55 protein-coding genes, 1 tRNA gene and 1 pseudogene are annotated in these 52,977 nt (G+C 66.1%); 32 read left to right on the top strand and 25 right to left on the bottom strand.

Features of this window, described 5'->3' with window-relative positions; translation table 11 throughout:
- The 8 genes from FHR96_RS18075 to FHR96_RS18040 form a co-directional block, all read left to right on the top strand.
- Positions 1–351 (top strand): Hcp family type VI secretion system effector (locus tag FHR96_RS18075; RefSeq protein ID WP_183389123.1); only part of this gene is annotated, 351 nt, incomplete at its 5' end.
- Between the two features lie 74 nt (positions 352–425).
- Positions 426–2,618, top strand: coding sequence for a type VI secretion system Vgr family protein (locus FHR96_RS18070; RefSeq protein WP_183389122.1), 2,193 nt, complete (start codon positions 426–428; stop codon positions 2,616–2,618).
- Positions 2,602–3,741: a DUF2169 family type VI secretion system accessory protein gene (locus FHR96_RS18065; RefSeq protein WP_183389121.1), complete on the top strand. Its 1,140-nt coding sequence runs from the start codon at positions 2,602–2,604 to the stop codon at positions 3,739–3,741. The genes FHR96_RS18070 and FHR96_RS18065 overlap by 17 nt, the downstream gene beginning before the upstream one ends.
- Entirely contained in the window at positions 3,738–5,228 is a 1,491-nt protein-coding gene (locus FHR96_RS18060; RefSeq protein ID WP_183389120.1) for an HNH endonuclease, read from the top strand. Before FHR96_RS18065 ends, FHR96_RS18060 begins: the two co-directional genes overlap by 4 nt.
- 12 nt (positions 5,229–5,240) lie before the next feature.
- Positions 5,241–5,612, top strand: coding sequence for an SMI1/KNR4 family protein (locus tag FHR96_RS18055; RefSeq protein ID WP_183389119.1), 372 nt, complete (start codon positions 5,241–5,243; stop codon positions 5,610–5,612).
- 304 nt (positions 5,613–5,916) lie between these two features.
- On the top strand, positions 5,917–6,399 hold the full coding sequence (locus tag FHR96_RS18050; RefSeq protein WP_183389118.1) for a hypothetical protein: 483 nt from the start codon (positions 5,917–5,919) through the stop codon (positions 6,397–6,399).
- 245 nt (positions 6,400–6,644) lie between these two features.
- Positions 6,645–7,226: an ankyrin repeat domain-containing protein gene (locus FHR96_RS18045; protein WP_183389117.1), complete on the top strand. Its 582-nt coding sequence runs from the start codon at positions 6,645–6,647 to the stop codon at positions 7,224–7,226.
- A gap of 169 nt (positions 7,227–7,395) precedes the next feature.
- Positions 7,396–7,650, top strand: coding sequence for an immunity protein YezG family protein (locus FHR96_RS18040; protein WP_183389116.1), 255 nt, complete (start codon positions 7,396–7,398; stop codon positions 7,648–7,650).
- 92 nt (positions 7,651–7,742) lie between these two features.
- On the opposite strand, the pseudogene FHR96_RS18035 reads toward FHR96_RS18040, so the two are convergent.
- Positions 7,743–7,973, bottom strand: a pseudogene (locus FHR96_RS18035) (IS3 family transposase); the annotation flags it as partial.
- Here FHR96_RS18035 and FHR96_RS18030 point away from each other — a divergent pair.
- From FHR96_RS18030 to FHR96_RS18015, 4 genes are all read left to right on the top strand, one after another.
- Complete coding sequence (locus FHR96_RS18030; protein WP_183389130.1) at positions 7,947–8,972, top strand: hypothetical protein; 1,026 nt, start codon at positions 7,947–7,949, stop codon at positions 8,970–8,972. The pseudogene FHR96_RS18035 and the gene FHR96_RS18030 sit on opposite strands and share 27 nt — an antisense overlap.
- 157 nt (positions 8,973–9,129) lie before the next feature.
- The gene (locus tag FHR96_RS18025) at positions 9,130–9,750 is read left to right on the top strand and encodes a PoNe immunity protein domain-containing protein (protein WP_221195876.1); all 621 of its coding nucleotides are present in this window, start codon (positions 9,130–9,132) and stop codon (positions 9,748–9,750) included.
- A complete protein-coding gene (locus tag FHR96_RS18020) occupies positions 9,747–10,559 on the top strand; it encodes a PoNe immunity protein domain-containing protein (protein WP_183389114.1) in 813 nt (270 codons plus the stop codon). The genes FHR96_RS18025 and FHR96_RS18020 overlap by 4 nt, the downstream gene beginning before the upstream one ends.
- Before the next feature lie 447 nt (positions 10,560–11,006).
- Entirely contained in the window at positions 11,007–11,771 is a 765-nt protein-coding gene (locus FHR96_RS18015; RefSeq protein WP_183389113.1) for a PoNe immunity protein domain-containing protein, read from the top strand.
- A 102-nt stretch (positions 11,772–11,873) separates the two neighbouring features.
- Here the strand turns inward: FHR96_RS18015 and FHR96_RS18010 are convergent, their stop codons facing one another.
- From FHR96_RS18010 to ffh, 10 genes are all read right to left on the bottom strand, one after another.
- On the bottom strand, positions 11,874–13,673 hold the full coding sequence (locus tag FHR96_RS18010; protein WP_183389112.1) for a DHH family phosphoesterase: 1,800 nt from the start codon (positions 13,671–13,673) through the stop codon (positions 11,874–11,876).
- Positions 13,674–13,792: 119 nt separating this feature from the next.
- Complete coding sequence (gene thrC / locus FHR96_RS18005) at positions 13,793–15,181, bottom strand: threonine synthase (protein WP_183389129.1); 1,389 nt, start codon at positions 15,179–15,181, stop codon at positions 13,793–13,795.
- 75 nt (positions 15,182–15,256) lie between these two features.
- On the bottom strand, positions 15,257–16,573 hold the full coding sequence (locus tag FHR96_RS18000; RefSeq protein WP_183389128.1) for a homoserine dehydrogenase: 1,317 nt from the start codon (positions 16,571–16,573) through the stop codon (positions 15,257–15,259).
- Between the two features lie 72 nt (positions 16,574–16,645).
- Entirely contained in the window at positions 16,646–17,386 is a 741-nt protein-coding gene (locus FHR96_RS17995) for a DsbC family protein (RefSeq protein ID WP_183389111.1), read from the bottom strand.
- Positions 17,387–17,389: 3 nt separating this feature from the next.
- Positions 17,390–18,292: a site-specific tyrosine recombinase XerD gene (xerD, locus tag FHR96_RS17990; protein ID WP_221195875.1), complete on the bottom strand. Its 903-nt coding sequence runs from the start codon at positions 18,290–18,292 to the stop codon at positions 17,390–17,392.
- Between the two features lie 117 nt (positions 18,293–18,409).
- Positions 18,410–18,766: a 50S ribosomal protein L19 gene (gene rplS / locus FHR96_RS17985; protein WP_183389110.1), complete on the bottom strand. Its 357-nt coding sequence runs from the start codon at positions 18,764–18,766 to the stop codon at positions 18,410–18,412.
- Between the two features lie 157 nt (positions 18,767–18,923).
- Positions 18,924–19,685 carry a tRNA (guanosine(37)-N1)-methyltransferase TrmD gene (gene trmD / locus FHR96_RS17980; RefSeq protein WP_183389126.1) on the bottom strand — a complete coding sequence of 254 codons (762 nt, stop codon included), beginning with the start codon at positions 19,683–19,685 and terminating at the stop codon, positions 18,924–18,926.
- 17 nt (positions 19,686–19,702) lie between these two features.
- Positions 19,703–20,254, bottom strand: a complete 552-nt coding sequence (rimM, locus tag FHR96_RS17975; protein WP_183389109.1) for a ribosome maturation factor RimM — start codon at positions 20,252–20,254, stop codon at positions 19,703–19,705.
- A 37-nt stretch (positions 20,255–20,291) separates the two neighbouring features.
- Entirely contained in the window at positions 20,292–20,540 is a 249-nt protein-coding gene (rpsP, locus tag FHR96_RS17970; RefSeq protein WP_183389108.1) for a 30S ribosomal protein S16, read from the bottom strand.
- Positions 20,541–20,749: 209 nt separating this feature from the next.
- Positions 20,750–22,150: a signal recognition particle protein gene (gene ffh / locus FHR96_RS17965; RefSeq protein WP_183389107.1), complete on the bottom strand. Its 1,401-nt coding sequence runs from the start codon at positions 22,148–22,150 to the stop codon at positions 20,750–20,752.
- 218 nt (positions 22,151–22,368) lie between these two features.
- On the opposite strand from ffh, the gene FHR96_RS17960 reads away from it, so the two are divergent.
- On the top strand, positions 22,369–23,169 hold the full coding sequence (locus tag FHR96_RS17960) for a cytochrome C assembly family protein (RefSeq protein ID WP_183389106.1): 801 nt from the start codon (positions 22,369–22,371) through the stop codon (positions 23,167–23,169).
- 58 nt (positions 23,170–23,227) lie between these two features.
- Entirely contained in the window at positions 23,228–24,514 is a 1,287-nt protein-coding gene (locus FHR96_RS17955; protein WP_183389105.1) for an HlyC/CorC family transporter, read from the top strand.
- Position 24,515: 1 nt separating this feature from the next.
- On the opposite strand, the gene FHR96_RS17950 is transcribed toward FHR96_RS17955, so the two are convergent.
- On the bottom strand, positions 24,516–25,217 hold the full coding sequence (locus FHR96_RS17950; RefSeq protein ID WP_379685166.1) for a 1-acyl-sn-glycerol-3-phosphate acyltransferase: 702 nt from the start codon (positions 25,215–25,217) through the stop codon (positions 24,516–24,518).
- Positions 25,218–25,222: 5 nt separating this feature from the next.
- Positions 25,223–25,840, bottom strand: coding sequence for a TetR/AcrR family transcriptional regulator (locus FHR96_RS17945; RefSeq protein ID WP_183389104.1), 618 nt, complete (start codon positions 25,838–25,840; stop codon positions 25,223–25,225).
- 184 nt (positions 25,841–26,024) lie between these two features.
- Between FHR96_RS17945 and FHR96_RS17940 the strand changes: the two genes are divergently transcribed.
- Positions 26,025–26,708, top strand: a complete 684-nt coding sequence (locus FHR96_RS17940) for an SOS response-associated peptidase (protein ID WP_183389103.1) — start codon at positions 26,025–26,027, stop codon at positions 26,706–26,708.
- Between the two features lie 2 nt (positions 26,709–26,710).
- Positions 26,711–29,542 (top strand): insulinase family protein, encoded by a 2,832-nt coding sequence (locus FHR96_RS17935; protein WP_183389102.1) that lies wholly within the window; start codon positions 26,711–26,713, stop codon positions 29,540–29,542.
- Between the two features lie 121 nt (positions 29,543–29,663).
- Here the strand turns inward: FHR96_RS17935 and sbcB are convergent, their stop codons facing one another.
- From sbcB to minC, 4 genes are all read right to left on the bottom strand, one after another.
- Complete coding sequence (gene sbcB, locus FHR96_RS17930; RefSeq protein WP_183389101.1) at positions 29,664–31,154, bottom strand: exodeoxyribonuclease I; 1,491 nt, start codon at positions 31,152–31,154, stop codon at positions 29,664–29,666.
- Positions 31,155–31,228: 74 nt separating this feature from the next.
- Positions 31,229–31,480 (bottom strand): cell division topological specificity factor MinE, encoded by a 252-nt coding sequence (gene minE, locus FHR96_RS17925; RefSeq protein ID WP_183389100.1) that lies wholly within the window; start codon positions 31,478–31,480, stop codon positions 31,229–31,231.
- Positions 31,477–32,295, bottom strand: coding sequence for a septum site-determining protein MinD (gene minD, locus FHR96_RS17920; protein ID WP_183389099.1), 819 nt, complete (start codon positions 32,293–32,295; stop codon positions 31,477–31,479). Before minD ends, minE begins: the two co-directional genes overlap by 4 nt.
- A 74-nt stretch (positions 32,296–32,369) precedes the next feature.
- Complete coding sequence (minC, locus tag FHR96_RS17915) at positions 32,370–33,119, bottom strand: septum site-determining protein MinC (protein ID WP_183389098.1); 750 nt, start codon at positions 33,117–33,119, stop codon at positions 32,370–32,372.
- A gap of 259 nt (positions 33,120–33,378) precedes the next feature.
- Between minC and FHR96_RS17910 the strand changes: the two genes are divergently transcribed.
- Positions 33,379–36,156, top strand: a complete 2,778-nt coding sequence (locus tag FHR96_RS17910) for a DUF349 domain-containing protein (protein ID WP_183389097.1) — start codon at positions 33,379–33,381, stop codon at positions 36,154–36,156.
- A 66-nt stretch (positions 36,157–36,222) separates the two neighbouring features.
- Here the strand turns inward: FHR96_RS17910 and phbB are convergent, their stop codons facing one another.
- Positions 36,223–36,969 carry an acetoacetyl-CoA reductase gene (gene phbB / locus FHR96_RS17905; RefSeq protein WP_183389096.1) on the bottom strand — a complete coding sequence of 249 codons (747 nt, stop codon included), beginning with the start codon at positions 36,967–36,969 and terminating at the stop codon, positions 36,223–36,225.
- Positions 36,970–36,983: 14 nt separating this feature from the next.
- Between phbB and FHR96_RS17900 the strand changes: the two genes are divergently transcribed.
- The gene (locus tag FHR96_RS17900; protein WP_183389095.1) at positions 36,984–37,133 is read left to right on the top strand and encodes a hypothetical protein; all 150 of its coding nucleotides are present in this window, start codon (positions 36,984–36,986) and stop codon (positions 37,131–37,133) included.
- Positions 37,134–37,171: 38 nt separating this feature from the next.
- Positions 37,172–37,248, top strand: a tRNA-Met gene (locus FHR96_RS17895).
- Between the two features lie 330 nt (positions 37,249–37,578).
- On the opposite strand, the gene FHR96_RS17890 is transcribed toward FHR96_RS17895, so the two are convergent.
- Positions 37,579–38,340, bottom strand: coding sequence for a DUF3750 domain-containing protein (locus FHR96_RS17890; RefSeq protein WP_183389094.1), 762 nt, complete (start codon positions 38,338–38,340; stop codon positions 37,579–37,581).
- A gap of 77 nt (positions 38,341–38,417) precedes the next feature.
- On the opposite strand from FHR96_RS17890, the gene FHR96_RS17885 reads away from it, so the two are divergent.
- Positions 38,418–39,356, top strand: a complete 939-nt coding sequence (locus FHR96_RS17885) for a tetratricopeptide repeat protein (RefSeq protein ID WP_183389093.1) — start codon at positions 38,418–38,420, stop codon at positions 39,354–39,356.
- 51 nt (positions 39,357–39,407) lie between these two features.
- Here FHR96_RS17885 and FHR96_RS17880 read toward each other — a convergent pair whose 3' ends face one another.
- A complete protein-coding gene (locus FHR96_RS17880) occupies positions 39,408–40,586 on the bottom strand; it encodes a MalY/PatB family protein (protein WP_183389092.1) in 1,179 nt (392 codons plus the stop codon).
- A gap of 46 nt (positions 40,587–40,632) precedes the next feature.
- On the opposite strand from FHR96_RS17880, the gene FHR96_RS17875 reads away from it, so the two are divergent.
- Positions 40,633–41,067, top strand: coding sequence for a hypothetical protein (locus FHR96_RS17875; protein WP_183389124.1), 435 nt, complete (start codon positions 40,633–40,635; stop codon positions 41,065–41,067).
- Positions 41,068–41,069: 2 nt separating this feature from the next.
- On the opposite strand, the gene FHR96_RS17870 is transcribed toward FHR96_RS17875, so the two are convergent.
- Positions 41,070–41,408: a hypothetical protein gene (locus FHR96_RS17870; RefSeq protein ID WP_183389091.1), complete on the bottom strand. Its 339-nt coding sequence runs from the start codon at positions 41,406–41,408 to the stop codon at positions 41,070–41,072.
- 45 nt (positions 41,409–41,453) lie between these two features.
- Between FHR96_RS17870 and FHR96_RS17865 the strand changes: the two genes are divergently transcribed.
- Positions 41,454–42,272, top strand: a complete 819-nt coding sequence (locus FHR96_RS17865) for a hypothetical protein (protein WP_183389090.1) — start codon at positions 41,454–41,456, stop codon at positions 42,270–42,272.
- Between the two features lie 73 nt (positions 42,273–42,345).
- Here the strand turns inward: FHR96_RS17865 and FHR96_RS17860 are convergent, their stop codons facing one another.
- Complete coding sequence (locus FHR96_RS17860; RefSeq protein WP_183389089.1) at positions 42,346–43,866, bottom strand: SulP family inorganic anion transporter; 1,521 nt, start codon at positions 43,864–43,866, stop codon at positions 42,346–42,348.
- 270 nt (positions 43,867–44,136) lie between these two features.
- Here FHR96_RS17860 and FHR96_RS17855 point away from each other — a divergent pair, with 270 nt between their 5' ends.
- From FHR96_RS17855 to FHR96_RS17830, 7 genes are all read left to right on the top strand, one after another.
- Positions 44,137–44,547: an acyl-CoA thioesterase gene (locus tag FHR96_RS17855; protein ID WP_183389088.1), complete on the top strand. Its 411-nt coding sequence runs from the start codon at positions 44,137–44,139 to the stop codon at positions 44,545–44,547.
- Positions 44,544–45,014 carry a Cys-tRNA(Pro) deacylase gene (gene ybaK / locus FHR96_RS17850; protein ID WP_183389087.1) on the top strand — a complete coding sequence of 157 codons (471 nt, stop codon included), beginning with the start codon at positions 44,544–44,546 and terminating at the stop codon, positions 45,012–45,014. Before FHR96_RS17855 ends, ybaK begins: the two co-directional genes overlap by 4 nt.
- Positions 45,015–45,086: 72 nt before the next feature.
- The gene (locus FHR96_RS17845) at positions 45,087–45,416 is read left to right on the top strand and encodes a hypothetical protein (protein WP_183389086.1); all 330 of its coding nucleotides are present in this window, start codon (positions 45,087–45,089) and stop codon (positions 45,414–45,416) included.
- Positions 45,388–45,909 (top strand): DUF501 domain-containing protein, encoded by a 522-nt coding sequence (locus FHR96_RS17840; protein WP_183389085.1) that lies wholly within the window; start codon positions 45,388–45,390, stop codon positions 45,907–45,909. Before FHR96_RS17845 ends, FHR96_RS17840 begins: the two co-directional genes overlap by 29 nt.
- A gap of 34 nt (positions 45,910–45,943) precedes the next feature.
- On the top strand, positions 45,944–46,066 hold the full coding sequence (locus FHR96_RS22630; RefSeq protein ID WP_281378420.1) for a hypothetical protein: 123 nt from the start codon (positions 45,944–45,946) through the stop codon (positions 46,064–46,066).
- Positions 46,067–46,184: 118 nt separating this feature from the next.
- Positions 46,185–46,742 carry an LOG family protein gene (locus tag FHR96_RS17835; protein WP_183389084.1) on the top strand — a complete coding sequence of 186 codons (558 nt, stop codon included), beginning with the start codon at positions 46,185–46,187 and terminating at the stop codon, positions 46,740–46,742.
- A 49-nt stretch (positions 46,743–46,791) separates the two neighbouring features.
- On the top strand, positions 46,792–47,763 hold the full coding sequence (locus tag FHR96_RS17830; RefSeq protein ID WP_183389083.1) for an NAD(P)H-quinone oxidoreductase: 972 nt from the start codon (positions 46,792–46,794) through the stop codon (positions 47,761–47,763).
- On the opposite strand, the gene FHR96_RS17825 is transcribed toward FHR96_RS17830, so the two are convergent.
- Both FHR96_RS17825 and FHR96_RS17820 read right to left on the bottom strand, forming a co-directional pair.
- A complete protein-coding gene (locus FHR96_RS17825) occupies positions 47,760–48,248 on the bottom strand; it encodes a hypothetical protein (RefSeq protein ID WP_343066379.1) in 489 nt (162 codons plus the stop codon). The genes FHR96_RS17830 and FHR96_RS17825 overlap by 4 nt on opposite strands.
- 81 nt (positions 48,249–48,329) lie before the next feature.
- Entirely contained in the window at positions 48,330–48,824 is a 495-nt protein-coding gene (locus tag FHR96_RS17820; RefSeq protein ID WP_183389081.1) for a tetratricopeptide repeat protein, read from the bottom strand.
- A gap of 223 nt (positions 48,825–49,047) precedes the next feature.
- On the opposite strand from FHR96_RS17820, the gene FHR96_RS17815 reads away from it, so the two are divergent.
- Both FHR96_RS17815 and yaaA read left to right on the top strand, forming a co-directional pair.
- Positions 49,048–50,079 carry an NADP(H)-dependent aldo-keto reductase gene (locus FHR96_RS17815; protein WP_183389080.1) on the top strand — a complete coding sequence of 344 codons (1,032 nt, stop codon included), beginning with the start codon at positions 49,048–49,050 and terminating at the stop codon, positions 50,077–50,079.
- Positions 50,080–50,181: 102 nt separating this feature from the next.
- Positions 50,182–50,964, top strand: a complete 783-nt coding sequence (gene yaaA / locus FHR96_RS17810) for a peroxide stress protein YaaA (protein ID WP_183389079.1) — start codon at positions 50,182–50,184, stop codon at positions 50,962–50,964.
- Between the two features lie 25 nt (positions 50,965–50,989).
- On the opposite strand, the gene FHR96_RS17805 is transcribed toward yaaA, so the two are convergent.
- Positions 50,990–51,568 (bottom strand): isochorismatase family protein, encoded by a 579-nt coding sequence (locus FHR96_RS17805; protein ID WP_183389078.1) that lies wholly within the window; start codon positions 51,566–51,568, stop codon positions 50,990–50,992.
- A gap of 106 nt (positions 51,569–51,674) precedes the next feature.
- Here FHR96_RS17805 and FHR96_RS17800 point away from each other — a divergent pair, with 106 nt between their 5' ends.
- Positions 51,675–52,493: a Tim44 domain-containing protein gene (locus FHR96_RS17800; protein WP_183389077.1), complete on the top strand. Its 819-nt coding sequence runs from the start codon at positions 51,675–51,677 to the stop codon at positions 52,491–52,493.
- The last annotated feature ends 484 nt before the right edge of the window (positions 52,494–52,977 follow it).

Here is a 52,977-nt window from a genome sequence, read left to right as displayed (position 1 = left end):
GGCCAGCCCGCCGGCCAGCGCGCCCACAAGCCGTTCATCTTCACCGTGGCCCTGAACAAGGCCGTGCCGCTGATGTACAACGCCCTGGCCTCCGGCGAGATGCTGCCCAACGTCGAGCTGAAGTGGTATCGCACCTCCGTGGAGGGCAAGCAGGAGCACTTCTTCACCACCTCGCTGACCGACGCCACCATCGTCGACATCAACCTGCGCATGCCCCACGCCCAGGATTCCAACAGCGCTGAGTTCACCCAACTGATGGACGTGTCCCTGGCCTATCGCAAGATCGACTGGGAGCACACCGTCGCCGGCACCTCCGGCTCCGACGACTGGCGCGCCCCGATCGAGGCCTAAGGCCTCCTGAGCCCCACGCCATGTGGGGCTTCGTACCGCACATGGACGTTACTGGTGCCAGGAGATCCACTTTCATGTCCTCTCAACATCGTTGGCAGTTCACGCTGAAGATCGCGAGCCATTCCGACACCGATATCGCGGTCGTCGAGTTCACGCTTCACGAAATGATGTCCACGCCCTTCGAGATCAATATTGCGTTCGCCAGCCGCGACGATGGCCTCGAGCCTGATTCACTGCTCGACCAGTACGCGACGCTCACCATCTGGGAACATGGTGTTCCGCAACGCCGCGTGCATGGTGTCGTGACCGAGTTCGCCCGCGGAGACCGCGGCCATCGTCGCACGCGCTATGACGTGGTGATCCGCCCAGCACTTTGGCGGCTGGCGCTGCGCCAGGATTCACGCATCTTCCAGAAGATCTCGCCTAACACCATCCTGACCCAGTTGTGCGAGGATATGGGCATCACCGATGTCGCCTTCGCCACCCGGCGCCAGCCATCCGAACGCGAGTATTGCGTGCAATACCGGGAAAGCCACCTGGCCTTTTTCGAACGGCTGGCCGCCGAGGAAGGGATCTTCTACTTCCACGAGTTCGAAGACGTGGAGGGCGGCATGCATCGCCTCGTGCTCGCCGACTCCCCGCAGGTTCTGATCAGCCTGGGAGAGCTGCCCTACCACCATCGGGCCGGCGGCACCGCCCCCCATGCGCACGTGCGCAGGCTGCGCCAGGTCGCTCGGCTACGTTCGAATGCCGGCACGCTCAAGGACTACACCTTCAAGAACCCCGCCTACGGCCTGCAGCACGCTCACCAGACCGGCGACGGTGGCCACTATGAGCACTACGACGCCCCGGGGCGTTACAAGGCCGATGCCTCCGGGGCGTCCTTCGCCCGCATCCGCCTCGAGCACCTGCGAGGCGATGCGGCAACGGCCGAAGCCGAAAGCGACATTCCGGCCCTGGCACCCGGCCATCGCTTCACCCTCACTCAGCACGAGACCCGCAGCCTCAATCGCGGCTGGCAAGTCATCGCGGTAACGCATCACGGCCAGCAGCCGCAGTCCCTCGAGGAAGACGCCGCCGACGCCAGCGGCATGACCCGCTATCACAACACCCTGAGCCTGGTGCCCGACGATCGCACCTGGCGGCCTAAACCCAACCCGCGCCCCCGGGTCGACGGCCCGCAAATGGCCTTCGTGGTCGGGCCGCCCGGTGAAGAGATCTATTGCGACGAGCACGGCCGCGTCAAGGTGCGCTTTCCGTGGGACCGCAACGCCCCCGGCGACGAAAAAAGCAGCGCCTGGCTGCGCGTCTCCCAGGGTTGGGCCGGCCCCGGCTACGGCGCCATGGCCATTCCGCGCATCGGCCATGAAGTCATCGTCTCCTTTCTCGAAGGAGACCCCGACCAGCCCATCATCACCGGCCGTACCTACCATGCGGTCAACACGCCGACGGACGCGCTACCCGCCAACAAGACGCGTACCAGCATCCGCACCCAGACCCACAAGGGCGACGGTTTCAACGAACTGCGCTTCGAGGACGAGAAAGACCGGGAACAGGTCTGGCTGCACGCCCAGAAAGACTTCGACCTGCTGACCCTCAACGACCGCACCGAGGACATCAAGCGCGATAACACCCTGCACGTCTATCGCGACCGCACCACCGACATCGACCGCGACGAGACCCACCTCGTCCACCGCCATGAAGTGCACACCGTGGACGGCAACGAAACCCATACCGTGCACCAGAACCGCCGCAAGACGGTCGACGGCAACGAAACCAATACCATCGGCAAGAACCAGTCGACCCAAGTGGGCAAGAACGCCTCCACCCGCATCGGCAAGAACAAGACCGAAACCGTCAACATGGCCTACATGCAAAACGTCGGCATGGGGCGCATGGAGAACGTCGGGCTCGGCTACAGCCTGAATGTGGGGGCGCTGATGAACACTTTCGTCGGGCTCAGCCAGACCAGCCAGGTCGGCCTCAACCACTCCCTCAACGTCGGTCGCAACATCACCCTCGAGGCCGGCAACCAGTTGACCCTGCAGGTCGGCAACAGCCGGTTGGTGCTCACCGAGGACGCGATCTACCTCGACGCCGGCGAGATCCACGTCAAGGCCGGCACCACGGTGCATGTCGACGGCCCCGATGACGTCTTGCTCAACACCGGCACCGCCCAGCCCGCACCGGGTAGCGAAGAGGAAGAAAGCCAACCCGATGCCGGTGGAGGCAGCAACGGAGGCGTCGCCGATGGCTCATGTTTCTAACGCGACGCCCTTTTCCGAGGCGCTTTATCGCAAATGGGGGCCCGGCGGCCATGAATACGAAGTACTGGCGGTCAGGGGGACCTTTCGCTTTACCGGCGACAACCGACCGCTGGCCCTGGCCGAGACCCAGCGCCCTATCCGTTGGCAGGAGACCTACGCAGGGGACCGCGAGGACGACCCCGCCCGCTTCATGGCCGACGATAGCGACCTGGTGATCGGCAAGCCCGCGACGGATGTGCATGTCAGCGGCACGCTGCGCCATCCGCGAAGCATGCCGCGAACCTGCTGGCGGGTGGGTGTTCAAGTGGGCCCCGTCGACAAGCGCCTCAGGGTCTGGGGACGTCGACGCTTCGAGTATGGCCTGCTGGGCTGGAAGCTCTCCGCGGCCGAACCGGTCGATGCCGTGCCACTGGACTATCGGCATGCCTTCGGTGGCTGCTATGCCACCGAACCGCAAGCCGGCCAGGACCCGGCACAGGCCTGCCTTGCCTATCCGGAAAATCCGGCGGGCTGCGGCTGGCTACCGGCCTCTCGCGACTACCGTTGTGCGCCAAAATCCGTGGTGCGCCGTCTCAAGCCCGACCTCTCGACGCGGCGGACGCTGCCCGCGCCCCAGCTCGAGGACCTTGACCAGCCTGTGCGCTCCCCCTTCGATCGCCTGCCACCGGCGGGCTTCGGCCCCATCGCTCGCTGGTGGCAGCCACGCGTCGCCCGCCAGGGCACCCTCGATGACGCCTGGCTCGCCCATCGCTATCCCCAGTGGCCGGACGACTTCGACTATCACTTCTACAACAGCGCCCATCCCGACCTGATTGCACCTGGCTACCTGCGCGGCGATGAGGTCGTGATCCTCAGCAACTGCCTGGCCGGCAGCCAACTCATCGAGGCCGGAAGCTTCAGCCTGTATGGCTATCGCACCCACCTGCCCGGACTCTCCGTCAAGGCGCTCGCCGAACAGCGCAGCGGCGAGCACACCGTCACCGCTCTGGCGCTGGATACCGTCGGCATCGACCTGGATCAACGCGAGATCACCCTGACGTGGCGAGCCCTGTTTCCGCCACAGGATCCCCTGCGCCGGGTGATTGTCTCCGCCTCTGCGCTGCAGGCCCGGAGGCGTGCATGAGCGATGACATCCAATTGAACGATATGTGTGTCACGCCTGACGGGCCATGCGAGACCGATGACGGGCCACCCGAAGCAGACAGCAGCACGCCTCGCGACACCCAGGGCGAGACGCTGAGTGGTGGCAGCCAGCATGCGGCCAACGCCGATGCCCAGTGGCTGGCCATCACCAGCGCGCCCGACTTCTGCCGGGTCGGCAACAGCGTGGTCGGCTTCGACAGCACCGCCACCCTCGACAGCCCGGTGCGCTATTCTCCGGACGTCATCGCGGCCGGGCGCAAACTCTATCGTGTCGGCGACCTGATCTGCGGCGTCCGGGGCGATGCCGGGTCCGGCATCGTCTCCGGCACCTCGCTGGGCAGCGGTCATGTGCTGATCACCGATGGCCAGGATAACGTCAAGGTCAACGGCCTGCCGATGGCACGCCACGACAGCGCCTGCCTGATCAACTGCAACGCCTCGGGCGTCGGCGGTGCTCCGGGCTATCTGACCACGCTGCGCCAGACGGTGCAGAGCGCCCCCGGCCAGGCCGGCGCCGCGAGCGACAGCGAGCCGAGCTGGAACGCCGGCCAGGAAGCCGGCCGAGTCATCAGCGACAAGTGGGAAAGCGCCAAGTCGGCGGCCCGAACCGCCTGGGAGGCGCTGCCCTTCAGCGGCGATGCCGCCACCACCGCGGCAGCGCGGGAACGGGTGGTGCAAGGCGCCGTCGACACCTACCGAGGCCTGGACACCCTCACCGGCCCAAGCCCCCTGGATCTGCTCGACAGCGGCATCGGCCTGGTCACCGGTGACGCCGAGCGCGCCGCACGATACGGTGAGGAGTGGCAGCGCACCGCGGACGCCTACGGCGGCATCAAGGACGCCGTGGTGGACGCCTGGCAAGAGGCCCGCGAGCGCAATGGCACCCTGGGCGCGATCGAGATGAGCGCCACGGTGTTTGCGTTCGAGCTCGTGGGCCCCAAGGGCACCGGCGCGGCCAAATCGGCCGCCGACCTGGCCGAGGCTGCAGGGGATGTTGGTCGGCATGCCCCCAAAAGACCGTCAGACGTTGCAACGGATGATGGGGTTCATATATCTTCTAATGCAGATATAAATCCGGACAAAAAAATCAATGGTCGAAAAATAATAAACTCCGAACCGCCTGAAAAGACTGTAGAAACCGCTGGAGGCATTGTTCAGTTCGACAAAGATGGTTTTCCTGATTTTACCCCCTACTCCCAAAAAACAGTTCGGGTTGAGGGTCTAAATGGAAGCATGGTCAACGATGTCCCCCTTGCCATGGAAAGGGCAGGAATCACATCTTATAATAAGAGCAAGTATGTATGGCACCACCACCAAGATGGCAAGACCATGATGCTGGTCCCAAAAAGCGTCCACTCGGTCAGAAATGGTGGGGTTGCACACACTGGTGGCAGAGCCGTTATCCAACATAACGCAAACAACCCTGACAGCTTGTTAACCTATCCATCACCGGATGAAGTTTTCTGAAAGGATCTTAGAATGAAACAGCCCTCAAACATTACAACCATGGCAAGAAAGATATGGAAAGAGCCACTACACACAGAGCTTTCAAAAAAATATATAGACGTCTCTTTGTACAGAGAGCTAAAAAATAACATACCAGACTCAGCCATCGCCTTGGAAGAGGTATTCCCCATGAGCGAGCTTGAAGAAATATGGGAAAATTTCAAACCCTACTTAGAGCCGCATAAAATATTCCCCCTAATTGGAACCTTAGGCGAAACCGTTATATGCATTGGCTACGGCAAAGAGAATAGAGAAAAAATTTATTATTTCGACTTCGACTTCGGAAAAATTCCATTAAACAACGACAACCTAGATGACTTCATCGAAAAACTAAAAACCAAATAAAAACATGAGATCTTCAACCATGAAACTGAACATCAATACTCTGACAGCAGTCGCCACTGGCTTGGTAAAGCCTCTTTCGCCGTTCCCCTTTCTGCTCAGCCACCAGTAGATACATAGCATCGCTTTTCGAAAATCAAAAAGACGGCGGTTTCAATGACCAAATGCAACACATGACCCATCAGGCCGGTGTTGCCATGACCCATTGCTATCGCCATTTCCCTGCTGCAGGCCGAACCACCATCAGCAAGCGGTGATGGGAGCGGCCTGAGACCAGCTCCGCAGCGGCGATGAGCTGATCGACGTGATGGCGGACATCGATGAAGCCGCCAACCGCGCCCAGGATTTACGCGCCGAAGCCGAACGGCAGGTGCGTTACACTTCCTCATCCGGCCGGTCGACCCGCGCAGCGGGCGAGTTTGCGGCAGAAATGGCGACGCCGTATGGCACCGCTGTGGATATCAAAGATACGGCGCAACTATGGAGCGAGGGGCGCTATCTCGCCGCGTCAGGAATGACCCTGCTAACGGCGGTATCGGTTATCCCGGGCGTCAGGCTTCTACGTAAGGCGGATGACGTCGCGGACGTTGCCCGGAGTACTGATAGGGCAGAAGATGCGGCGGGAAGTGCCAATCGCAGCGGAGCGTCGGATGATGGAGTCAGTGTGTCTAGCTCAGGCCGTGACTTACAGGCCACATTGCCTAGACCATATATTAATGCCGAGACTAAACGTGCGCTTGGTAGTCCGCCAGAGGGGATGAAAAACCCTCACATTCACCATGTGCTTTAGGTAAATGGGCGCAAGGGGCCGCACCGAGCGGCTGTCAGAGAAGGCCAAGACATCCTAAGAAGCCATGGTATTGATCCCCTTCAAGGCGCTGAAAACCTGACATGGGCACCTAATAAAGGGCATACTCGTTCGGCTGCGGAAGCGCTGCTTGAGGACTTAAGGGCTGCTGATAAGGCCGGTTTAGATAGAGAGGACATCTTGGACGTATTGAAAGATCATGGCGAAATTGCTGCAGAGAGGTAGTCATGAAAGATAAAGAAGAAGTCATATTTGTGAGCATTGCTCACGCAATCAAATCTCAAGACCTAGAGAAGTTAGCTTCTTTATTTAGTGAACATCCTGAACAGGTAAACCGTATAATTCCCTTGGGACGACAAACATGGCTGGGGTATGCAGCTTCGCGTGAGAAGCCACGGGTAGTAAAATATCTTATTGATATAGGAGTTGATGTCAATAAGGGCGATGAAAGAGATGGTAGAAAACCCATATGCAACGCAGCATCTAAAGGTAATTACGACATTGTTAAGTGTTTGTTGGATGCAGGAACAGTTTTAGATGTCTCTGCCTCAGTCCGTAACCCGCTGTTCGGCGCCATCACCAGCCGATCTCCGGCCATCACACAGCTCCTTTTAGAAGCGGGCATCGATAGTACAGCGCGCTACAACAGTGACACGATGAAGAATATGGACGCAGTGGCCTTCGCACTTATGTGGGGTGATAAGGAAAGTGCGCGCTTGATTGCTCTAAGAAATGCCAAAGGAGACGAGAAAATGGCAGTGAAAGCTTTAGAGGAAGCGGATAAAATTGCAGAGGAAAATGCAAGATAAGGAAATAGACCGGATGCTTTTGTTGCATCCTACAGCATTGAAGGCAAGAGACCTCGAAAATTTCGATTTAAGAATCAACAGGGTGGTTAAATGAGCACTGAGTTACAGAAAAAAATTGTACAAGAGATTGCAAGAAGCGCCCCCCGTATGGGATAAGCTAACTGTTAACATGGAAATTGATGACATTGATGGCGAAATAGTCAGCAGTGAAGAAAGCGATCTTTGGGTTAATGGAGAATCTAAAGAGCTTGATCTTACATTTGAAGCCTCTGAGTATTTTGAAAAGCTTCGTGAGATCATGACTCAGAACGATAGGGAAAACCGTGCTTGGACGATCTGTGATCTTGAAATCCAGAATAATGGTCAATTCAAATTTACGTTCTCATATGATGAACCGCCTAGACTGGCTACTTTGAAGGAGTGACAAAGAGAGCACTTAAAATGCTGTGTCAGCTAGCTCACAGGTTGTACAGTGATGGTTATCACCTGACACATGCCCCTGTGGGTTCTCTATAGTTAAGCAGTGTTTTCTGTCGTTTTCCTGGGCTCCTTTTTCGTCGCCTTGGGGAGTCCCTTCTTGAAGACGGCATAGGGCGTCGCCCCCTTCATGTTGCGGCCCTGATGCGGCCGTTTCGTGTTGTAGATGACCAGATAATCGTCCAGGTCCTGCTGCATCTCTTCCAGGGCCTCGTACCACTTGGTGCGCCCCTGGATGCGGAAGTGCTCGTCCAGCAGGGTGCGGTGCAGAGCGCCCCCGGCCAGGCCGGCGCCGCGAGCGACAGCGAGCCGAGCTGGAACGCCGGCCAGGAAGCCGGCCGAGTCATCAGCGACAAGTGGGAAAGCGCCAAGTCGGCGGCCCGAACCGCCTGGGAGGCGCTGCCCTTCAGCGGCGATGCCGCCACCACCGCGGCAGCGCGGGAACGGGTGGTGCAAGGCGCCGTCGACACCTACCGAGGCCTGGACACCCTCACCGGCCCAAGCCCCCTGGATCTGCTCGACAGCGGCATCGGCCTGGTCACCGGTGACGCCGAGCGCGCCGCACGATACGGTGAGGAGTGGCAGCGCACCGCGGACGCCTACGGCGGCATCAAGGACGCCGTGGTGGACGCCTGGCAAGAGGCCCGCGAGCGCAATGGCACCCTGGGCGCGATCGAGATGAGCGCCACGGTGTTTGCGTTCGAGCTCGTGGGCCCCAAGGGCACCGGCGCGGCCAAATCGGCCGCCGACCTGGCCGAGGCCGCGGGGGATGTCTCGCGACGCACGCCGGACACCCCCTCACGGGCCCCCGAGGGCGATGGCGTTCATATCTCGAGAAACGCCACCAACCATCAGAAGGGCGCCTTTGGCGAAGCACGGGCCCATGAGGTGATGACGAGAAACGGTATGGAGCCGATAGGCCGTACCGACGGCGTCTACCAGCCAGGTCAAACGGGCATTGATGGCCTCTATCGCAACCCTCCGCACAGGCGGCCGCCGGACTTCGTGGTCACCGAGGCCAAGTTCGGTCGGGGTCGCCTGGGTAAACTGGCCGATGGCACCAAGCAGATGGATAATTTCTGGGTGGAAGAAAGGCTTGCTGATGCCGTGGATCCCGACGCCAACCCCGTACTTGCCGATGAGGTCGATAGAGCCTGGAGAGCGGGCCGTATCGATAAATACCTGGTGCGCGTCAAGCATGACGGCAGCACCACCGTCAAACAGTTGAACGATAAGGCCCATATCATCGGCAATGTGCCGGGATTTTAACCGTCAAGGAGTCAATACCATGCTACGCGCGACTAGTCGCAGAAAAGAGGAACTCGACGAGTATCTTCGTTTTTACACGGAGGTTGTATTCCGGGACAAAGCCGAGCTCACCGAGCCTGCTGCTCTGCCTCCCGAAGGAAAGGTCAAGGGCGCCTCCATGTTGTTCAGCAAGGTCATCAACCTCATGGTCGCCCGCTACTCCCGTGGCGACGACCTGGCCAGTCTTCGCGACGGCCTGCCAGACCTGCTCGAGCAGCGCGAAGCGCTATTGCACTACCTCGATGCCCTGCCCGAGGAGAACCAGGAGTATCGCATCCAGTATGAGCGTTTAAGTCAGTCAAGGTATATTCATTATTGCCGCTGGCTGACCTTCGCCGCCTGCCTCGGCGCCGATCAGGCGCATATCGATCGCGCCCTGGCACTGATTGACAACGCCGGCGTCGATGCGCTGTTCGATCGCATCGCCATCGCCCTGGGCGATCGTGAGCGTCCGGTGGCCGACGGCCTGCTGTATCCCAAACCCTATGCGCCACTTTTTGAGGCTCTGGATGCCTCCCCGGCCCAGCAGGGCCAGTTGATCAAGACCTTCCTCGATGGCTATGCCAAGACCGTCAAAAGCTGGGGCATCGGCATCATGAGCAAGGGCACGGGGCCCTATCATCCCGGCGACTGGTGCTTCGAAGCAGCGCTGGTGGTCAAGCTGTTCGACATCGACGATAGCGATTTCCGCGACCATCCCCTCTATCCCGCCGCCCTGGTGCATGGAGACCCTGCATGAGTGCCGATGCTTTGATGCGCGACACCCGCAAGTCGCCCGCCTACTTCACCGCCTTGCTGAGCGAACTCGAGGTCGGCCTGCAAGGCGAGCCCACCGATCCGGTCAACCGCCTGCCCGATGACCGGGTGCGAAGCGCCTGGCAGCTCTTCGAGGGCAGCCTGTATGGCCTCATCGCCCGCTACTCCCAGGGCGATGCTTTGGAAAGCCTGCCCCCTCTTCTGGATGAGGTGCTCAGACGCCGCGAACAGTTGGCCGAGTACGGCGATAAGCTCCCGGAACGCCAGCAGGTCATGCGACGCTCGCTGGAGCAGTTCGACAGCCGCTTCGAGACCTTCGACACCTACCTGTATCACCTGTGGTGGTGGTCGCTAGCCGTCTGCCTGGATGTCAACGAGGATTACCGTCGGCGCATGCTGGCCGTGACCGGCAACGTCGGTCAGGACGCGCTGTTCGATCGGCTGGCCCAGGCGCTGGGCGATCGCGACCGCCCGCAGGCGGATCGCCTGAACTATCCCCACCTTCATGCGCCACTGCTCGAAGCGATCGAGGCGCCCGCCACGCTGCGCCCCCACGTCCTCAAGCGCTTCCTCGATGGTTGGTATGCCGGATGTGAAGCCGCCGCCTGGTACGACAACCACCTCAAGGAGGATGACGAGTTCGAGCTGACGGATTTCTACGTGGGCTACTGGTGCTTTGAAGCCGCGCTGGTCGTCGCACTCTACGACGTGGACGACACCGAACTGTGCCATCACCCCTGCTACCCGGCCGATCTGGCGGCGCAATATCGGGCATCGACCACCAGGCGTTGATCCGCCGGGAGCGGCCATATCGCCGGCCCAACGGCCGGCGATGCCCCCTGTCGCTCTTCTCCCCTCAGAATGGGGGAGCATGCCTCGTAACGCGGCATAAAACCGGTAGCGGTAAAAACCGGCATCAACGGCCTTTATCGCCGCCCAGGCCCGCCGCCAGACTTCGTGGTCACCGAGGCCAAGTTCGGTCGGGCTCGCCTGGGTAAACTGGCCGATGGCACCAAACAGATGAGTGATGACTGGGTCGAACGAAATATCGAAAAGGCAGTGGATCGCAGAGCCAACCCAGCCCTGTACGACGAGCTTATGGAGTCTTGGGAAACAGGGCGTGTCGACAAGTATCTGGTACGGCTGAAGCATGACGGCAGCACCCGGGTAAGGCAGCTCGATGGCCGGTCCCGAATCATCGGCACCCCAAAGGGATGTTAATCGCAAGGAGTCAGTACCATGCTACGCGCGACTACTCGTCAAAAAGCCGAACTGGATGAATACATCCGCTTCTGGTCTGAAGCCGTCGCCGAAGACGAAGAGGAGGTTTCTCAACCGCAGGGGCTGCCTCCCGAAGGAAAGGTTAAGGGTGCATCGATGCTGTTTACAGACAAGCTCAACATCATGGTCGCCCGCTACTCCCGTGGCGACGATCTGGCCAGTCTTCGCGACGACCTGCGCGACCTGCTTGAGCAGCGCGAAGCGCTACTGCACTACCTCGATGCCCTGCCCGAGGAAAATCAGGAGTACCGAGTTCAGTACGAAAACTTGAGTGATCACCGCTATATCCATTATCTCCGCTGGCTGGCCTTCGCCGCCTGCCTCGGCGCCGATCAGGCGCATATCGACCGCGCCCTGGCACTGATCGATAACGCCGGCGTCGATGCGCTGTTCGATCGCATCGCCATCGCCCTGGGCGATCATGAACGTCCGGTGGCCGACGGCCTGCTGTATCCCAAACCTTATGCGCCACTTTTTGAGGCGTTGGATGCAGCCCCCGTTCAGCAGGGCAAGCTGATCACAAAATTCCTCGATGGTTATGCCAAGACTATTTATAAATGGGGCCTAGGGTTCATGACGATGCCCGATGATGATGGTCCCTATCATCCCGGCGACTGGTGCTTCGAAGCCGCCCTGGTGGTCAAGCTGTTCGACATCGACGATAGCGCCTTCCGCGATCATCCCCTCTATCCCGCCGCCCTGGTGCATGGAGATCCTGCATGAGTGCCGATGCTTTGATGCGCGACACCCGCAAGTCGCCCGCCTACGTCACTGCCGTCGGCGAGCGTTCACTGCCGTCTTGGCGCCGGGGGCTAACGCCGTCCCTCACGTCGGCGCGGCGTGCTCGACCATCAGCTGCAGCGATTCGCGGCCGCGCCAGCGGTTGCGGTTGAGCTTGTAGGCGCAGTGAAGCCGGTCGCCGACCCCGAAGGCCGGTACTTCTCCCGGGGTCAGCGCCCGGAACCAGATCGCCCTGGTCGCCACCGGGCCGGCCGAGAGCTCCATCATCAGGTGATTGCCCTCGGCGCCCACCGGGCGCAGCGATTCCACCAGAAACGCCCCTTCGAACAGCGGCGGGTCGAACTCGCGGCCGTAGGGCCCGAGCGCCTCCAGCTCGTCGAGGGTGGCGAGGCTCATCTGAGCCGGTTCCAGTTCGCCGTCGGTGAAGATCCTGGGGAACAGCTCGGTGTCGCCGAGCTGCTCGCCTACCGCCTGCAGGAAGGCGGTGCGGAAGGCCTCGAGCGCTTCTACCGGTACGCCGACGCCGGCGGCGCCGCGATGGCCGCCGAAGCGCGGCAGCGCCTCGGGGGCGAGTTCGAAGGTGCGCTGCAGAGCATCGCGCAGGTGCAGCGCCTCGATGGAGCGCCCCGAGCCGGTCAGCATGCCGGCCTGGGCAGCCGGGGTCAGCACCAGGGTCGGCCGGCCGAAGGCCTGCACCAGCCTCGAGGCGACGATGCCCTGCACGCCGGGATGGCCGTCCTCGAGGTAGACCACCAGCGCCGGCGCGTTATCGGCGAGCTGCAGCCGGGCCAGCGCCCTCGCCTGCTCGGCCATGTCTGCCTCGATCGCCTTGCGCGACTGGTTGTCCTGATCAAGCGTCTCCAGGTGCCGCGCCGCCGTGGCATCGTCCGTCGCGAGCATGAAATGCAGTGCGGCGTAGGGATCGTCCAGCCGCGAGCGGGCGTTGATCCGCGGGCCCATCTGGAAGGCCAGGGTCTCGGCGTCGAAGGGCACGCTGTCGGCGCCCAGCCGCTCGGCCATGGTCCGCCAGCAGGCCGCCTCCATTCGATTGATCAGCGCCAGGCCTTGGGTGACCACGGCGCGGTTGGCCGCGCTACCGCCGAGCGACACGCAGTCGGCCACGGTGCCCAGCGCCACGTAGGAGAGCCAGGGCGACAGCTTGGGCGTGGCGGCCGACAGCACGCCCCACTCGATCAGCACCGAACGGGCCAGCGACATGGTCAGCCAGGCGACCATGCAGCCGGCGATGGTCGGGTCCGGGTAATCGCAGTCGTCGCGGGTCGGGTTGACGGTGGCGAAGGCCGAGGCCGGCGGGCCTTCCACCGGCAGCGCGTGGTGGTCGCTGACCACCACGTCGATGCCGGCGGCCTTGAGCCGGGCGATGCGCGGCTCATCGGAGCTGCCGCAGTCGGCGGTGATCACCAGGCTCGGCCGCGGCGAGAGTTTCAGGGTGCGCTCCACCAGCGGCAGGCTGATGCCGTAGCCGTCGTGGATGCGGTGACCGATCAGGCTATGCAGCCTGGCCTCGGGCACGCCGAACAGCTCGTTCAGGGTGCGGCGGATCACCACGTGGGAGGTGATGCCGTCGACGTCGTAGTCGGTGAGGATGCCGATATGCTCGCCCTCGACCACCGCCTGAGCGATGCGCTCGGCGGCCGGGCGCGCGTCCTTGAGGCGCTCGGGATGCGCCAGGTGGCGCAGGCTGGGCGACACCAGCGGGGCGAGCTCGCCAGTATGACCGGGCAGGCGCCCGGCCAGCACTCGGGCCTGCAGCGGCGTCAGCCCTTCGGCCAGGGCGCGGGCCTCCAGGGCCTCGTCGCGGGGACGCGGCAGGATGCGGGGCGTCAGCGATGCGTCGGATACGGGCGTCTGGGTAGCGTCCACGGAAACTCCTGGAGGTGACGGCAAGACGCCCGGCGAACCGGGCGTCATGGGTGCAACGGCGATGGCGGGGAGCCGCCGGGGACGGACGCCCCCGGATCGGCTTCCGCATCGGGACCGACTTAGCGCCGGTTCTCAGCCACGAACCGCTGCACGGCGGCGAGCTCGGCCGGCAGCACGCTGTAGCGCTCCTCGCGCTCCAGCAGGTCGTCCATGTGCGGCGGCAGCGGCACGCCCGGGAAACCGGCCTTGACCACCGCCTCGGCGAACTTGGCCGGATGCGCGGTGGCCAGGGTGACCATCGGCACGCTCTCGTCGCCGCGCTCGCGCTCGGCGGCGCGATAGCCGGTGGCGGTGTGCGGGTCGAGGATCTCCTGGGTGCGGTGATGCGCCTCGCGAATCACCTCCAGGATGGTGGCGTCGTCGATGCTGTGGCTGGCGAACATCTCGCGCAGCCGCGCCAGCGGCGCATCGGCCAGCGCCGAGGGCTCGTCCTGGAAGCGCTCGAGCAGCGCGGCCACGGCGTCGCCGTCACGCTGGTAGGCTTCGAACAGCAGGCGCTCGAAGTTGGACGACACCACGATGTCCATGGACGGCGCCAGGGTCGCGACCAGCTCCTTCTTGGAGAAGTCGTTGTCGGCCAGGGTGCGGTGCAGAATATCGTTGGCGTTGGTGGCGATCACGAAGCGCTCGACCGGCAGGCCCATGCGGTAGGCCATGTAGCCGGCGAAGACGTTACCGAAGTTGGCCGACGGCACGCAGAAGCTCACCTTGCGGTGCGGCGCGCCGAGCGCCACGGCGGAGGCCACGTAGTAGACGATCTGGGCCATGATGCGCGCCCAGTTGATCGAGTTCACCGCCACCAGCCGGGTGCCGTGCAGGAAATCCTGGTTGGCGAAGCTGGCCTTGACCATGGCCTGGGCGTCGTCGAAGTTGCCCTCGATGGCGACGTTGAAGACGTTGTCCGCCAGTACGGTGGTCATCTGGCGACGCTGGACCTCGGACACCCGCTGGTGCGGGTGCAGGATGAAGATGTCCAGGTTGTCGCAGTGGCGGCAGCCCTCGATGGCAGCCGAGCCGGTGTCCCCGGAGGTGGCGCCCATGATCACCGCGCGCTCGCCGCGCTTCTTGAGGAAGTGGTCGAGCAGCCGGCCAAGCAGTTGCAGGGCCACGTCCTTGAACGCCAGCGTCGGGCCGTGGAACAGCTCGAGCAGGAAGTGGTTGGCGTCGAGCTGGTTCAGCGGCACCACGGCGTCGTGGCTGAAGGTCGCGTAGGCGTCGCGGACGATCTCGCGGAAGGTGTCGTCGTCGATCTCGCCGCCCACGTAGGGCTGCATCACCCGGAAGGCGATCTCGGCGTAGGAACAGCCGGCCATGTCGGCGAGCTGCTCGTGGCTGAGCTGGGGAACGGCCTCGGGCACGTAGAGGCCACCGTCGCTGGCCATGCCGGTGAGAACGACCTCCTCGAAGGACAGCGCGGGCGCCTGCCCGCGGGTACTGATATAGCGCATCATTCCACTCCGTGGGACTCGAGCTACGGGCTACGGGCACGTCACTGCCCGCTGCCCGAGGCTCGCGGCCGATGGTTATTGGTTCTCGTCCAGCGACTCGACGCGAATGCGAGTGACGGAGCCGGCGATGTCGGCCATGGATTCGATCTTGCGGATCGCCTCGTTCATCTGCTTTTCGCGAGTGCGATGGGTCATCAGGATGATCGGCACCAGTTCGCCCTCGGTGGCCTCCTTCTGGATCAGCGCCTCGATGGAGATGCCTTCCTCGGAGAGGATGGTGGCGACACGGGCCAGCACGCCGGGGCGGTCCACCGCCAGCAGGCGCAGATAGTAGGCCGTGCTGATCTCTTCCATGGCCAGGATCGGCGGCTGGTCGGCGTTCTCGCCGATGCCGCTGAAGGCCAGGTAGGGCACCCGGTAGTGGTGATCGGTGGTGATGTCGCGGGCGACGTCGAGCACGTCGGCCACCACCGCCGAGGCGGTCGGCTCGGCGCCGGCGCCGGCGCCGTAGTAGAGGGTCGGGCCCACGGCATCACCCATCACGGCGATGGCGTTCTTGACGCCATGCACATTGGCCAGCAGCCGCTCCTTGGGAATCAGCGTCGGGTGAACGCGCAGCTCCAGGCCGTCATCGGTGCGCTTGGAGATGCCCAGGTGCTTGATGATGTAACCCAGGTTATCGGCCTGCTCGACGTCCTCGGCGGTGACCCGGGAGATGCCCTCGGTGTAGGCCTTCTCGAACTGCAGCGGCACCCCGTAGGCGATGGAGGCCAGGATGGTCAGCTTGTGGGCGGCATCGATGCCTTCCACGTCGAAGGTCGGATCGGCCTCGGCATAGCCCAGCGCCTGGGCCTCGGCGAGCACGTCCTCGAAGGCACGGCCCTCGTCGCGCATGTGGGTGAGGATGAAGTTGCCGGTGCCGTTGATGATGCCGGCCAGCCACTCGATGCGATTGGCCCCCAGGCCCTCGCGCAGCGACTTGATCACCGGGATGCCGCCTGCCACCGCGGCCTCGAAGGCCACGATCACGCCCTTCTCATGGGCGGCCTGGAAGATCTCGTTGCCATGCACCGCGATCAGCGCCTTGTTGGCGGTGACCACGTGCTTGCCGTTTTCGATGGCGGTCAGCACCAGCTCCCGAGCCACGTCATAGCCGCCGATCAGCTCGACGACGACGTCGATGTCGGGGTTGGCGGCCACTTCGAAGACGTCCTGGGTGCTCTTGATACCGGTGACGTCACACTCGGGGTTGGGGGTTCGGTAGGCCACCTGCTCGATGACGATGGGACGCCCCGCCCGACGTGCGATCTCGTCGGCGTTGCGCGTCAGTACGTTGAAGGTCCCGCCCCCGACGGTGCCCAGGCCACAGATTCCCACTCTCACCGGTTTCAATGTCATTCCCCTCGTTACTGGCGTGTGTCACAGCGATGTCGGCCCCAAGGGCCCCCGCACTCGATGGCGCGGCTATTGATCGTTCAGACCCAACATGGCCGCCAGGCGCTCCGCCGGCACGTAGCCGGGCACCAGGCGCCCATCGGGCAGGACGATGGCCGGCGTGCCCTGCACGCCGAGTTCCATGCCCAGATGATACTGTGCCTCGACCGGATTGTCGCAGGTCGTGTCACCCTCGAGCGCCCCGTCGCGCTTGGCCGTCGACATGGCCTCGCTCGGATTGTCCGAGCACCATACTTGCTGCAGTTCCCGAGCGCCCGGCGAGTTCATGCCACCGCGCGGAAAGGCCAGGTAATCCACTTCGATCCCCATGGCATTGAGGCGCGGCACTTCCTCATGCAGGCGACGGCAATAGGGGCAAGTCGTGTCGGTGAACACCGTGACCCGTGCCCGGGGCTCGTCGGTGCCGCGAAACACGACCCGCTCGTCGTCGGGAATCGCGGCAATCCTGGCAGCACGTTCGGTATTCTGTGCCTGCTCGGTCAGGTTGACCAGGCCGCCCTGGGCATTTTCGTAGAGGTCCCCGACCAGGAAATAGTCGCCCTGCGCATCGGTGTAGAAGCGCTCGCCGGTCTCCAGCCGCACCTCGTAGAAACCTGCCAGCGGCGTTGGCTCGATGCGCTTCACCGGCATGGACTGGCCATCGACCTCCAGGTGCTCGGTCAGCCGCTCGATGACCGGGTCCTGGGCCATGGCGGGGAGGGACAGGGCGGTGAGAGCTCCGGCGACAAGGGCACGTGTGATTCGTCTCATGTTTCAGCCTCGGGGGTGATGATCGGCGTGCAGGGCCTCGAGCCGGGCCTGCGCCACGTGGGTATAGATCTGGGTGGTCGAGAGGTCACTGTGACCCAGCAACAGCTGTACGACACGCAGGTTGGCCCCATGATTCAACAGATGGGTGGCAAAAGCGTGGCGCAGCGTGTGCGGCGACAGCGGCCGGTCGATGCCGGCGACCAGGGCATGCGCCTTGATGCGGTGCCAGAAGGCCTGCCGGGTCAGGCAGGCATCGCCCCGGCCGGGGAACAGTGCCGGACGCGTGGGATCGCGCATCAGCGCCGGACGGCCGGTGCGCAGATAGCGCGACAGCCAGTCCACGGCCTCCTCGCCGAGCGGGACCAGCCGCTCCTTGTCCCCCTTGCCTCGCACCCGCACCACACCCTGGCGCAGATTGACGGCATCGGTGGTCAGCCCCACCAGCTCGCTGACGCGCAGCCCGGCGGCGTAGAGCACCTCGAGCATGGTGCGATCGCGTAGCCCAAGCTCGCTGTCGAGGTCCGGCGCGGCAAGCAGCCGCTCCACCTCGTCCTCTTCCAGGGTATTCGGCAGCGAAGGCCGGGCCGGCGGCAGACGCACCTCGGCGAGCGGATCGTGGTCGATACGCCCCTCGGCCAGCGCCCAGCGATAGAAACGCCGCAGGCTGGACAGCAGCCGGGCATTGCTGCGCAGCTTGTAGCCGCCATCACGGCGCTCTTCCAGCCAGGCTGGCAGGGCATCGAAGCCGGGTACCAGCAGAGTCGCGTCACGCGCCTCGAGCCAGCGAGACCAGGCCGTGAGATCGCGGCGGTAGGCCGCCAGGGTGTTGTCGCTGGCGCCCTGCCCCAACCACAGATCGTCGAGGCAGGCCTCGATCAACGCCACGGCATCCTCACCGACCGTCATGCCGCCTCTCCTCGGACATCCCTGAACGACGAAACCCCGCCCCGCGGCTGCGGTGACGGGGTTTCGATGTCACGCGGACTGACAAGCCGCGTCACCACTGGCCGGTGAGGCGTTGCCTCAGGCCAGCTTTTCCTTGATGCGGGCGGACTTGCCGCTGCGCTCGCGGAGGTAGTACAGCTTGGCCTGGCGCACGTCGCCGCGACGCTTGACGCTGATGGAGTCGACCAGCGGGCTGTAGGTCTGGAAGGTCCGCTCGACGCCGACACCGTGGGAGATCTTGCGCACGGTGAAGGCGGAGTTCAGGCCGCGGTTGCGCTTGCCGATGACCACGCCTTCGAAGGCCTGGAGACGCTCGCGGTTGCCTTCCTTGACCTTGACCTGGACGATCACGGTGTCACCCGGGGCAAACTCCGGCACTTCCTTGCTCATCTGCTCGGCTTCGAGCGCCTGGATCACCTTGTTCTTGCTGCTCATGACGATAACTCCTCGATAACATACGTTGACTCGCCGGTCCGGCAGTGGATGGCCGGCGAATCGTGATCCCGGCGCTCGAACGCGTCGAGGCACGGGAGTGCTGTTGGTGACACAGGTCCGTCGCCCCTCGGGGCACGTCCTGCACCTCCGCCCTGGCCTATCGGGTGGCCAGCGCGTACTCCTCGATGAACTCCTTCAGCAGCGCCTGCTGCTCGGCGCTCAGCGTCCTGCCCTCGAGCAGGTCGGGCCGCCTGAGCCAGGTCCGCCCCAGGGACTGCTTGAGCCGCCAGCGCCGAATGGCGCCATGGTGGCCGCTGAGCAGAACGTCCGGCACTCGTCGTCCGTCGATGACCTCGGGACGCGTGTAGTGCGGACAGTCCAGCAGTCCGTCGTTGAAGGAGTCCTCGACCGCGGAATCCTGGTGGCCCAATACTCCGGGCACCAGCCTTGCCGCGGCATCGATCAGCACCATGGCCGGCAGCTCGCCGCCGCTCAGCACGTAGTCGCCGATCGACCATTCCTCATCGATGTCGGCCTCAACGACCCGTTCATCGATGCCTTCGTAGCGTCCGGCCACCACCACCAGGGGAGGGCCTTCCGCCAGTTCCTGCGCGCCGCGCTGATCCAGCTGCCGCCCCTGGGGCGAGAGATAGATCACTTTCGGACGTTGCCCGGTCGCTTCCTCGGCCCGCTCGCGGGCGTCGTGGATGGCCGAGCGCAGGGTATCGACCTTCATCAGCATCCCCGGGCCGCCGCCGTAGGGGCGATCGTCCACGGTGCGATGCCGATCGGTGGCGTAGTCCCGGGGATTCCAGAACTCCAGGGCGATGTGCCCCTTGTCCACCGCTCTGCCCGTCACGCCCTGACGGGTCAGCGCCTCGAACATCTCGGGGAACAGCGATACCACGCCGACCCACATGGAGGCTTCGCTGCGACTCAAAAGTCCGGATCCCAGTCGACGGTCATCACGCCGGCCTCGAGATCCACTTCCAGCACGACTTCATCGGGCAGGAAGGGCAGCAGCCGTTCGCGATCGTCGACGGCATCCTCGCCGCGCCCCTTGACCACCAGCACGTCGTTGGCGCCGGTCTCGAAGAGGTAGTCGACCTGACCCAGCGTCACGCCCTCGCGAGTCACCACTCGCAGGCCTTCCAGCTGGTACCAGTAGAAGTCGTCGTCGCCGTCAAGCTCGGGCAGCTCGGCCGTCGGCAGCAGCACCTCGGCGCCGGCCAGGGCTTCGGCCTGCTCTCGACCGTCGACGCCTTCCAGGCGAGCCACCAGGCCCTTGCCCTGCGGGCGCCCCTGGGAAAGGCGAAAGCGTTCCAGGCGCCCCTCATGGCGCAGCACCCACTCGTCGTACTCGAGGATGCCTTCCATCGGGCTGGTGTACGAATACACCTTCAGCCAGCCCTTCACTCCGTAGGGGCTGGTCAACTTGCCCAGCACTACGTGTTCGTCGGCCGGGCTGCGCTCGACGCCTGCGCTCATCGCGATCCTGCCTCAGACATTCGGGGCAACAGGCCGATCAGGCCTGCTTGCGGGCTTCCTTGACCAGCTCGGCGACACGGCCGGAAAGCTGGGCGCCCTGGTCCTGCCAGTGCTGGATGCGCTCGAGGTCGACGCGCAGACGCTCTTCCTGGCCACGGGCCACCGGGTTGAAGAAGCCGAGGCGTTCGATGAAACGACCGTCGCGAGACTTGCGAGAATCGGTCACGGTCAGGTGGTAGAAGGGACGCTTCTTGGCGCCACCACGTGCCAGACGAATGGTAACCATGCGTTGACTGTCCTTCGGTTGAGTTACGGAGGTTGTCGGTCGGGAGCGAAGCCCTCGACAATCGGTTCGACCGCACGCCGGTGGGCGTGCCGCCGGGGTGTTCGGTCACGACGATGCCCGCGATGAATCGCAGGCCTGCCAGTGAAGACGCCGCATTCTACGGAAATCTCCCCGGCTTGGAAACCTTTTTAGCTGGCGGCGCCGGCGGCTCAGCGCCACGGCATCCCGCCGGGACCGCCCATGCCGCCCGGTCCTCCCGGGCCGCCGCCGCCCATCATGCCGGACATGCCGCGCATCATCTTCTGCATGCCGCCCTTCTTGCCGGCCTTCTTCATCATCTTCTGCATCTGCTTGTGCTGCTTGAGCAAGCGATTGAGATCGGGCACCTGCAAGCCGGCGCCGGCAGCGATGCGGCGCTTGCGAGAGCCATTGATGATGTCGGGCTTGCGGCGCTCCTGGGGCGTCATGGAGTTGATCAGCGCCTCGAGCTTGCCCATCTCCTTCTCCGGGCCGGGGCCCTGGGCCATCTCGGCCATCTGCCCCATGCCGGGCAGCTTGCCGAGCAGGCCGCCCATGCCGCCCATCTTCTTGAGCTGCTGGAGCTGGTCACGGAAATCCTCGAGATCGAAGCCGTCGCCTTTCTTGACCTTCTTGGCCAGCTTCTCGGCCTTGCCCTTGTCGACGGTGCGCTCGGCCTCCTCGATCAGCGACAGCACGTCGCCCATGCCCAGGATGCGCGAGGCCACCCGGTCGGGATGGAAGGGCTCCAGGGCATCGACCTTCTCGCCCACGCCCATGAACTTGATCGGCTTGCCGGTGATGTGGCGCACGGACAGCGCCGCCCCGCCGCGGGCATCGCCGTCGGCCTTGGTCAGGATCACCCCGGTCAGCGGCAGCGCCTCGTGGAAGGCCTTGGCAGTGTTGGCCGCATCCTGGCCGGTCATGGCATCGACCACGAACAGCGTCTCGTCCGGCGACACCGCGGCGTTGAGGGCCTGGATTTCGGCCATCATCGCTTCGTCGATGGCCAGCCGGCCGGCGGTGTCGACCAGCACTACGTCGTGGAACTGGATCTTGGCGTGCTTTATCGCCGCCTCGGCGATGGCCACCGGCTGCTGGTCGCTGCTCGACGGGAAGAAGTCGACCTCGACCTCCTTGGCTAGCGTCTCGAGCTGGTCGATGGCCGCCGGGCGGTAGACGTCAGCTGATACCACCAGCACTTTCTTCTTCTCGCGCTCGCGCAGATAGCGCGCCAGCTTGGCCACGGAAGTGGTCTTGCCCGCGCCTTGCAGGCCGGCCATCAGCACCACCGCCGGGCGACTCTTGAGCGTCAGGCCTTCGTTGGCCTCGCCCATGATCGCCTCGAGTTCCTGCTGGACGATCTTGACGAACTGCTGCCCGGGAGAAAGGCTCTTCGACACCTCCTGACCCACGGCGCGCTCGCGCACCCGGTCGATGAAGGCCTTGACCACCGGCAGGGCCACGTCGGCCTCCAGCAGCGCCCGGCGCACCTCGCGCAGGGTATCCTTGACATTGTCTTCGGTCAGGCGAGCCTGACCCTTGATCGACTTGAGCGTCTGCGACAGACGATCACTGAGATTCTGGAACATGGGCCTCTCCGCGTGCGCTGGCCTGGAAAGCCTCTCGACATCTCCGCATCGATGGGGAGAAGGGGCTTTTCCTGCAATGGGGCAAAATTATACGCCTTGTGGCGACGAGTCTCCATGGCGTCGCGCTCGCCCGGCTGGGCGGGGCAAGGAGGATTCGGTATAGTGACGGCTCCATTCCTTACCGTCACACGCTGGCAAAGGCGCACGGATAGCCATCGATGCAAGCGCTCCCCCTAGCCCTAATGGCTTTCATTCTCTATGTCGCGGCGGCCTCCTGGCAGGCCTTGGCGCTGGCACGTCGTGTACCGCCACGCAATGCGCTGGTACGAGGCTTCGGCACGCTGGGTCTGCTTTGTCACCTGCCGCTCGCCGTGGGCCTGCTCGACAAGGGAGACTCGCTGCTGCCCGGCTTTTCCACCAGCGTGGTGCTGGCCGGGGCCCTGGCAGTGCTGGTGCTGCTGGTGGTCAGCCTGTTCAAGCCGGTACTCAACGTCGCTACCGGCCTCTTCCCGCTGGCCGGCGTGGTGCTGCTGCTGGCCGTCGAATGGCCGAGCCCCGAGAAGGCCTCGGGCATGACGCCGGGCATCGCCCTGCATGCCCTCAGCTCGGCGCTGGCCTTCGCCCTGCTGGCGATCGCCGCCGTACAGGCGATCCTGCTCGGCGTGCAGAACCAGGCCCTGCGCCATCACCATATTCGCGGCGTGGTCCAGTCGCTGCCGCCGCTGACCACCATGGAGCGGGTGCTGTTCGAACTGATCTGGGCCGGCATGATCCTGCTGACCCTGGCCATTGCCAGCGGCTTCGTGTTCGTCGACAACATGTTCGCCCAGCACCTGGTGCACAAGACGGTGCTGTCACTGGCCGCGTGGGTGATCTTCGCCGCCCTGCTGGTCGGGCATCATCGCCTGGGATGGCGCGGCATGCGTGCGGTGCGCTGGACGCTGGGCGGCTACATGATGCTGCTGCTGGCCTACTTCGGCAGCAAGTTCGTGCTCGAGGTGCTGCTGGCCCGTCCTTGACACCGGGGTGCCCCATCCCTACAACTCAAGCCTGATACGCGATTGAGGATCCTTCGACTTGAGCGACGACTTCCCTCTGGGATTGCTGTTTAGCCTGCTGCTGCTGCTCATCTGCCTCTCTGCCTTCTTCTCGAGCTCCGAGACCGGCATGATGTCGATCAACCGCTACCGACTGAGCCACCGGGCCGGCGAGGGCGAGGGCCGAGCCCAGCGGGTGATGCGCCTGCTGGGCCGCCCCGATCGGCTGATCGGCGTCATCCTGATCGGCAACAACTTCGTCAACAACCTCGCGGCCTCGATCGCCACCATCATCGCCATCCACTTCTTCGGCGAGGTGACCGGACCGGCGGTGGCGACCAGCCTGCTGACCATCACCATCCTGATCTTCGCCGAAGTCACCCCCAAGACCTATGCCGCGGTGAAGCCGGAGCGTATCGCCTACCCCGCCTCGCGAATCCTGGAGCCGCTGCTCAAGCTGCTCTATCCGCTGGTGTGGATGGTCAATGCCATCTCCAACGGCCTGCTGCGCCTGCTCGGGGTCAAGACCCTGGAAGCCGGCGGCGACAACCTGACCCGCGACGAGCTGCGCACCGTGGTCCACGAGGCGGGGCCGCTGATCCCTCGCCGCCACCAGGCCATGCTGGTGTCGATCCTCGATCTCGAGAACGTCACGGTGAACGACATCATGGTGCCTCGCCACGAAGTGGTAGGCATCGACCTCGACGACGCCCTGGATGACATCCTGACGCAGATTCGCACCAGCCAGCACACCCGGCTACCGGTCTACAAGGGCGATATCAACAACATCATCGGCATGCTTCACCTGCGCAACGCGGCGCGCTTCCTGTCCCGCGGCGAGGTCACCAAGGCAGCCATCGTCCAGGAGGCCCGCGAACCCTACTTCATCCCCGAGTCGACGCCGCTGCACACCCAACTGCTCAACTTCCAGAAACAGAAGCGGCGTATCGGCATCGTGGTGGACGAGTACGGCGACGTGGAAGGCCTGGTGACCCTGGAGGACATCCTCGAGGAGATCGTCGGCGAGTTCACCACCGACGTGGCCGGCCAGGACCAGGAGATCCACCTGCAGGAGGACGGTAGCCACGTCATCGACGGCACCGCCAACATTCGCGACATCAACAAGTCGCTGGGCTGGCAGCTGCCCACCGACGGCCCCAAGACCCTCAACGGCCTGATCCTCGAACACCTGGAATCCTTCCCCGACGGACCGGCCTGCCTGCAGATCGGCCCCGTGCGCATGGAGATCCTCGAGGTGCGCGACAACCTGATCACCTCGGCACGCTGCTGGCAGGCCGTGCGTCGACCGGAGGCAGCCCAGGCCTGATTCAGCGCGCTGACCGATGGCTCACCCAGGCGTCGGCCTCGGCTTTCAATTCCCGAACCCGTGCTTCCACCCGAGGGCGCTCGGCCGATCCAGCGGGCAGCGGTTCACCAAAATACAGCGCCACTCGGGCACGGAAGCGTCGCGGCCGCTTGGACAGCGCCCGGCCGCCACAGTGCGACGTCCATGAGCCCCACAGGCCGGCCAGACCTGCCGGCACGACCGGCACCGGATCGCGCGCCAGGATCAGTTCCAGGCCTCGACGGAAGCGCTGAACCTCGCCGTCCGTGGTCAGCCGCCCTTCGGGGAACAGCATCACCACCTCGCCGGCGCGCAGCGCCTGGCTGACTTGCCCCAGCGCACGGCGCAGCCCACCGGGATCGCGACGCTCGGAATCCACCGGAATCGCCCCGACCAGCTTGAACAGCCAGTGCAGCCAGGGCGACTCGTAGATCGGCCGATCCATCAAGAAGCGCAGCGGGCGCGGGCTGGCACCACCCACGACCAGGGCATCGACGAAACTGACATGGTTGCATACCACCAGGGCGGGGCCATGGGCGGGAATGTGGCGGCGGCCACGGAAACGCAGCCGGTAAAGCAGATGAATGATCAGGAACACCAGCCGCCGCAGCACCCGGCGCGGCGAGCGCAGCCACCACCCCAGGGCGGCCAGCGCCAGCAGGGTCGGCGCGCCCCAGGCGAGCAGATCCGTCAAGAGTCGCCGGACCTCGCTCTCAGCCCCGCCAGCAGGGTCGACAGCAGTTGGTCGAGCAGCTCACCCACCTCCAGCGGCTCGCTCTGCCAGTAACCCAGGCGCTCGTTGAGTCCCAACTGCACCAGCCCGTGCACGCTCCCCCAGAGGGTGCGCCCCAGACGCCGCGCCTCCAGGTCGTCGAGCGCCGGCTGATACTCCTTCAGGGTGGTTTCGACGCGCAGGAACAAGGCCTCGATCATGTCGCTCTGGCGCTGATCCAGCTCGCCCTCCTGGGCCAGCGGGTAATCGAACAGCAGCTGCCAGCGAAACGGCTCGCGGCGGGCAAATTCCCAATAGGCCCGAGCCAGCGCCTTGAGCCTCGCCTCGGGCGTCGATTCCTCGAGCAGCGGATCGATGGCGGTACGCAGCCGGGCCAGGGATTCGATGTTCACGTGCTGAAGCAGGTTGCCGAAACTGCCGTAGAGCTTGAGCAGCGTGCTGGGGGCACACCCCACTTCCCGCGCCAGGGAGCGCAGCGACAGCGTATGGACCGGCTGCTCCTGCAACCAGGCATCGCAGGCGGCCATCACCTGGGCATGAAGGGCTTCTGGAGCATGCTGTCTGGGACGAGCCATCGACTTCCTCGCGAGCCGGGGAGAGCGCGGCACCCCCAACGGGCGGACACCGGCGACGATCTCATATGAAAACACTGTTTCCGCTAGCATATCGTGCCTGCGGACCAACGCAAGCCCGCCACCGGCAAGCTTTCTTCTCCGGGGCGTCTTGGTTACCCTGACGCCCCCAGTCTGCGGAGGTTCCATGGCCGGTCGTCTCTATATTCCGCCCCTCGACCTCGAACGCCTGCTGCCCGGCCTGATCGCGGACGATACGCCGATCACCGGCGTCAACCTGGCCCCGCGCCGCCCGCTGTCGATGATTCGCCTCGAGGCCGGCCGCCCCAGGATGTGCCATGCCTTCTGGGGCCTGACCCCTCCCTGGCTGGACGTGCTCGACCGTGCGCCCCACTGCGCCCGGGCCGAATCGCTCGCCTCGCGCCCGATGTTCCGCGAAGCCTTCGCCGCCCGGCGCTGCCTGGTACCGGCGGGTGGTGTCTACGTCTGGAAACCCCAGCCAAGGGCCAAGCAGCCCTTCCTGGTGACCCGCGTCGATCGAGGCCCGTTGCTGCTCGCCGGCCTGTGGTGCCGCTTTCACACCACCCTGACCCGCTACCACGACTCCCTGGCGTTGATCACGGTCCCTGCCAACGACCTGCTGGCGCCGCTCACCGACCGACTGCCGGCGACGATTCCGGTCGCGGCCGTCGACCGCTGGCTGGACCCCACGACGCCCGTGGAAGACCTGAATGATCTGCTGACGCCGGCCCATGGGGAACTGTTGGGCGCTTTTCCGGTATCAAGACGAGTGAACGACCCCAGCCATCAGGAGGCCGCCTGCGCCTACCCCACCGGCCCGATGCTGCGCCGGACCGCCGCCAAGGAGTGATGATGACCCGACACCCCCGCCCCCACCTGGCGCTGCCTCTCGCGCTGGCCATGGCCCTGTTGCCGACGCTCGGCGCCACCTCGGCGGCGGCCGACACTGAGCCGACGAGCACGCCGCTGGTCAGCCCCTCGGACCAGCGCGAATACCGGGCCCTGACGCTGGACAACGGCCTCACCGTGCTGCTGGTCAGTGACGCCGAAGCAGACAAGGCCGCCGCCTCGTTGAACGTGGACGTGGGCAGCGCCCAGGACCCGGACGACCTGGCCGGCCTGGCCCACTACCTGGAACACATGCTGTTCCTGGGCACAGAGGCCTACCCCCAGGCCGACGCTTACCAAAGCTACCTGTCGCAGCACGGCGGACAGCACAACGCCTATACCGCCGCCCAGGACACCAACTACTTCTTCTCGGTGGATCCCGACGCCCTGGACGGCACGCTCGATCGCTTCAGTCACTTCTTCGTCGACCCGCTGTTCAACGCCGACCGGCTGGCCAGCGAACGCCAGGTGGTGCACTCCGAATACATGGCGCGCAAGCGCGACGCCGGCCGTCGCCATATCGCCGTCCTCGACCAGCTGCTGAATCCGGCGCATCCCACCACCCGCTTCTCGGTGGGCAGCAACGCCACCCTGGCCGATCGGCCGGCGGGCGAGACGCCGCTGCGCCAGCGCGTGATCGAGTTCTACGAGCACCACTACGGTGCCAATGTGATGCATCTGGCGGTGGTGGCGCCCCAGCCCCTCGATGAGCTCGAGGCCCTGGTACGCAACGACTTCGCCGCGGTACCCGACCGCGGCCTGACACGCCCGGAGATCTCGGCGCCGCTGGTGACCCCGGACGAGCTGCCCGCCGCCGCCGAGCTGCGCTCGCTGCGCGACGACCGCCGTCTGACCTTCTATTTCCCGATCCCCGACCCCGACACGGCTTATCGCCTGAAACCCACCAGCTACCTGGCCAACCTGCTCGGCCACGAGGGAGAAGGCAGCCTGCTGCACGCCCTGCGTGAAGCCGGCTGGGCAGACGGCCTCTCCGCCGGCGCTGCCCAGGGCGACGGCAACGACGCGTTGTTCAACGTCGATATCAGCCTGACACCGGAAGGGGCGAAGCATCTCGACCGCATCCAGGCCAGCCTGTTCGCCGCCATCCAGGAGATCCGCGAGCGTGGCATGGAGGCCTGGCGCTACGACGAGCAGGCCCGGCTCGCCGAGCAGCAGTTCCGCTTCCAGGAGCACGGCAGCGCGCTGGGCACGGCCATGCGACTCGCCACCAGCCTGGCTCGCTACCCGCTCGAGGACGTCAACTATGCCCCCTATCGCATGGACGGCTTCGATGCCGGGCGCATCGACGAATGGCTATCGGCCCTGCAACCGGAAACCCTGCTGCGCCTCTACAGCGGCCCCGACGTCGAGGGCAGCCATGAGACGCCCTGGTTTGACGTGTCCTGGTCGCCGGTCTCGCCCGATGTCGGCGACGCCGCGCCCCTGGCCGGCCTGTCGCTACCCGAGCCCAACCCCTACATCGCCAAGGACCTGAGCCTTCTGGAGGGCCGGGACGAGGCGCCGATACAGCGCATCGACAGCCCCGAGTTCGACTTCTGGCAGCAGCGCGACGACAGCTTCGACACGCCCCGGGTCGAGTGGCGCTTCAGCCTGCAGCATCCCGGCGCCAGCCAGAATGCCCGCGACGCCGCCCTGTCGCGGCTGCTCGCCGGCTGGCTGCAGGACAGCCTCAACGAAACCCTCTACCCGGCTCGCCTGGCCGGACACGGCTTCGAAGCCTACGCCCATGCCCGCGGCATCACCCTGTCGTTTTCCGGCTGGCGAGACGGCCAGCAGGCTCTGATCGAGCGAGTGCTCGACCAACTGCGCGAGGGCCCCATCGAGACGGCCGACGTGGCACGAGTCCGCCAGCAGCTGCGCCAGGAATGGCGCAACGCGCCCGAGGACGCGCTCTATCGTCAGGCCGGCCGCACCCTGGCCGAGACCTTGATCCGCCCGCAGTGGTCGCCCGAGGCACTGCTCGCCGCCAGCGAGTCGCTGGATGCCGAGGCGCTGAGCGAATTCCGCAATGCCTTCCTCGCCGACCTGCACCTGGAGGCCATGGCAGTAGGCAACCAGACCGCGGAGGCGGCCACCCAGCAGGCCCGCGAGGTAGCCAGGGCACTGTCGCCCCAGCTGGCCAGCACGGCGATCCCCGAATTGACGCCGCTGCGGGCCGATGCCGAACTGCCGGCCCTGACCCCTGACACCACCCGCGACGAGTTCCTGGTGATGCGCTATCTGCAGGGCGCCGATCGCTCGCTGGCCAACCAAGCGCGACTGGCGGTACTCGGCCGACTGCTCGAGACGCCCTTCTATCAGCAGCTGCGCACCGAGCAGCAGCTCGGCTATGTGGTCAACGCCGGTTACCAGCCGCTTCTCGATGCGCCGGGCATCGGCCTGCTGGTGCAATCGCCCAGCACCGACAGCGCCACCATCCAGGCACGCATCGACGCCTTCCTGACCGCCTTCGGCGAGCGGCTCGGGGAACTGGATGACGACGCCCTGGCCCCCTACCGCCAGGCGGTCCACGACGACCTGCTGGTTCGCGATCCCAGCCTGACGGCACGCACCAACCGGCTTTGGCAGACCCTGGCCCTGGACGACGGCAACTTCGATCGCCGCCAGCGCCTGGCCGAACGCGCCCTGACGGTGACACCCGAGGCGCTGCGCGATCTGTGGCCAGGCCTGGTCGACGATGCCGTGGTCCACATCACCCACGACCCGGGCGACGCCGCCAGCGACGTCATGGCCCTCAAGGCCGACCTGCCACCGCTGCCCGGCGGCGGCGACTAGCCTTCCTCTCCTTCCCCCCCCCCAACGACGAGGCCCGGCCGAATGGCCGGGCCTCGTCGTTGGGCCTTGGTCGGCTTGCCCTGCCAGTAGCGACAAGGGCCGACCGAACATCGCCTGTCGGTCAGCCGAAGGCCTGGGCCGGCATGATCGACTCCACGTGCATCACCAGCTCCTCCAGCACCTGGCGGTCGCGGTCGCCGAGCGCCCCCTGGTTCAGGCGCTCGATCTCCCGGGCGAAGTCCTTCAGCGCAAAACCGGCGACGGCAGCGTCGTTCATGCGCTCCCAGCGGAAGGCCTCCCAGCGGGCCTGCTCCTCGCCGGTGAGGGTGTCCGGGTAGCTGCGCGCTCGATAGCGAAACAGCATTTCCTCGAGACGAGGATCCTGGAAGGCGAAACCCGCGCCCACCAGGTCCCAGGGATCGGTGGCCCGCACCCGCTCCATCTGCTGGCGATCCGAAGGCGAGAAGAAGCCACCGGAATAGAGCATCAGGTCCGGGTCATGGGGCGGTTCCGGCGGCGGCGCGGCAAACACCTCGGCGACCCGGGCGACCACCTCCGGATGGTCGGCCAGCACCTTCCAGTGGCGACGACAGGTGGGCATGTCCAGCGCCAGGCGCTCGACGATGTCGCCATACTCGCCCTGGCGTGGCCCGGCGACGTCCTTGAGGGCATTGGGCGGCAGCACCACCGGGCACTTGTTGATGTGAATGACCTTGAGCGGAATGCGCGACTCGCCCTCGGCCAGGTCGTCGTTACTGACGAAGACCCGCTCGCGGATCTGCTCCGGGGACAGCGTCAGCAGCGGCTCGGGGTCGACGGCCAGGTCATAGACGATCACCCCGTTGGGGTTGGTGGGATGCTCGGCCAGCGGCATCACCAGCGCGCTGCAACCGCGGCTGGCCGGGTAGCGCCGCGAGATGTGCAGCATCGGCTTGCGACCCGGCACGTCCAGCTGGCGAGCCACCTGTCGCTTGCCACGCTGGGCCAGCAGGTAGTCGAACAGATTGGCATTGCAGCGTCGCAGCAGCCGGGCCAGGGCAATGGTGGCGCGCACGTCGGCCAGCGCATCGTGGGCACCGGCGTGTTCGATGCCGTTGGCCGCCGTCAGGTCCTCGAGACGAAAGCTCGGCGAACCATCCTCGCGGGTCGGCCACTCGATGCCCTCGGGACGCAGGGCGTGAAAGGCCCTCACCACATCGATCAGGTCCCATCGCGAGTTGCCGTTCTGCCATTCCCGGGCATAGGGGTCGAGCAGGTTACGGTAGAAGAGATGACGACCGACCTCGTCGTCGAAGCGCAGGCTGTTGTAGCCCAGCGCACAGGTGCCCGGCTCGCTCATGGCGTCCATCACGCGACCGGCGAACTCCGCCTCGGGCAGGCCGCGGCGCCGTGCCTGCTGCGGCGTGATGCCGGTGATCAGGCACGCCTGGGGATGCGGCAGATAATCGTCGGCTGGCTTGCAGAACAGCTCGATGGGCTCGCCGATCTCGTTGAACTCGGCATCGGTGCGAATGGCCGCGAACTGGGAGGGCCGATCCCGGCGAGGATCGGCACCGAAGGTCTCGTAGTCGTGCCAGAGGAAGGTCAGGGGGGCGGCTTTCGACTGCGCCATGAGCGAGCTCTCCGAGCAGGCATTGGAAAACGGGCCCCAAGCCTAGCACAGGGCGCACGGCGGCTCAGCCGCCGTCAGCTCTTGGGCAGGGTGACGTTGAGCTCCAGCACCGAGCAGTTGTCCTCGCTGTCGAGGGTGATATTGACGGCCTCGTCATCGACCTGCACGTAGCGCCGGATCACTTCCAGCAGCTCTTTCTCGAGCATCGGCATGTAGTCCGGCTGGCCGCGCTGACTGCGCTGGTGCGCCACGATGATCTGCAACCGCTCCTTGGCGACGGAGGCAGACTTCTTGCGCTCGCGCTTCAGGAAATCGAGTAGCTTCACCGACGACCTCCTCCGAACATGCGGCTCAACAGGCTCTTCTTCTGGTACTCGTGGAAGCGCAGCGGCACCTCCTCATCCATCAGGCGAGCCACGGTGTCGGCATAGGCCTGACCGGCATCGCTGGCCTCGTCGTGGGTGACCGGAATGCCCTGGTTGGAGGCCCGCAGCACCGCCTCGGACTCGGGGATCAGGCCGACCAGCTTGATGGCCAGGATCTCCTGGATGTCCTCGAGATTGAGCATGTCGCCGCTGTCGACCCGGTTGGGGTTGTAGCGAGTGATCAACAGGTGCTCCCTGACGGGATCCTCGCCGCGCTCGGCGCGCCGGGTCTTGGACGCCAGCAGGCCGAGGATGCGGTCTGAGTCGCGCACCGAGGAGACTTCGGGGTTGGTGACCACGATGGCCTCGTCGGCGAAGTACATGGCCAGCTGGGCGCCACGTTCGATGCCCGCCGGAGAGTCGCAGACGATGTAGTCGAAGTCCTTGTTCAGGGTATTGAGCACGGTCTCGACGCCTTCCAGCGTCAGGGCGTCCTTGTCGCGGGTCTGGGAGGCCGGCAGGATATGCAGGTTGTCGACGCGCTTGTCGCGGATCAACGCCTGGTTGAGCCCCGCCTCGCCCTGGATGACGTTGACCAGGTCATAGACCACACGCCGCTCGCAGCCCATGATCAGGTCGAGGTTGCGCAAGCCCACGTCGAAGTCGATGACCGCGGTCTTCTGACCACGCAGCGCCAGGCCCGTGGCGATGGCGGCCGCACTGGTTGTCTTGCCGACCCCACCCTTGCCGGAGGTCACAACGATGATCTTGGCCAAGTGTCACATCCTGTCTGTCGTGTAATGGAAAAGGCGACCCGCCCGAGGCTTGTCACCCCATTGTCGCCCGAGCCTCAAGCCAGCGAGGTGATCCCCAACTGGTCGTCGTCCAGGCGCACCTGAACGGGAGTTCCCAGCAGCCGTGGATCGATGTCCTCCAGCCGCTTGTAATTGCCGGCCACCGACAGCAGTTCGGCGCGCAGCTCGCGGCAGAAGATACCGGCGCGGGCATTGCCATGAATGCCGGCCAGCGCACGACCGCGCAAGGCCCCGTAGACGTGAATGCTGCCGCCCGCCAGCACCTCGGCACCGGCATTGACCGCGCCCACGACCACCAGGTCGCCGTCCGGTGCGGTGATCTGCTGACCGGAACGCACCGTGCCGCGAAAGATTCGCCCGCCCGTTCCCGGCAGGGGCTGGTCCTCCTCGACCGCCGCCGGCTCCGGCGGAGCCTCGTCCTCGGGGACGGACACGCTCTCCAGGGTTCGGGGCCGTGCCGCTTCCTGGGGCGGAAACCAGCCAAGCCCCAGGGCCCAGGAGGACTGCTTGACGGGATCCGTTCCGCCCCGAACGGCCACGGGCAACAGCTTGTGCGACCGGCACACTGCGCAGATCCGCTCGAGGGCCAGGTGCGGCTCGTCGAGGCGCTCGACGCTGAGCACCACAGGCGTATGCTGAAAGAAGGCGGGAGACTGGCTGAGCTTGCCGGCGAGCTGCTCGCGAATGCGCTCGGGGTCAGCGCTGGTCAGCTCCATGACCGTCATCGGCAGCATGCCGCCCTTGAAGGTGAATGCCATCCCATCCCTGTCCACTTTGAGACTCATTGCCGAACTCCACGTCGGGTGATGGTTCGAGGGCCTGATCCCAAGCTAAGCGAGTGCCCACGATCCCGCAACCGATCATATGTCACGGCGGGGCGCCTTGTCAGTGTCTCGGAACGGCTACACCCGGCCGGGAATCCCCTTTTCTGCCGGCACGCCACATGCTTAGATAAGTCAAGGATCACGCGTCCTTGCGACGCGACTCACACTACCGCGCACCGGCCTGTCACGCCAGGTTCACCGGTCCATGTCAGGAACCCCCATGCCAGGACTCCTTCGTCGCCTGTTCGCCCCCCGATGGCAACACCCGGATCCCGAGGTTCGCCGCCATGCCGTGGCTCGCCTCGACCCGGCCCATCCGGAACAGCGCAAGCGACTGGAGCACCTCGCCATCGATGCCGATTCCGAGGTGCGTCGGCGCGCCCTGGGCATGCTCGACGATCCGCAGCGACTGCTGGCAATGCGCCGCGAGGGCGCCGCATCGGTCGAGCTGCGTGAGCGGCTGCTGGCCCTGCTGTGCGGCCGAGATGGCACGCTTGAGCTATCCCGCCGCATCGACCTGATGGAGACGCTGGACGACGTTGACCTGCTCGAGCGCATCGCCCTGCAGGGCGACAACCAGCAGTTGCGCCTGGCCGCCCTCGCCCACCTCAGCGAAGAGAACGCGCTGATCCGCCAGGCCTGCGACAACGGCATCGCCGCCGTGCGCCAGGCTGCCGCCGCCCGGGTAGAGAGCGAGGCAGGCCTGCAGCGCCTGGTCCAGGAAGCCAAGCGCGACCGCCGGGTAGTCCGCCAGGCTCGGGAGCGCCTCAACCGGCTACGCGCCGATGCGGCCTCCCTGGCCGAAGCCCGGTCGCGCCGCGAGGCACTGCTGGAGCGGCTCGAGACCCATGCTCGGAGCGCCTGGGAACCGCTCTACGCGGGACGCTTCCGGCACCTGATGCGTGAGTGGTCGTCTCTCGGCGACTTGCCGAATGCCGATCAGGAACACCGCTATGTTGATGCCTGCCTGCGCTGCCGAAAGACGATCAGCGACCACGAGGCCCACGAACAGGCTCAGCATGCCGCCGAACGTCGCCGCGAGGATGCCGACCAGGCGCGGGAGTCGCTGATAGAGACGCTGGAAGAAAGCCTCGAGGGGCTGCGCCACGGCGAGCGTCTAGCGGACCAGGACATCGCCAGCCTGCGCGCTCAGAAGCAACTGCTGGCCAGCCGCTGGCAGGCCCTGTCCGAGCAGCATCTCGCCGATGAGGCCCTGCGCCATCGCTACGATCAGGCGCTGGCAGGCTATGACCAGATCGTCCAGGCCCGGGTGCGCCTCGACGAGCGGGCAGGCGCCATTGAGCAGGCCCTCCAGGAGGGTGACGAAGAGCGCCTGGCCGGCCTGATCGAGGCATGCGGCTGGCCACCGAACCTGCCGCCCTCGCCGCTGCTGCAGCGGGCTCGATACCGACTCGCGGCCCAGGAGGACGAAGGCGACCTGGAGGCACGGCTCGCCCGCTTCGGCGACGACCTCGATCGCCTCGAGGAACTGCTCGACCAAGGCGCCTTCAAGGGCGCAAGCCGACTCCATCAGCGACTCCGCCAGCAAGCCGAGGCGCTGTCGGAGGCTCGCCTGGGCGAGCGACATGCCCGACTCAAACGACTCGGCGCCCGGCTGGCCGAGCTGCGGGACTGGCGCGGTTTCGTCGCCGGCCCCAAGCGTGCCCATCTCTGCGAGGCCATCCAGTCCCTGGTGGAGGATCATGGCCTCGGCGACGCCGAACTCGATCGCCGTCACCGCCGGCTGGTCAAGGAGTGGCGCGCCCTGGGGGATGCCGCCGCCAACCGTGAACAGGCCGTCGCCTTCCGCGCCGCCTCGGATCGCATCCATGAGCGGCTGAGCGACTGGCACGCCCGACAGCAGCGGCAACGCCAGGACAACCTGGCAGCCCGAGAGACCCTCTGCGAACAGCTCGAGACGCTGCTCGCGCAGCCTGCCGCCGAGGCCGACCCGGACGCGCTGCGCGAAATCCGCGACCGCGCCCGCCAGCAGTGGCGGCGGTTGTCACCGGTGCCGCGGGACGACGCCGAGGCCATCGGCAGGCGCTTTGGCCGTATTCGTCATGACCTGCAGGCGCTTATCGAGCAGCGCGCCATCGAGATTGCCGACGCCAAGCGCGAACTGATCGAGGCCGCCCGCACGCTACGCGACCAGACACTACCGGCGAACCGGCAAGCGGAACAGGCCAAGACCCTGCAGCGCCGCTGGCGCGAGCTTGGTCGCGCCCCCAAGGGCGAAGAACAAGCGCTATGGCGCGAGTTCCGTCATCTTTGCGACGAGATCTTCGCGCATCGGGACGCCGCACGCGACGACCAGGCCCAACGCAGCCGCGCCCGCCTGGACGCCATGCAGGCCCTGATCGATCGCATGGACGCCTGGCAGCCCGCCAACAGCACCGACGAGAGCGAACTCGAGAACGCCATCCAGGAGGCCGCCGCGCTGGCCCCGCTCCCCTCGGGGCGCCGCAGCGAAGGCATGCGCCGGCGCTGGTCGGGCATCGTTCGCGCTCGTCGCGAGCGGCTGGCCCGGCTGGCCCTGATGGAAGAGGTAGAGCGTTGGCGGCGGGTACGGCCATTGCTGGAGGCCCACCTCGAGGCCGACGAGGCTCGGCTGAGCGGCGGTTCGTCGCGCGAGATCGCGGCACCGGACGCACCTGCCCTGCCGGCCGACCTGCGACGCGCCCATGATGAACGCAATGCCGCACGCCGTGATCCCCCCGCGGAAGCAGAGGTGGCGGAGCGCCTGGCGAGGCTTCGCGTGCATTTATCGGTACTGGCGGGAAACCCGTCGCATCGGCAGGACGACCCGCTGCGACTGGCGATTCAGGTAGAGCGGCTCAACGACGGTCTGGGACGTGACCCTTCCCGGGCCGAGGAGCTGCGCGGCGTGCTCGCTGAGCTGCTGGCCACTGGGCCGATCCCCAAGGCCCTCTGGGAGCGCGAGGTCGGCGAACTCGACCGCACCCTCGAGAGCTTGACCCGGCTGCCGCCGCCCTGATCGCCCGCCCCTGAACGAGAACGCGAGGCCGAAGCCTCGCGTTCTCACCCTGGATTCTGGCGATACTCAGCCCATGAACTGGCCGCCGTTGATGTCGATGTTGGCCCCGGTGATGAAGCCGGACTCCTTGTCGGCCAGGAATACCACCAGACGGGCGATCTCCTCCGGGGTACCGTAGCGCTTCACCGGGATGGTCTCGCGGATCGCCTCCCTCACCTTCTCGGGAATCTTCATGATCATGTCGGTGGCGATGTAGCCCGGCGACACCGTGTTGACGGTGACCCCCTTGGTAGCCGTTTCCTGCGCCAGTGACATGGTCAGACCGTGCATCCCCGCCTTGGCCGCGGCGTAGTTCACCTGACCGAACTGGCCCTTGCGCCCATTGATCGACGAGATGTTGACGATACGGCCATAGCCCTGCTCGAGCATGTCCTCGATCACGCTGCGGCAGGTGTTGAAGACACTGTTGAGATTGGTGTCGATGACCTCGCTCCACTGCTCGGACGACATCTTCTTGAGGGTGCCGTCACGAGTGATGCCGGCGCAGTTGACCAGCACGCTGATTGGACCGTAGGTGTCATGGATCTCCTTCGCCCCCGTCATGCAGGCCTCGTAATCGGAGAGGTCCACGCCGGACAGCGCGATGTTGTCGTAGCCGTCCGCCTTCTGTTGCTCAAGCCAGGCCTTGGCCTTTTCGGGGTTGTGGTATCCAGCGACTACCTGATAGCCAGCATCGGCCAGGGCACGGCAGATGGCGCTCCCGATGCCTCCGGTTCCTCCGGTCACCCAGGCTACGGCAGTAGATGTTGTCATTGGTGCTCTCCCTGATGGTTGCCGACCTGGACTGGGCATCTGCCCAGCCCTTCGACGAAATTATCGCCGCCAAGGCTGTCATTCTTGTGACAGCTCAGCCCGAGTATGGACCAGATCTCGCGGACAACACGAGAGCGCAGATGCCGGAGACAATGGACTATTGACCTACGTCAGTCTCCGTGTATAATACGCCTCACGTTGATGCGGGGTGGAGCAGTCTGGTAGCTCGTCGGGCTCATAACCCGAAGGTCATCGGTTCAAATCCGGTCCCCGCTACCAAACATCAGAAAAAGGCCGATACCTACGGGTGTCGGCCTTTTTCGTTTCTCCAGGGCGAAAGGTCATCGGTTCGCTCTCTCAAGCCCGGCGGTCCCCGCTACCCAACATCAGAAGAAGGCCGATACCTACGGGTGTCGGTCTTTTTCGTTTCTCCAGGGCGAAAGGTCATCGGTTCGCTCTCTCAGACCCGGCGGTCCCCGCTACCCAACATCAGAAGAAGGCCGATACCTACGGGTGTCGGTCTTTTTCGTGCGTGGGCTGCTCGATGTCAGGCGCGGCGCTTCACCGCCCCGGGAAGGTCATCGGTTCGCTCTTGCCTCCAGGCGAACGTTACCGCCCCGCGATTCGCGGTGACATGCCCAGCCGCCCGATACCCGGCAGCTTGAGGGCGGGGCGACGCAGGTCGAGACCAAACGCCAGCCCCAGCAGGTTGACCTCCAGGCCGTCATTGCGTCCCAGCGTCAGCCCCAGCAAGCCCGACAGCGAGACGGTCACTCCCTGGCCGGCCGGGGCCGGCGCCAGCCGCGCATCGAACAGGTAGTCCTTGCCCACCGCGGTGACCGGCAGGCCGACCTCCAGGCCTGCGACCCGACGCACCACCCAGGCGGTGAAGGTGTTGCTGTTGGGCCCTGGCCAGACCCGATAGCGCGACGCGGCGGGATAGGCCGCGACCGCCGCCTCGATGTCATCGAGCATCGCCGCGGCCGCCTCGCCGCGGTAATCGGCGAGCAGCCGCGGAGCGCTGCCGTACCAGGCCCGGTCGGGCGTGGCCGTGACCCGGGTGACCAGGGTCGGGCGACGCCAGCTCAGCACCTGATGCAGGCGATAGGCTTCGGCTCCCGGAGCCAGGGTCGCGATCCAGGTATGCACGCCGAAGGCCCCGCGCCAGCTCCAGGCCCGAGCCTCGTAGACCTGCACCACCGCGCCGGATGCCTGGGCCGGGCTCGGCGCCAGGCCCGCCGACGCTCGGCTGGCCGAGGACCAGTGCGTCTCCCCCGCCACCAGTTGGGTCACCAGCAATCCCAACGGCCCCACCAGCAGCAGACCCAGCAGCAGCGCTGCCCCGAACGTCCACCGACGGCGTCGCCTCATCGTCTTCCCCCTTGAATACGCGGGCCGACACCCGCATCTCTTGCATGAATTCATCTTAACGCCAAGGCCAGACCAACATGCCGATCGTCGATCCCCGTACCGGTGAACCGCTCACCTCCGACACCCCGACCGAGACGGCGACCGCCGCCCAGGAACAAGGCCAACCGCGCGACGACCTGATCATCGATGTCGATCGCAGTAACATCCAGCAGTTGCTCGAGACCTCGATGCAGGTGCCGGTGCTGCTCGATTGCTGGGCGCCCTGGTGCGAACCGTGCAAGAACCTGATGCCGGTGCTGGAAAAGCTTACCCGGGAGTACAACGGTGCCTTCATCCTGGCCAAGCTCAACATCGACGACAATCAGGACATCGCCGGCCAGTTGGGCGTGCGCTCGGTGCCCGACGTCAAGCTGATCAGCCAAGGTGGCCTGGTGGATCACTTCCAGGGGGCACTGCCGGAAAAGCAGGTGCGCGAGTGGCTGGGCAAGTATTTCCCCGAACCGGAAGGCGCCCAGTTGAGTCCGGAGGAGCAGGCCGCTGCGGCCCTGGAAGCCGGCGATGCCGACACCGCACGCCAGATCTACGCGGAGCTGGCCCAGCAGTGGCCGGACTACGGTCCCTACAAGGTAGAGCTTGCGCGCACCCTGGTGGCCGCCGGCGAGCCGGATGAGGCCCGTGCACTGCTCGACGCCCTGCCACCGGAGGAGCGCGACGCGCCCGCTGCCCGCGGCGTCCGTGCCAGCATCGAGTTCGGCGAGGAAGCGCCATCGGCGGACCAACTGGCGGCCCTGGAAGGTCGTGACGACAGCGAGGCGCAGTACCAGCGCGCGCTGCGGCAGGTGGCGGACGGACAGTACGAGTCCGGCCTCGAGGCGTTGCTGGCGCTGATGAAGCGCGATCGCGCCTACGGAGACGATGCCGCCCGCAAGACGCTGCTGCGGGTCTTCGACGCCCTGGGCGCCGATCATCCGCTGACCGTCACCTACCGCCGCAAGCTGTTCGCCCAGCTCTACTGAGCCTCGCCTCGTTGCGTCCGTCTGGCCCGCCGGGGAGACGGACGCGACGGCTCATGCCCGCAGCACCTCGTCCAGCCGCGCCAGCGCCACCTCCAGCTGGGTGGCGGTGGTACCGAAGTTGAGCCGCACGAAGCCCGGCCAACCGAAGGCGGCGCCGTCGGACAGCGCCACGCCGGCGCGCTCGAGCAGCATGCGCTGGGGCGAGGCGCCAGCATCCTGCAGCGCCGGCGCCTCGCGCAGGTCCAGCCAGGCCAGGTAAGTGGAAGCCGGTGGCGCCATGCGCACGCCCGGCCAGCCGGCCACCCGCTCGACCAGCCTTACCCGATGCCCACGCAGCGTCTCGAGCAGCGCCTGACGCCAGGGGTCGCCATGGCGATAGGCGGCCTCGGCGGCCACCAGGCCCAGCACGTTGCCGTCCGGCTGTAGCCCCTTGGCCATCGCAGCGAAGCGGCGCCGCAGGCCGGCATCGGGAATCACCGCGCAGGCGGCGGTCAGCCCGGCCAGGTTGAAGGTCTTCGACGGCGCCCAGAGGGTCAGGATGCGCGCGGCGAGCTCGGGATAGGCGGCGGCCAGCGGCCGGTGCCGGGCGCCCTCGTCAAGCAGCAGGTCGCAGTGCAGTTCATCGGAGACCACGATCAGATCATGGCGCTCGACCAGCTCGGCCAGGCCGTCGAGTTCCTCGACACGCCACACCCGACCGGTGGGATTGTGCGGCTGGCACCACAGCAGCAACCGGGTCTCGGAGGTGATCGACGCCTCCAGGGCATCGAGGTCCAGCCGCCATTCGTCGCCGGACGCCTCGGGCGGACGCATGGCGGCCTGCTGGGGTAGCCGGCCGGTGCGCTCGGCCACCTGCAGGAAAGGAGGATAGATCGGCGTCACCGTCAGCACGCCGTCGCCCGGCTCGGTGAGCGCCAGGCTCGCCAGGTGCAGCGCCGGCACCACGCCCGGCAGCCACAGCTGCCAGTTCGGCTCGATGGCCCAGTCATAGTGCTCGACACTCCAGTCGCACAGCGCCCGGCGCAGGCTCTCCGGCACCAGACCGTAGCCGTAGACGCCGTGATCGACCCGGGCACGCAGCGCTTCGATCACCGCCGGCGGCGAACGGAAGTCCATGTCGGCCACCCACAGCGGCAGCACCTCCTCGCCATAGCGGTGCCACTTCTGTGATGGCCAGTCGGCACCTTCCGGGTGGCGTCGTTCCACGGGCGTGGCAAAATCGAAATCCATGGCAGTCCCTGCTCCGAAAATAAGGTCGTGACGAATGAATGAGACGATGCCGCAACATGGCTTCTATGCCAAGGTACGCCACGGCATGCCGGCCATCATCGCCCGCTGGCTGGACATTGGCCGCGGCGAGCCGGACCGGCTGGCCCTGATCCTCGCCGAGACCGCTCGGGTGGCCAAGCTCGGCGAGCCGGACGACACACCCGACGGCGCCATGCTACGTGCCTGGGCCGACCCGCAGGCGAGTGACGAGGTGCCGCTGTGGGCCGGGCGCACCGCGGTCTTCCTGCTGGTGCAGATGCCGGCCCGGCCGCTGCCTGGCGACGACGCCGAGGCCTGCGCCTGGGCCTACTGCTGGCTGCGCAACCGCAATCCGGAAAGCTTCGAGGCCGCTCGGGAAGCACTGCCCGAGCACCTTCGCGAACCACTCGAGGCCGCCCTCAAGGCGGCCTGGACGGACCGCCAGGGTCTTCGCCTCGTGTAGCGCTAACGGCGCCGCGGCGCCTTCTTGGGCTTGAAGCCCGCCGGCTTGGTGGCCAGCCATTCGACGAAAGCACGAATGTCCGGATGCGCCAGCAGCGACTCGCGGCTGCGATAATGGTCGGCCAGCTCGCGCTCGCCGAGCACCGCATGAACGTGCTTGTGGCAGGCATGGCACAGCCAGAGAATGGCGGTAAGCCGCTCGGCCCGGTCGAAGCGACGCCGGTAGCGTGCCTTGCCATGCAAGGCACGGGGAATCAGGTGGTGCTTGGTGAGCGGCGCGGCTCGTCCGCAGAGCGCACAGCCTTCGGGGCGAGGCGGCGGCGAGAGATCATGGCCGGCCATGGCCACCTCCACGACATGACTTGCCTATAGGATAAGGAAAACCACATGGATGTTCCGCTCGCCTGGCAACTGGCCAAGCTTCTGGTCTCGGTCGGCGTGGTGCTCGGCCTCTCGGTGATCGCCGAGCGTCTCAGCACCCGCATGGCCGGACTGCTCTCGGGCTACCCGCTGGGCACCGCCATCGCGCTGTTCTTCATCGGCCTCGAGATCTCGCCGGCGTTCGCCGCCGAGGGCGCGGTTCACACCCTGGCCGGTTTCTCCGCGACTCTGGCATTGGGCGGAGGCTACCTGCTGGGCGGGCGCCGCGAAGGCCTGCCCGGCGTGCTGATGGGCACCCTCGCTGGCCTGGCAGCGTGGCTGGCGGCGGCCTGGCTGCTGACGCTGGTCGATTTCGACCGGCTCACCGGCACCCTGACCACCGTGGTGGCCATCGGCATCTTCCTGCGGCTCTATCGACGCCTGCCGGACGCCGCCGCCCAGCCCAAGGGCGGCTTCTCGTGGGGCGCCCTGGCCCTGCGTGCCGGACTGGCCGCCGGCATCATCTTCCTGATCACCGGGCTGGCTCACGTGCTGCCCTCCGCCTGGGCGGGCGTCATGGCCGCTTTCCCGGTGACCATGTATCCCTTCCTGGTGATCCTTCACCTGACACACGGCGTTGCCCCGGTGGCCACGGTGATCAAGCACTACCCCGCGGGGCTTGGCTCGCTGCTGTGCTATGCGCTGTGCGTCTCGCTGACCTACGACAGCCTGGGCCTGGTTGCCGGCACCCTGATCGGCTTCGCCGTCGCCACCACCTGGCTGCTGGCCTGGACCCGTCTTCAGCGCCTGTGGGCCGAGCGCCGAGCGCCCGCGGCGCGCTCCTGACGGTACGGTAGCCGGAGCGCGATGCTGCGGGAGACGACGAACGCCTCCCGCCCGCATGCCTTCCCTCGTGTGCCTAGGCCGGCGCGGTGCGGCGCCTCAGCCGTCCCTCCACGCGATGCGACATCGCCACGTTGCCGATCATCTCCAAGTCACCGCCTTGCTGGCGCACGGTGCGCTGCCAGTCATCCAGCAGCTCGGCGCAGGCATGATCGATGTAGCGCAGCTGGCCGATGCACACGCGCAGATGGGTATCCGGGCTGACCTCGCCCAGCAACCGTGCCAGCTTGGGAACGCTCAGGAAAGTCGCGGTACCCCGCAGGCGCAGCTCAACGCCACCGGCCTCGTCGGTGCCCCACCGGGCACGCAGCCGGGAGGCGCTCCAGGCCAGCTTCAGCAGGGTCAGAGCGAAGCCCACCAGCACGCCGGTCAGCAGGTCGGTGCACACGATGCTCAGCGCCGTGGCGAGATAGATCAGCGGCGGGGTGCGGCCGTAGCGGCCGAGATGGCGGACCGCCCGGACATCCACCAGCTTGCCCCCGGTATACACCAGGACACCGCCCAGGCAGGCCACGGGAATGCTCTGCAGCAGGCCGGGGAGCAGCATCACCAGTGCCAGCAGCCACAGGCCGTGCAGAATCGCCGACAGGCGCGTGCGTGCACCGGCCTGGACGTTGGCCGAGCTGCGCACGATCACCCCGGTCATGGGCAGGGCGCCGAGCGCGCCGCACAGCATATTGCCGACGCCCTGGGCCGACAGTTCGCGGTTGAACTGCGAGCGCGGACCGGCGTGCATGCGATCGACCGCCGCCGCCGACAGCAGCGTCTCGGCACTGGCGATGAAGGCCATGGCCAGTGCCGCCACCAGCAGGCTCGGATCGGCCAGCGTACCCAGGCCCTGCCAGCCGATCCAGTCGACGGCCTGGCCGAGATCGTCGGGCAGCATGACCCGGTTGATCGGCAGCGCCACGCCGCTGCTGACCCACGTCACCAGCGCCACGCCAACCAGCGCGCCCGGCAGGAAGCGCAGCGAGGCGGGACGGCAACGCTCCCAGAGCCACATGATGGCGATGGTGGCGATGCCGACTGCGCCCGCCATCAGCGAGCTGCTTCCGTTCACCTGTCGCACCGCCTCCCAGGCGGCGCCGGGGAAGGCGATCAGGTTGGCCAGCCCCGAGGCCTGCGGCTCGGCGTCGAGCATCACGTGCAGCTGCGAGAGCATGATGAGGATGCCGATCCCGGCCAGCATGCCGGACACCACCGCCGGGGCGACGATCCGGAACCAGCCGCCGAGCCGCAGTACCCCGGCCAGGCACTGCAGGGCACCCGCCAGCAGCAGCACCGGGCCAAGCGCCGACAGGCCATGGGTATTCACCAGTTCGAAGACCAGCACCGCGAGCCCCGCCGCCGGTCCGCTGACCTGCAACGGCGCCCCCGCCAGCAGGCCAACGACCAGGCCACCGACGATGCCGGTAATCAGCCCCTTGGCGGGCGGCACTCCCGAGGCGATGGCGATGCCCATACACAGTGGCAGCGCGACGAGAAACACCACCACGGAGGCTATGGCATCACGTGACAGGAAACGAAGGAGGTTCATGAGCTTTCTCCACATCCGATGTGAGTCAGAAAGACGCCGGCAATAGCCGGCCGAGGCGGCGTTCATCACCGCTCGCGCCAGCATTGAGCCGATAATGGCCCCGCCCACGTCCCGGGCGTCGAAGCTGGCGTCCTGCCAACTTAGAAGAGCTCACCTTGCCGGAGGCTGACGACGCCGTTCACGCTGGGTTCATGTATCCATTGACCAAGCACTTGCTCGGCAGCGATGCTGAAGGGCCGGCCCGCCCGGCACCACCCGACGAGGAGCCCCATGTTCACTCGCACCATCGAACCCGCCTTCTACGACACCGACGCCCTGGGTCACGTCAATAACACCCGATTGCCGGCGTGGTTCGAGCTGGCTCGCAACGACCTCTTCAAGCTCTTCACGCCGGACCTGGATCCAGGCCGCTGGCGCCTGATCATGGCGCGCATGGAAGTCGACTACCGCGCCGAGCTCTTCTACGGCAGCGACATCGAGATCCGCACCTATCTCACCCGGCTGGGCAACAGCTCCTTCACCGTGACCCAGGAGGCCTGGCAAGGTGGGCGAATGGCGAACCTGGGCCATACCGTACTGGTCCACTACGACCATCAGGCCAAGCGCGCCGTGCCGATCGAGGGCGAGCTGCGCGAGGCACTTTCCGCCCACTTGCAGGACACGGAGACCGTCGAGGCATGACTCCTGCCGTCAAGGCCCTGGAAAAGGCCGGCGTGGCCTTCGAGACGGCCAGCTACCAGCACGACCCGCGACGCCCGGCCTATGGCGAGGAGGCGGCCGAGGCCCTGGGCCTGCCCGCCGAGACGGTGTTCAAGACGCTGCTCGCCAAGCTCGACGACGGCCGGCTGGCGATGGCCATCGTGCCGGTGCCCACCCAGCTCGACCTCAAGGCGCTGGCTCGGGCGGCCGGCGCTCGCAAGGCACGCATGGCCGACCCCATCGAGGCCGAACGGGCCACTGGCTACGTGGTCGGCGGCATCAGTCCGCTCGGCCAGAAGAAGCGCCTGCCGGCCTTCATCGATGCCAGCGCCGAGGCCCTGACGCGCTTCCACGTCAGCGGCGGACGACGCGGCCTGGAACTCGCCCTCGCGCCTGCCGACCTGGCCGACCTGCTGTCGGCCTCCTTCGCGCCCCTGGCGCGGGCCTGAGCCGAATGCCACCACGCGCGGTCCCAGTCTCATGCCCGCTTCGCTCGCGCCCATCCTCTCAAGGAGCCGCTCATGGCCATCCGCTACGACCTCTGGCTCGATCCCGACGACGTCGCCCGCCACCGTGCCGTGGAGGCCGACCTGGAGAATTTCTTCCTGGAGCGCTTCGCCGACTTCCCGCATATCCGCTTGTTCGGGGCCGACCCCTACGATTATGATGCGCCCTTCAACCGCCTCTACGATGTCCTGATGGCGCGGGGCAACGAGTACTGCGAACGGCACTGGCACTACGTGCCCACCCCCGAGCAGCTCAATCGCACTTTCTTTCGCGCCGTGGGACGCTCGAACAAGTTCATACGAGACAACCCCGACGATGGTGATCCACCCCGACACGACGCCTGACGACCGCCAGCTCGCCGTCATCGCCGAGCAGCTCGGCCGCGCCCCCCGTGGCATCGAGGCGCTGGCCGCCACCGACGGCGAGGGCACGCCGCTGGTGCTGCGCATGGCGCCCATCGTCGACGAAGCGCCCTTCCCGACCCTCTACTGGCTGAGCGACGAGCGCCTCAAGATCGAGCTGTCGCGCATCGAAGCCGCCGGGGTGATCAAGACCCTCGAGGCTCGGCTGAAGGAGGATCCCGACTTCCTCGCCGCCTACCATCGCAGCCATGAAGACTACGTGGCCGCCCGCTGGCGACACATGACGCCGGCCCAGCGCGACGAGGTAGAGCGCCGCGGCTACGCCGAGGTATTGCGCGAGCGCGGCATCGGCGGCATCGCCAACTGGGATCAGGTACGCTGCCTGCACACCCAGTACGCGCACCACCTGTGCGGCAACAACGTCATCGGCCAGTGGGTCGACGCCGAATACGGCGTCATCGACCGCCTGCCCTGACGCCCTCCATAACGACATCACAACAGGAGCCCCCATGTATCTGGACACCCACGTGATCGCCAGCCTCGCTCTGATCGCCAGCCTGATCGGCATCGCCATCGGCGGCATTGCCCTGCTGCGCCGCGCCATTCGTCGCGATGCCGCCCGCGCCCGCTGAGCGCGTCACGACCGATGCTTCCGCAAGGGCGCCCTCGGCGCCCTTTTTCGTGGTCGCAAGCTTTGCCGCCGGCTATCCGCCCCCGCTAGGATGAGGGGTTCATCAAGGAGAGAACACCATGTCGAGTTTCTGCGTCTATCTGGGCTCTCGGGAAGGCCGCGACCCCCGCTTCCTCGCCGCCGCTCGCGCCCTGGGCAAGGCCCTGGCCCGCCGCGGCCACTCGCTGGTCTATGGCGGCGCCCGGGTCGGCATGATGGGCGAGCTGGCCAACAGCGTGCTGACGGCCGGCGGCGACGTCGTCGGGGTGATGCCGGATCATCTGGTGGAGCGCGAACAGGCGCACCTCGAGCTGACCCGGCTGATCCGAGTGCGCAACATGCACGAGCGCAAGGCCAGCATGGCGGCCCACAGCGATGCCTTCATCGCCTTGCCCGGCGGCATCGGCACCCTGGAGGAGCTGTTCGAAGCCTGGACCTGGCGCTATCTGGGGCTGCATGACAAACCCATTGGCCTGCTCGACACCGGCGGTTTCTACACGCCGCTGTTGACCTTCCTGGACAGCACGGTGGAGCACGGCTTCCTCGACGCCCATACTCGCGAGGAGTTGCTCGCGGCTGACGAACCCGATGCCTTGCTCGATGCCCTGGAGGGCCAGTTGGACAGCGATCGACGCTGAGTCGATCGACGGTGCAGGGCGCTCACCCCCATCGACCGGAGGATCTCCCATGCTGGCCATTCACCACGATGAAGAGCGCATGACCTGGCGAGAGTCGCCCGCCCCGGCCGGCCCCGCTCCCGGCGAGGTGCGGCTCAAGATCGCCTGGGCCGGCGTCAACCGCGCCGACCTGATGCAGCGCGCCGGCCATTATCCGCCGCCGCCCGGGGCCTCTGCGGTGCTCGGACTGGAGGTCAGCGGCACGCTGATCGAGATCGGCGAAGGCGTCGACGGACTGGAAGCCGGCCAGCGGGTCTGCGCCCTGCTGGCCGGCGGCGGCTACGCCGAGGAGGTGGTGGTCGACGCCCGACAGGTACTGCCGCTGCCCGACGGCCTCGATCTCCGGCAGGCCGCCGCCCTACCGGAAGCGTTCGCCACCGCCTGGCTAAATCTGTTCATGGAGGGAGCCCTGGCGTCGGGCGAGCGGGTGCTGCTGCACGCCGGGGCGAGCGGCGTTGGCACTGCCGCCATCCAGCTGTGTCGATCCTTCGATCATCCCTGCTTCGTCACCCTCGGCAGCGACGCCAAGTTGGCCACCTGCCAGGAGCTGGGCGCCGAGGCCGGCTGGAATCGCCACCGGGGCAGTTTCGTCGATGCGGTGAAGGACTGGGGCGGGGCCGACCTGATCCTGGACCCGGTAGGCGCAAGCTATCTGGCCGACAACCAGCAGGTGCTGAACACCGACGGTCGGCTGGTGGTGATCGGCTTCATGGGCGGGCGCCAGGCGGAACTGGACTTCGGGCGGCTGCTGATGAAACGCCAGCGGGTGATCGGCTCGACCCTGCGCAGTCGTCCGCCGGCGGAGAAAGGCAAGATCCTGGCCGCGCTGCAAGCGCATGTGTGGCCACGACTGGCAAGTGGCGAGATCGCCCCGTTGATCGACCGCAGCTGGCCGATTGCCGAGGCGGAGGCGGCCCATGCCCATGTCCAGGCGGATGCCAATGTCGGCAAGGTACTGCTCGAGGTTGGTGGCGAGGCCTAGAGCGCCTGGGTGCGCTGATAGGTCAGCTGCAGCAGCAGGGCATCCTCGCCGGCGCGGTGGCGGTGGATGCCCCGCTCGCGGATGATCGCCTCCTTGGTGGCGCTCCAGCTCGCCAGCTGGGCCTCGCTGAGCAGGCGACGCAGGGCCTCCAGGCGGAAGGCCGGCAGCATGCCGGCGTGATGGAAGAGCAGCGACAGCCAGGTGTTGTCGTAGCCCCAGCTGTCACTGTAGGCCACGCCGATATCGGCGAGCTCGTCATTCAGCCAGCGCGCCACCTGGCGCACGGGATAGCCCTCGCGCGCCAGGCGGCCGCGCGAAATGCCATGCAGGAGTTCCGCCTTGGGGTCCCAGTGCGTCCATTCCTCGAGAGGCTGGATGAGAAAGGCACAGGTACTGCCGTCCGAACGGGCCAGGCCGACCTCGATGGGGTAGCTGCCGCGTCCGAATCCGGACGCTTCGATATCCAGCAGTGTCGGTAGCGTCACGGGCTGCTGAGTCCTTGATGATGTAGAGTCGCCGCTCATTGACGACCGGGGAGCACCGCCTCGTCACGAGGCGCCATCATCCTAGTGTCGCGTCCCGGCTTCGCCGCTGTCCAGTGACTCGGCCAGGGCCTGCCAGTGCCCGGTGCGTTCAGGGTCTTCAGGCAGCCCAAGTTCACCGTCGCGATAGGCCCGCGCCAGGCGCTCCGCGGCCAGCGGATGTCCCGCTTCCCCGGCGCGCGCATACCAGGTCACCGCACGATCGTCGCGGCGTGGATACTGGGCGCAACCGTGTTCGTAGATCTGCCCCGCCTGATACTGGGCATGACGGTCGCCGCTCTGCGCGGCCTCGAGCACGTAACGGGCGCCACGCGCCTTGTCCTGGGGCGAGACGGCGCGATGGAACAGCATGTGGCCATACAGGGACAACGCCGCCGGATGGCCGGCGTCGGCACAACGCTGGAAAAGATGCAGCGTCAGACGCTGGGTGCGCGGCGAGCGCGGCAGCCAGCGGGTATGAAACAGCTGTCGTGCCAGACGATACTCGATCCGAGTGAACAATGATGATGCCTGCTGCATGGCAAACAACCTTGCGTCCAGTGGTTCGATTGACGACGTCGAGCACCATCCTGTGTCCGGCGTCCTGTCCTGGGGAAATCGGCCCTGCGGCCTCCGCCGGGGCAACGGGGTCGCAAGCATACGCCCGCCCCGGCGGCGACTCAACCCCCCGACATTTACGATCCCGCCCCCCGGGGCTACCATGCGGTGCGAACCGCCCCAACCCCATGATGAGGAGTGACGGATGCAGACCCGCCCCCTGGGCCGGACCGGCCTCGAGGTCAGCCGGCTATGCCTCGGCACCATGACCTTCGGCGAGCAGAACAGCGAGGCCGAAGCCCACGAGCAACTCGACCGTGCCGTGGCCTTCGGCATCAACTTCATCGACACCGCCGAGATGTATCCGGTGCCGCCTCGGGCCGAAACCCAGGGACTCACCGAGGCCTACATCGGTAGCTGGCTCAAGGCGCGGGGGTCCCGGGACGACGTCATCATCGCCACCAAGGCTGCCGGTCCGGGCCTCGATCACATCCGCGGCGGGCCACGCCTGACCCGCGAGCACCTTCATCAAGCCATCGACGACAGCCTGTCGCGGTTGCAGACCGACTACGTCGACCTCTACCAGTTGCACTGGCCCGATCGTCGCGCCAACTTCTTCGGCCGCCTGGGCTACGAACACGACGAAGAGGAAGACGCGACGACCCTCGAGGAAAGCCTCGCGGCACTCCAGGAACTGGTGCAGGCCGGCAAGATCCGCGCCGTAGGCCTGTCCAACGAGACGCCCTGGGGCGTGATGCATGCGCTGCAAGTGGCGGAGTCCCAGGGGCTGCCCCGTGTCGCCTCGGTGCAGAACCCCTATAGCCTGCTGAACCGCAGCTTCGAGGTCGGCCTGGCCGAAATCGCCCATCGCGAGGACGTCGGCCTGCTGGCCTATTCGCCGCTGGCCTTCGGCAAGCTGTCCGGCAAGTACCTCGACGGCGCCTGGCCCGAGGGCGCACGTCTGACGCTGTTCGAGCGCTTCCAGCGCTATAACACGCCGCTCGCCGACGAGGCGACCCGCGCCTACGTCAACATTGCCCGCGAGCATGGCCTGGACCCGGCGCAGATGGCCCTGGCCTACGTCAACTCGCGCTCCTTCCTGACCAGCAACATCATCGGCGCCACCAGCATGGCGCAGCTGGAAAGCAACCTGGAAAGCGAATCGCTGCGCCTCGACGAGGACGTTCTCGCCGCCATTGAGGCCGTACATCAACGCTACCCCAATCCCTGCCCCTGAGGCCTTGCCCTCGACGGCGCCGGGGCTATCGAGTCCATAGCCCCGGCACGCGGGCGCGCCTGATATACTCGAGCCGAATCTATCCAGGCACAGGAGCGCCCCATGCTGAGCGTGATCTCGCCCGCCAAGACGTTGGACTTCGAGACCCCGGCGACCACGTCCCAGGCCACCCAGCCCGACTTCCTCGACCGCAGCCGCGAGCTGATCGGCATCCTGCGCGATCTCTCGCCACAGCAGATCGGCGAGCTGATGGGCGTCAGCGACAAGATCGCCGGGCTCAACGCGGCCCGCTTCTCCGAATGGCAAACGCCTTTCACGCCGGACAACGCCAAAGCCGCCGCCCAGGCTTTCCAGGGCGACGTCTATGTAGGGCTGGAGGCCGCTTCGTTCGACGATGGCGACAACGCCTTCGCCCAGGACCACCTGCGCATCCTCTCCGGCCTTTATGGCCTGCTGCGGCCGCTGGACCTGATTCAGCCCTACCGCCTGGAGATGGGCACCAAACTGGCCAACCCCGCCGGCAAGGATCTTTACGCTTACTGGAAGCCCACCCTGACCGGCGCCCTGGAGCGCGCGATCGCCGAGAGCGGCAGCAAGGTACTGGTCAACCTGGCCTCCAACGAGTACTTCAAGGCCGTCGACGCCAGGGCACTCGATGCCCGGGTGATCACCCCGGTGTTCAAGGACGAGAAAAACGGCCAGTACAAGATCATCAGCTTCTACGCCAAGAAGGCCCGGGGCCTGATGGCGGCCTGGATGATCCGCCAGCGCCTGGACGATCCCGAGGGCCTCAAGGGCTTCGACGTGGCCGGCTATCGTTTCAACGCCGCCATATCAGAGGGCGATACCCTGGTGTTCTGCCGCGCCGAGCAGGATCGCCCCTGATCCTCGCTGCCCTGCATCGGCGGCGCTAATCGAAGAAGCGCAGCGACCGCGGCGAGCGCGGTTTGAGAAAGCGGCGGTGCACGTCCTTGAAGCGGGCATCGTCGCAACGCTCCAGCCACTCGTAGGCCACCATGTCGGCACTCACCGTCCAGCCGCCGGCCCGCTCGATCCGCCGTCGAGCCAGGGACGCCTCCTCCGAGCGCCGACTCACCGCCGCCTCCGCCAGCCAGAAAACCTCGTAGCCCGCCTCGCGTAGCCCGAGCCCCGTCTGCAGCACGCAGATGTGTGCCTCCGCCCCGCACAGCACGATCTGGCGCCGCCCGCTCGCGGACAGCGTCGCGGCAAAGCCAGGCTCCGCGTGGGCATCGAAGCGGGTCTTGTCCCAGAAACGCGCACCTTCGAGCGACTCTCGCAGGCGCGGGTCGTTGCCACCGAGCCCCGCTGGATACTGCTCGGTCAGCCACACCGGCACGTCCAGCACCCCGGCCACGCCACCCAGCCAGCGCGCCTCGACGACGGCCTGTTCACCGCCCTCCAGCACCGGTATCAATCCCACCTGCAGATCGACGATCAGCAGCAGGCTCTGCTCACGCTTCAGACGCATCGTTCGGCCTCGCTCGATAGACGGTGTCGGTGACCCGCTTAGTCGCTAGAATGAGGCTCTCGACTTTTCACGGCGGATCCTCCGCCACATTCTCTGGAGACCCACGATGCGTCAACTCCTCGTCATGCTCGTCGTCGGCCTGCTGGGCTTCGGCCTGGCAGTCGACCACGCCGATGCCCGCCGCATGGGCGGCGGCAAGAGCTTCGGCAGCTATTCCCGCTCCGCCGACGCCCCAAGCGCGACGTCCACCCGCTCTACCGGAGCAGCCGGCACCCAGCGCAAGCCTTCCAGCGGCTTGTCGCGCTTCGCCGGCCCCTTCGCCGGCATGCTGGCCGGCGGCCTGCTCGCTTCGCTGTTCTTCGGCGGCGCCTTCGATGACCTGCGCATGCTCGACATCCTGCTGATTGGCGGCGCGATTTTCCTGCTGTTCCGGCTCTTCGCGCGCAAGCGACGCCCGGCCATGGCGGGCGGGCCGGCAACGGCGTCCCGCGAGGCGCATGAGCAGCCCCAGGCCTTCCAGGCCGGCCCTCTGGGAGGCGCCGGCGGCCTCGGCAAGGATCCCGACTGGTTCGATCGCGAACGCTTCCTGGGCGGCGCCAAGGAACACTTCATGACCCTTCAAAGGGCCTGGGACAACAACGATTTCTCGCAGATCCAGGACTACGTGACGCCCGAACTCTACAACCTGCTGCGCCAGGAGCGGGATCAGCATCCGGCCAACAACCGCACCGAAATCGTGCGCCTGTTCGCCGAGTTGGGCAGTGTCCAGGAGCTCGGCTCCCGGGCCGAGGCCAGCGTGCTCTTCCATGGCATCCTCGACGAGAACGGCGAGCAGAACGCCTTCAACGAGACCTGGCACCTGGTTCGCGAACTCCGCGACGGTGCGCCCTGGCACGTTCAGGGGATCGAACAGAACCCCGCCTGATCCCCTCTGGCGGTATATAGCATGCAGAAGGCCGGGCGATCGCCCGGCCTTCTCGTGTCTGGGGAAACTCGCGACGATCGATGCCTGCCGGGCCCCGCTATCCGCCGCCCTCGTCGCGCACCCGCGGGGCGTTCAGCGACAGGTCGAAAGACTACGCGCCGAGGAGGGGCCATGCATGGCGCTACGGCCCACCGGGAGCCTGGCCGGGTCCACCCAGACTGACAGAGACACGACACCTGCCACCGCTGCGCGGTGGATCGCGCTGCGGAGCAGCGCTCCCACGAATCCCAACGACGTCATGAGGATGGGCGGCGTCCTTGATCCCTGGTCCTGCGCCAGGAGCATCCTCGTCCGGCCCACGCCGTCTCCGCCATGACACCTATCGACCAGACATGAAAAAACCCCGAACCTGTCGGTCCGGGGTTTTCTCGGTATAGATGCCTGACGATGACCTACTCTCGCATGGGAACTCCCACACTACCAT

Source organism: Halomonas organivorans, from assembly GCF_014192055.1.
Lineage (GTDB): Bacteria > Pseudomonadota > Gammaproteobacteria > Pseudomonadales > Halomonadaceae > Halomonas > Halomonas organivorans.
Note: the sequence above shows the minus strand (reverse complement) of the source record. Positions and strands in the feature narration are given on the sequence as shown.

What these genes read in the sequence shown, in the direction of transcription:
- yaaA (WP_183389079.1), top strand. Translation starts at nt 50,182, where the DNA reads ATGCTGAGCGTGATCTCGCCCGCCAAGACGTTGGACTTCGAGACCCCG.
- FHR96_RS18045 (WP_183389117.1), top strand. Translation starts at nt 6,645, where the DNA reads ATGAAAGATAAAGAAGAAGTCATATTTGTGAGCATTGCTCACGCAATC.
- FHR96_RS17805 (WP_183389078.1), bottom strand. Translation starts at nt 51,568, where the DNA reads ATGCGTCTGAAGCGTGAGCAGAGCCTGCTGCTGATCGTCGATCTGCAG.
- FHR96_RS17815 (WP_183389080.1), top strand. Translation starts at nt 49,048, where the DNA reads ATGCAGACCCGCCCCCTGGGCCGGACCGGCCTCGAGGTCAGCCGGCTA.
- FHR96_RS17890 (WP_183389094.1), bottom strand. Translation starts at nt 38,340, where the DNA reads ATGAGGCGACGCCGTCGGTGGACGTTCGGGGCAGCGCTGCTGCTGGGT.
- FHR96_RS18050 (WP_183389118.1), top strand. Translation starts at nt 5,917, where the DNA reads ATGGCGGACATCGATGAAGCCGCCAACCGCGCCCAGGATTTACGCGCC.
- FHR96_RS17940 (WP_183389103.1), top strand. Translation starts at nt 26,025, where the DNA reads ATGGCCGGTCGTCTCTATATTCCGCCCCTCGACCTCGAACGCCTGCTG.
- FHR96_RS17830 (WP_183389083.1), top strand. Translation starts at nt 46,792, where the DNA reads ATGCTGGCCATTCACCACGATGAAGAGCGCATGACCTGGCGAGAGTCG.
- FHR96_RS17935 (WP_183389102.1), top strand. Translation starts at nt 26,711, where the DNA reads ATGACCCGACACCCCCGCCCCCACCTGGCGCTGCCTCTCGCGCTGGCC.
- FHR96_RS17855 (WP_183389088.1), top strand. Translation starts at nt 44,137, where the DNA reads ATGTTCACTCGCACCATCGAACCCGCCTTCTACGACACCGACGCCCTG.
- rpsP (WP_183389108.1), bottom strand. Translation starts at nt 20,540, where the DNA reads ATGGTTACCATTCGTCTGGCACGTGGTGGCGCCAAGAAGCGTCCCTTC.
- FHR96_RS18040 (WP_183389116.1), top strand. Translation starts at nt 7,396, where the DNA reads ATGGAAATTGATGACATTGATGGCGAAATAGTCAGCAGTGAAGAAAGC.
- FHR96_RS17840 (WP_183389085.1), top strand. Translation starts at nt 45,388, where the DNA reads ATGGTGATCCACCCCGACACGACGCCTGACGACCGCCAGCTCGCCGTC.
- trmD (WP_183389126.1), bottom strand. Translation starts at nt 19,685, where the DNA reads ATGTGGGTCGGCGTGGTATCGCTGTTCCCCGAGATGTTCGAGGCGCTG.
- FHR96_RS17900 (WP_183389095.1), top strand. Translation starts at nt 36,984, where the DNA reads ATGGTTGCCGACCTGGACTGGGCATCTGCCCAGCCCTTCGACGAAATT.
- rimM (WP_183389109.1), bottom strand. Translation starts at nt 20,254, where the DNA reads ATGAGCGCAGGCGTCGAGCGCAGCCCGGCCGACGAACACGTAGTGCTG.
- FHR96_RS17945 (WP_183389104.1), bottom strand. Translation starts at nt 25,840, where the DNA reads ATGGCTCGTCCCAGACAGCATGCTCCAGAAGCCCTTCATGCCCAGGTG.
- ffh (WP_183389107.1), bottom strand. Translation starts at nt 22,150, where the DNA reads ATGTTCCAGAATCTCAGTGATCGTCTGTCGCAGACGCTCAAGTCGATC.
- FHR96_RS17835 (WP_183389084.1), top strand. Translation starts at nt 46,185, where the DNA reads ATGTCGAGTTTCTGCGTCTATCTGGGCTCTCGGGAAGGCCGCGACCCC.
- FHR96_RS17995 (WP_183389111.1), bottom strand. Translation starts at nt 17,386, where the DNA reads ATGAGACGAATCACACGTGCCCTTGTCGCCGGAGCTCTCACCGCCCTG.
- FHR96_RS18020 (WP_183389114.1), top strand. Translation starts at nt 9,747, where the DNA reads ATGAGTGCCGATGCTTTGATGCGCGACACCCGCAAGTCGCCCGCCTAC.
- minC (WP_183389098.1), bottom strand. Translation starts at nt 33,119, where the DNA reads ATGAGTCTCAAAGTGGACAGGGATGGGATGGCATTCACCTTCAAGGGC.
- FHR96_RS17870 (WP_183389091.1), bottom strand. Translation starts at nt 41,408, where the DNA reads ATGGCCGGCCATGATCTCTCGCCGCCGCCTCGCCCCGAAGGCTGTGCG.
- thrC (WP_183389129.1), bottom strand. Translation starts at nt 15,181, where the DNA reads ATGCGCTATATCAGTACCCGCGGGCAGGCGCCCGCGCTGTCCTTCGAG.
- xerD (WP_221195875.1), bottom strand. Translation starts at nt 18,292, where the DNA reads ATGACGGTCGGTGAGGATGCCGTGGCGTTGATCGAGGCCTGCCTCGAC.
- ybaK (WP_183389087.1), top strand. Translation starts at nt 44,544, where the DNA reads ATGACTCCTGCCGTCAAGGCCCTGGAAAAGGCCGGCGTGGCCTTCGAG.
- sbcB (WP_183389101.1), bottom strand. Translation starts at nt 31,154, where the DNA reads ATGGCGCAGTCGAAAGCCGCCCCCCTGACCTTCCTCTGGCACGACTAC.
- FHR96_RS17910 (WP_183389097.1), top strand. Translation starts at nt 33,379, where the DNA reads ATGCCAGGACTCCTTCGTCGCCTGTTCGCCCCCCGATGGCAACACCCG.
- FHR96_RS18065 (WP_183389121.1), top strand. Translation starts at nt 2,602, where the DNA reads ATGGCTCATGTTTCTAACGCGACGCCCTTTTCCGAGGCGCTTTATCGC.
- FHR96_RS17800 (WP_183389077.1), top strand. Translation starts at nt 51,675, where the DNA reads ATGCGTCAACTCCTCGTCATGCTCGTCGTCGGCCTGCTGGGCTTCGGC.
- FHR96_RS18055 (WP_183389119.1), top strand. Translation starts at nt 5,241, where the DNA reads ATGAAACAGCCCTCAAACATTACAACCATGGCAAGAAAGATATGGAAA.
- FHR96_RS17960 (WP_183389106.1), top strand. Translation starts at nt 22,369, where the DNA reads ATGCAAGCGCTCCCCCTAGCCCTAATGGCTTTCATTCTCTATGTCGCG.
- FHR96_RS17845 (WP_183389086.1), top strand. Translation starts at nt 45,087, where the DNA reads ATGGCCATCCGCTACGACCTCTGGCTCGATCCCGACGACGTCGCCCGC.
- FHR96_RS17865 (WP_183389090.1), top strand. Translation starts at nt 41,454, where the DNA reads ATGGATGTTCCGCTCGCCTGGCAACTGGCCAAGCTTCTGGTCTCGGTC.
- FHR96_RS18015 (WP_183389113.1), top strand. Translation starts at nt 11,007, where the DNA reads ATGCTACGCGCGACTACTCGTCAAAAAGCCGAACTGGATGAATACATC.
- FHR96_RS18025 (WP_221195876.1), top strand. Translation starts at nt 9,130, where the DNA reads ATGTTGTTCAGCAAGGTCATCAACCTCATGGTCGCCCGCTACTCCCGT.
- FHR96_RS17875 (WP_183389124.1), top strand. Translation starts at nt 40,633, where the DNA reads ATGCCGCAACATGGCTTCTATGCCAAGGTACGCCACGGCATGCCGGCC.
- phbB (WP_183389096.1), bottom strand. Translation starts at nt 36,969, where the DNA reads ATGACAACATCTACTGCCGTAGCCTGGGTGACCGGAGGAACCGGAGGC.
- FHR96_RS17880 (WP_183389092.1), bottom strand. Translation starts at nt 40,586, where the DNA reads ATGGATTTCGATTTTGCCACGCCCGTGGAACGACGCCACCCGGAAGGT.
- FHR96_RS18060 (WP_183389120.1), top strand. Translation starts at nt 3,738, where the DNA reads ATGAGCGATGACATCCAATTGAACGATATGTGTGTCACGCCTGACGGG.
- FHR96_RS22630 (WP_281378420.1), top strand. Translation starts at nt 45,944, where the DNA reads ATGTATCTGGACACCCACGTGATCGCCAGCCTCGCTCTGATCGCCAGC.
- FHR96_RS17885 (WP_183389093.1), top strand. Translation starts at nt 38,418, where the DNA reads ATGCCGATCGTCGATCCCCGTACCGGTGAACCGCTCACCTCCGACACC.
- rplS (WP_183389110.1), bottom strand. Translation starts at nt 18,766, where the DNA reads ATGAGCAGCAAGAACAAGGTGATCCAGGCGCTCGAAGCCGAGCAGATG.
- FHR96_RS17820 (WP_183389081.1), bottom strand. Translation starts at nt 48,824, where the DNA reads ATGCAGCAGGCATCATCATTGTTCACTCGGATCGAGTATCGTCTGGCA.
- FHR96_RS18070 (WP_183389122.1), top strand. Translation starts at nt 426, where the DNA reads ATGTCCTCTCAACATCGTTGGCAGTTCACGCTGAAGATCGCGAGCCAT.
- FHR96_RS17860 (WP_183389089.1), bottom strand. Translation starts at nt 43,866, where the DNA reads ATGAACCTCCTTCGTTTCCTGTCACGTGATGCCATAGCCTCCGTGGTG.